General features: G+C 62.9%; 43 protein-coding genes and 1 pseudogene (1 of these 44 running past the window's edge). 40 read left to right on the top strand and 4 right to left on the bottom strand.

The features are described 5' to 3' along the window. From IVB22_RS18345 to IVB22_RS41950, 5 genes and pseudogenes are all read left to right on the top strand, one after another. Positions 1–484: pseudogene (locus tag IVB22_RS18345) on the top strand (hypothetical protein); the annotation flags it as partial. 12 nt (positions 485–496) lie between these two features. Further along, positions 497–2,317 carry a type I secretion system permease/ATPase gene (locus IVB22_RS18340; RefSeq protein ID WP_247518708.1) on the top strand — a complete coding sequence of 607 codons (1,821 nt, stop codon included), beginning with the start codon at positions 497–499 and terminating at the stop codon, positions 2,315–2,317. A 21-nt stretch (positions 2,318–2,338) separates the two neighbouring features. Next, complete coding sequence (locus IVB22_RS18335; protein ID WP_247518707.1) at positions 2,339–3,706, top strand: HlyD family type I secretion periplasmic adaptor subunit; 1,368 nt, start codon at positions 2,339–2,341, stop codon at positions 3,704–3,706. Between the two features lie 565 nt (positions 3,707–4,271). Further along, positions 4,272–4,601 (top strand): hypothetical protein, encoded by a 330-nt coding sequence (locus IVB22_RS18330; RefSeq protein WP_308200422.1) that lies wholly within the window; start codon positions 4,272–4,274, stop codon positions 4,599–4,601. A gap of 634 nt (positions 4,602–5,235) precedes the next feature. Next, on the top strand, positions 5,236–5,316 hold the full coding sequence (locus IVB22_RS41950; RefSeq protein ID WP_374207555.1) for a hypothetical protein: 81 nt from the start codon (positions 5,236–5,238) through the stop codon (positions 5,314–5,316). Between the two features lie 352 nt (positions 5,317–5,668). On the opposite strand, the gene IVB22_RS18320 is transcribed toward IVB22_RS41950, so the two are convergent. Continuing rightward, positions 5,669–6,574, bottom strand: coding sequence for a LysR family transcriptional regulator (locus tag IVB22_RS18320; RefSeq protein ID WP_247518705.1), 906 nt, complete (start codon positions 6,572–6,574; stop codon positions 5,669–5,671). Positions 6,575–6,723: 149 nt separating this feature from the next. Between IVB22_RS18320 and IVB22_RS18315 the strand changes: the two genes are divergently transcribed. From IVB22_RS18315 to IVB22_RS18240, 16 genes are all read left to right on the top strand, one after another. Continuing rightward, positions 6,724–7,713, top strand: coding sequence for an N-carbamoyl-D-amino-acid hydrolase (locus tag IVB22_RS18315; protein WP_256467429.1), 990 nt, complete (start codon positions 6,724–6,726; stop codon positions 7,711–7,713). Positions 7,714–7,723: 10 nt separating this feature from the next. Next, entirely contained in the window at positions 7,724–8,548 is an 825-nt protein-coding gene (locus tag IVB22_RS18310) for an ABC transporter substrate-binding protein (RefSeq protein WP_247518704.1), read from the top strand. Beyond that, positions 8,545–9,402: an amino acid ABC transporter permease gene (locus IVB22_RS18305; protein ID WP_247518703.1), complete on the top strand. Its 858-nt coding sequence runs from the start codon at positions 8,545–8,547 to the stop codon at positions 9,400–9,402. The genes IVB22_RS18310 and IVB22_RS18305 overlap by 4 nt, the downstream gene beginning before the upstream one ends. Further along, positions 9,399–10,163, top strand: coding sequence for an amino acid ABC transporter ATP-binding protein (locus IVB22_RS18300; protein WP_247518702.1), 765 nt, complete (start codon positions 9,399–9,401; stop codon positions 10,161–10,163). Before IVB22_RS18305 ends, IVB22_RS18300 begins: the two co-directional genes overlap by 4 nt. Positions 10,164–10,179: 16 nt before the next feature. Further along, complete coding sequence (locus tag IVB22_RS18295; protein ID WP_247518701.1) at positions 10,180–10,992, top strand: ABC transporter substrate-binding protein; 813 nt, start codon at positions 10,180–10,182, stop codon at positions 10,990–10,992. Further along, positions 10,979–11,863 (top strand): polysaccharide deacetylase, encoded by an 885-nt coding sequence (locus tag IVB22_RS18290; protein ID WP_247518700.1) that lies wholly within the window; start codon positions 10,979–10,981, stop codon positions 11,861–11,863. The genes IVB22_RS18295 and IVB22_RS18290 overlap by 14 nt, the downstream gene beginning before the upstream one ends. Before the next feature lie 37 nt (positions 11,864–11,900). Then, positions 11,901–13,484, top strand: a complete 1,584-nt coding sequence (locus IVB22_RS18285; protein WP_247518699.1) for an ABC transporter substrate-binding protein — start codon at positions 11,901–11,903, stop codon at positions 13,482–13,484. Then, positions 13,481–14,854, top strand: coding sequence for an amidohydrolase family protein (locus IVB22_RS18280; protein WP_247518698.1), 1,374 nt, complete (start codon positions 13,481–13,483; stop codon positions 14,852–14,854). The genes IVB22_RS18285 and IVB22_RS18280 overlap by 4 nt, the downstream gene beginning before the upstream one ends. Before the next feature lie 75 nt (positions 14,855–14,929). Beyond that, positions 14,930–16,099, top strand: coding sequence for an amidohydrolase/deacetylase family metallohydrolase (locus IVB22_RS18275; protein ID WP_247518697.1), 1,170 nt, complete (start codon positions 14,930–14,932; stop codon positions 16,097–16,099). Positions 16,100–16,304: 205 nt separating this feature from the next. Beyond that, positions 16,305–17,909, top strand: coding sequence for an ABC transporter substrate-binding protein (locus IVB22_RS18270; RefSeq protein ID WP_247518696.1), 1,605 nt, complete (start codon positions 16,305–16,307; stop codon positions 17,907–17,909). Positions 17,910–17,926: 17 nt separating this feature from the next. Then, positions 17,927–18,868 carry an ABC transporter permease gene (locus IVB22_RS18265; protein WP_247518695.1) on the top strand — a complete coding sequence of 314 codons (942 nt, stop codon included), beginning with the start codon at positions 17,927–17,929 and terminating at the stop codon, positions 18,866–18,868. After that, positions 18,865–19,788 carry an ABC transporter permease gene (locus IVB22_RS18260; protein ID WP_247518694.1) on the top strand — a complete coding sequence of 308 codons (924 nt, stop codon included), beginning with the start codon at positions 18,865–18,867 and terminating at the stop codon, positions 19,786–19,788. The genes IVB22_RS18265 and IVB22_RS18260 overlap by 4 nt, the downstream gene beginning before the upstream one ends. A 4-nt stretch (positions 19,789–19,792) precedes the next feature. Continuing rightward, complete coding sequence (locus tag IVB22_RS18255; protein ID WP_247518693.1) at positions 19,793–20,782, top strand: ABC transporter ATP-binding protein; 990 nt, start codon at positions 19,793–19,795, stop codon at positions 20,780–20,782. Next, positions 20,779–21,765 carry an ABC transporter ATP-binding protein gene (locus tag IVB22_RS18250; protein ID WP_247518692.1) on the top strand — a complete coding sequence of 329 codons (987 nt, stop codon included), beginning with the start codon at positions 20,779–20,781 and terminating at the stop codon, positions 21,763–21,765. The genes IVB22_RS18255 and IVB22_RS18250 overlap by 4 nt, the downstream gene beginning before the upstream one ends. 149 nt (positions 21,766–21,914) lie before the next feature. Beyond that, positions 21,915–22,847 carry an N-carbamoyl-D-amino-acid hydrolase gene (locus IVB22_RS18245; RefSeq protein ID WP_247518691.1) on the top strand — a complete coding sequence of 311 codons (933 nt, stop codon included), beginning with the start codon at positions 21,915–21,917 and terminating at the stop codon, positions 22,845–22,847. Next, positions 22,848–23,507, top strand: coding sequence for a flavin reductase family protein (locus IVB22_RS18240; RefSeq protein ID WP_247518690.1), 660 nt, complete (start codon positions 22,848–22,850; stop codon positions 23,505–23,507). On the opposite strand, the gene IVB22_RS18235 is transcribed toward IVB22_RS18240, so the two are convergent. After that, positions 23,501–24,163, bottom strand: coding sequence for an aspartate/glutamate racemase family protein (locus IVB22_RS18235; protein ID WP_247518689.1), 663 nt, complete (start codon positions 24,161–24,163; stop codon positions 23,501–23,503). The genes IVB22_RS18240 and IVB22_RS18235 overlap by 7 nt on opposite strands. Positions 24,164–24,366: 203 nt before the next feature. Here IVB22_RS18235 and hydA point away from each other — a divergent pair, with 203 nt between their 5' ends. The 8 genes from hydA to nikE all read left to right on the top strand — a co-directional run bounded on the left by hydA (position 24,367) and on the right by nikE (position 34,346). Next, entirely contained in the window at positions 24,367–25,836 is a 1,470-nt protein-coding gene (gene hydA, locus IVB22_RS18230) for a dihydropyrimidinase (RefSeq protein WP_247518688.1), read from the top strand. Between the two features lie 28 nt (positions 25,837–25,864). Continuing rightward, a complete protein-coding gene (locus IVB22_RS18225) occupies positions 25,865–26,848 on the top strand; it encodes an NAD(P)-dependent oxidoreductase (RefSeq protein ID WP_247518687.1) in 984 nt (327 codons plus the stop codon). After that, positions 26,845–27,606: an SDR family oxidoreductase gene (locus IVB22_RS18220; RefSeq protein ID WP_247518686.1), complete on the top strand. Its 762-nt coding sequence runs from the start codon at positions 26,845–26,847 to the stop codon at positions 27,604–27,606. The genes IVB22_RS18225 and IVB22_RS18220 overlap by 4 nt, the downstream gene beginning before the upstream one ends. Next, complete coding sequence (locus IVB22_RS18215; RefSeq protein WP_247518685.1) at positions 27,603–29,039, top strand: NAD(P)-binding domain-containing protein; 1,437 nt, start codon at positions 27,603–27,605, stop codon at positions 29,037–29,039. Before IVB22_RS18220 ends, IVB22_RS18215 begins: the two co-directional genes overlap by 4 nt. Before the next feature lie 167 nt (positions 29,040–29,206). Continuing rightward, a complete protein-coding gene (locus IVB22_RS18210; RefSeq protein WP_247518716.1) occupies positions 29,207–30,793 on the top strand; it encodes an ABC transporter substrate-binding protein in 1,587 nt (528 codons plus the stop codon). A 12-nt stretch (positions 30,794–30,805) separates the two neighbouring features. Next, positions 30,806–31,837, top strand: coding sequence for an ABC transporter permease (locus IVB22_RS18205; RefSeq protein WP_247518684.1), 1,032 nt, complete (start codon positions 30,806–30,808; stop codon positions 31,835–31,837). After that, entirely contained in the window at positions 31,834–32,682 is an 849-nt protein-coding gene (locus IVB22_RS18200; protein WP_247518683.1) for an ABC transporter permease, read from the top strand. Before IVB22_RS18205 ends, IVB22_RS18200 begins: the two co-directional genes overlap by 4 nt. Then, entirely contained in the window at positions 32,679–34,346 is a 1,668-nt protein-coding gene (nikE, locus tag IVB22_RS18195; RefSeq protein WP_247518682.1) for an ABC transporter ATP-binding protein, read from the top strand. The genes IVB22_RS18200 and nikE overlap by 4 nt, the downstream gene beginning before the upstream one ends. Positions 34,347–34,491: 145 nt before the next feature. On the opposite strand, the gene IVB22_RS18190 is transcribed toward nikE, so the two are convergent. Beyond that, positions 34,492–34,851: a MarR family transcriptional regulator gene (locus IVB22_RS18190; RefSeq protein WP_247518681.1), complete on the bottom strand. Its 360-nt coding sequence runs from the start codon at positions 34,849–34,851 to the stop codon at positions 34,492–34,494. Positions 34,852–35,150: 299 nt separating this feature from the next. Between IVB22_RS18190 and IVB22_RS18185 the strand changes: the two genes are divergently transcribed. The 10 genes from IVB22_RS18185 to IVB22_RS18140 all read left to right on the top strand — a co-directional run bounded on the left by IVB22_RS18185 (position 35,151) and on the right by IVB22_RS18140 (position 45,943). Then, on the top strand, positions 35,151–36,428 hold the full coding sequence (locus IVB22_RS18185) for an amidohydrolase/deacetylase family metallohydrolase (protein WP_247518680.1): 1,278 nt from the start codon (positions 35,151–35,153) through the stop codon (positions 36,426–36,428). A 130-nt stretch (positions 36,429–36,558) separates the two neighbouring features. Then, entirely contained in the window at positions 36,559–38,850 is a 2,292-nt protein-coding gene (locus tag IVB22_RS18180) for a xanthine dehydrogenase family protein molybdopterin-binding subunit (RefSeq protein ID WP_247518715.1), read from the top strand. Continuing rightward, positions 38,847–39,683 carry a xanthine dehydrogenase family protein subunit M gene (locus tag IVB22_RS18175; protein WP_247518679.1) on the top strand — a complete coding sequence of 279 codons (837 nt, stop codon included), beginning with the start codon at positions 38,847–38,849 and terminating at the stop codon, positions 39,681–39,683. Before IVB22_RS18180 ends, IVB22_RS18175 begins: the two co-directional genes overlap by 4 nt. Beyond that, positions 39,680–40,885, top strand: a complete 1,206-nt coding sequence (locus IVB22_RS18170) for a 2Fe-2S iron-sulfur cluster-binding protein (RefSeq protein WP_247518678.1) — start codon at positions 39,680–39,682, stop codon at positions 40,883–40,885. The genes IVB22_RS18175 and IVB22_RS18170 overlap by 4 nt, the downstream gene beginning before the upstream one ends. Before the next feature lie 80 nt (positions 40,886–40,965). Beyond that, entirely contained in the window at positions 40,966–42,120 is a 1,155-nt protein-coding gene (locus IVB22_RS18165; protein WP_247518677.1) for an ABC transporter substrate-binding protein, read from the top strand. A 73-nt stretch (positions 42,121–42,193) separates the two neighbouring features. After that, positions 42,194–43,066: a branched-chain amino acid ABC transporter permease gene (locus IVB22_RS18160; protein ID WP_247518676.1), complete on the top strand. Its 873-nt coding sequence runs from the start codon at positions 42,194–42,196 to the stop codon at positions 43,064–43,066. Continuing rightward, a complete protein-coding gene (locus IVB22_RS18155) occupies positions 43,063–44,109 on the top strand; it encodes a branched-chain amino acid ABC transporter permease (protein WP_247518675.1) in 1,047 nt (348 codons plus the stop codon). The genes IVB22_RS18160 and IVB22_RS18155 overlap by 4 nt, the downstream gene beginning before the upstream one ends. After that, complete coding sequence (locus IVB22_RS18150; protein WP_247518674.1) at positions 44,109–44,885, top strand: ABC transporter ATP-binding protein; 777 nt, start codon at positions 44,109–44,111, stop codon at positions 44,883–44,885. The genes IVB22_RS18155 and IVB22_RS18150 overlap by 1 nt, the downstream gene beginning before the upstream one ends. After that, the gene (locus IVB22_RS18145; protein ID WP_247518673.1) at positions 44,878–45,582 is read left to right on the top strand and encodes an ABC transporter ATP-binding protein; all 705 of its coding nucleotides are present in this window, start codon (positions 44,878–44,880) and stop codon (positions 45,580–45,582) included. Before IVB22_RS18150 ends, IVB22_RS18145 begins: the two co-directional genes overlap by 8 nt. A gap of 10 nt (positions 45,583–45,592) precedes the next feature. Then, on the top strand, positions 45,593–45,943 hold the full coding sequence (locus IVB22_RS18140; RefSeq protein ID WP_247518672.1) for a Rieske 2Fe-2S domain-containing protein: 351 nt from the start codon (positions 45,593–45,595) through the stop codon (positions 45,941–45,943). Here the strand turns inward: IVB22_RS18140 and IVB22_RS18135 are convergent. After that, positions 45,940–46,782 (bottom strand): alpha/beta hydrolase, encoded by an 843-nt coding sequence (locus IVB22_RS18135; protein ID WP_247518714.1) that lies wholly within the window; start codon positions 46,780–46,782, stop codon positions 45,940–45,942. The genes IVB22_RS18140 and IVB22_RS18135 overlap by 4 nt on opposite strands. A gap of 419 nt (positions 46,783–47,201) precedes the next feature. Here IVB22_RS18135 and IVB22_RS18130 point away from each other — a divergent pair, with 419 nt between their 5' ends. Further along, positions 47,202–48,168, top strand: the start of a protein-coding gene (locus tag IVB22_RS18130) for a hydantoinase/oxoprolinase family protein (RefSeq protein ID WP_247518671.1). Its footprint extends 1,118 nt past the window's final position; the window shows 967 of its 2,085 coding nt (coding positions 1–967); the start codon lies at positions 47,202–47,204; its stop codon lies beyond the right edge, outside the window.

The raw sequence follows: 48,168 nt of genomic DNA, 5'->3' as shown, positions 1-48,168 counted from the left end.
GCCGGTTGAGACGACCGAGCCGGTGCTCACGACAACCGCTGCCGCCGTGAGCGATCCGGCCAGCGACGTGTCAGATCCGGCCGGCACCGGGACCGTGGCCAGCGACGCTGCGGATGCGGCGCCGGTTGAGACGACCGAGCCGGCGCCGACGACAACCGCTGCCGGCGTGAGCGATCCGGCCAGCGATGTGTCAGATCCGGCCGACACCGGGACCGTGGCCAGCGACGCTGCGAATGCAGCGCCGGTCGATGAGCCCTCAGGCGACGTGATCGCCCTGAACGATGAGCCACCGCCACCAGAAAATGCTCTGCATACCGGAACCGAGTACACCGATTACGGTGTTAACCTTAGCAGCGACAGCGCAGTTCCCCCGCAGGATACGGGGTCTTCGGCCGACGCCGCGTCGGCGTCTGACACTGCGCCGCCGCCTCCCGAGATCGTAGATACGAATCAGCCAACAGACCCTGAACTTGCTATCCTATAGCGGGGGGCGAACATGGCGGCCGTCGAGATACTGGACAATCCGCCGCGCAGCTATTCTGCAGATCACCTTCGCGTCGCACCCGGCGGCGAGGCCCGCGACTATGTTGGACCTGTCAACCCGCTGGCCACCTGGCGTTCGGTCGCGCGCACGAACCTGATTGCGGTCGCTGCATTTTCGGTCGTCGTGAATCTGCTGATGCTCACGCTGCCGATCTACCTGTTCCAGATTTCCGATCGCGTTCTGACGAGCCGCAGCCTCGAAACACTGCTGATGCTCTCGGCTCTCGCGCTGGCGTTCATCGGCATCCTCTCGATCATCGACATTCTGCGTCGGCAGGTGCTTGGGCGTTTTGCGACCAAGATGGAGGCGGTGCTCGGTGGTGCAGTGCTGGCGAGCAGTATCAACAACGCCAGGGCCGGCGAGGGCGGGACCATCCAGGCGATTCGTAGCCTTCACCAGGTGCGGGGATTCATCTCGAGCCCCGTCATGCTTATGCTGATGGACGCGCCGCTCTCGCCCCTCTACTTCGGAGTCATATTTCTCATTCACCGAGATCTCGGATGGATCGCTGTCGTGTCGGGCCTGGCACTGGTGCTGATTGCGGTGCTCAACCAGAAAGCGACCTCGGAACGTCTGAGCGAGGCAGGCCTGCATGCTGCTGAGGCCGATGCGGCGGCCGAGTCGCTGGCGCGAAATTCGCAGGTTATCAATGCGATGGGAATGCTGAGCGAGAGCATTCTTCATTGGGGTCGCCGGCAGGCGCCGGCCCTGACGGTGCAGAGCCAGGCCCTTGACCGGAATTTCTGGATCAGCGGTGCGTCGAAGTTCGTCCGGCTCGTGACCCAGATCACGATCCTCGGTGTGGGCGCCTATCTGGCCCTCAACGCCGAGATCACCGGCGGCATGATGATCGCGGCCGCAATCATCGTCGGCCGCGCCCTGCAGCCGCTCGAGGGCCTGATCGAGGGATGGCGCAGCTGTGTTCAGGCGCGATCGGCCTATGCGCGTGTCAAGCAGGCGGTCGAGTCATTCCAGCGCGAGACGCCGAAGCTGCGCCTGCCCAAGCCGCAAGGGCGGCTGACCGTGGATCGGGTCTTGTATTTGCCGCCCGGCTCGAAGGAGCCGGTGCTCAATAGTGTGTCGCTCGAGCTGGCGCCCGGAGAGTCTCTGGCCATTGTCGGACCGTCTGGGTCGGGCAAGTCGACCCTCGCGCGCATTCTGGTGGGCTGTCTAGTGCCGACCGCCGGTAAGGTCAGGCTGGACGGAACGGAGCTGCGCAATTGGGATCGCCGCCAATTTGGCGAATATACTGGCTACCTGCCCCAGGAGGTCGAGCTATTTCCCGGGACGATCAAGCAGAACATCTGTCGCATGCGGGACGACCTGCCCGACGCGAGCATCTATGAGGCAGCGATATTCTCGGGCATCCACGACATGGTCTGTCAGCTGCCGCAAGGATACGAGACCGTGCTCGACCGCGGCGGCGGGCCGCTCTCCGGGGGACAGAAGCAGCGCATCGCGCTCGCCCGGGCTTTCTTCGGTGATCCGTGCCTTGTCGTCCTCGACGAGCCAAACTCGAATCTAGACGCGGCAGGGGAGCTGGCTCTGACCGAGACCCTGCAGCGCGCGAAAAAGCGGGGGGTCACCGCAGTGGTGGTAACCCTGCGCCCGGCGCTGCTGAACAGCGTGGACAAAGTGCTCATCCTGCGGGCCGGACGGGCCGAAGCGTTCGGATCTCCAAGCGACGTGCTGCATCGCCTGGTTCGGTCGCCCGGCGGGGCCGCCGCAGGTAAGCCGGAGCAGCCGCAACGCATCGAATCCTCAGGCCCGTGAGGTGACCACGCGGGAGGACAGATGAAAGCAAAAAAGGACAGTGCCGGTGAGTGGTACCGCGGCGTTCCGCTGAGCGCCAAATGGCCCATCTTTACAGGCCTAGCCATGCTGGTCGTTTGGCTCGGGTGTTTCGGTGTTTGGGCCGGAGTCGCTCCACTGAACAGTGCTGTCGTCACCTCGGGCACGTTCGTGGCTACCGGACAGAACAAGCTGGTCCAGCACCTCGAGGGCGGCATCATCCGCGAGATTGCGGTAAAGGACGGTGATGCCGTTGAGGCGAACCAGGTGCTCGTTCGCATGGACGACACCGCTGCCAACTCCAAGCTGAGGCGGTTGGTCTTAAAGAAGTATCGGCTGCTCGCCATGAAGGCGCGTCTCGAAGCTGAAATGAGCTCGTCAGAGACAATAGAAACTCCCGCGGCATTCAGCGAGAGCGCACGTGATCCGGAAATCAAAGCGGTTCTTGAGCGGCAACGTGCCGAACTGAGGGCACGCCGGACTAGTCTTGTAACCCAGGAAAGCGTACTCATGAAGCAAATCGCCGGGCTGGAGGAAAGCATCCGTGGATATCAGGCTCAAGTGCAGTCCACCCAACAGCGTATTGCCCTTTTCGCCGAAGAGCTGAAGGACAAGAATTCGCTTCTTCGCCAGCAGTTGGTCCGCAAGTCGGATGTGCTGGCGCTGCAACGCTCCGAGGCAGGTCTCGAGGGAGAGCTCGGCGAGTATCTTGGCCGCATCGCCGATTCGAAGGAGAGGATCGCTCAGGCGAACGAAAGAATAGCCCAGCTCCACTCGACGGCGCTCCGGGATGCGATCAAGGAGCTGCGCGAGACCGAAGCGGACCTGGATGACGTGGAGGAGCAGATTCGCGCCGCCCAGGATATCGTCGAGCGCATCGACGTTCGCTCGCCGGTTCGAGGCATCGTGTTGAAGAGGAACTTCCATACACCGGGCGGCGTCGTCTCTCCTGGCGCCGTGCTGCTTGAACTCCTGCCGATAGGCGAAGAGCGCGTCATCGAGGCACATGTGAGTCCTAAGGATATTTCGCACGTGAGCGTAGGTCAGGAGGCGCTGGTGCGGCTGTCGGCGCTCAACCAACGCATCACGCCCATGGTCGGCGCGAGCGTCATCTACGTGTCAGCAGACGTGTTGGCGGAGCAAGTACAGATCAAGGCGGAAACACGCCGCCCTCCAAGTGACACCCGTCGGGAATTCTATGTGGTTCGGGTGCGCCTAGATAAAGACGATATTCTCAAGCACATGCCTGAATTCGTTCCGACACCCGGCATGCCGGCCGACATTTACATCAAGACAGGAGAGCGTACCTTTTTCGAGTACATCATGAAGCCGGCCTTCGATAGCTTCTCCCGCGCTTTCCGCGAAACCTGAACGAAACGAGCAATCTGCTCGTCAATCCCGAGCACCGCGAGTATCCGTGATTAACGGAGTTCGAGCGTTTGGTGCGATGCGCAACTTGAGTATCCACTGCTTTTGCTTGCGGATCGACAGAAAATGAATCCGCCTCCGTCGACTAGGGGCGCAACGCAGATCTCCGGTCAGGCCGCGGACGGGCGCTGCACGACTTGTACGAGTCGCGCTGACAAAGGTCCAACTCTGAGACGAGACGGAAGTAGCGACCGCACTAATGTCAGCTCGCGGGCCCCAACCCGACCAACTTCGTCGCTTGCGGCTGGTCTGGTATTGAAGGCAATCCGGACTTCGCATGCGCGATCCTTGACCCGCCGCTTGTGGACCAATGTCTGACATAAAGATCGCGCGAAAGGAAGCCTGATGGCGACGGCGTGCGGCTCGACAATCATGCCGGGGCTGCTTGGCGATGAAAGGCAGCCATCAAATGCTGTACGAAAATTTGCGCAACAGTGCATCCAAATTGTCGGCTTCCGACTAGAAGGAGCATCGCAGACGTTTCAGTAATGCATCGAAGGAGAGCAACATGGCGATGCCTAAGCCAAATTGGTTGCCGACGTTAGTGCCTTACGGCGCTGATCAGACCGTCTACCTTGTGTTCGATCGTTTCGGAGCGTCACGCAGTGATTGCCCTGAAAAACAGATCGAGCGGGACGACCTCGAAACTACCATCTCCGATCTCCTAACCGGCCAATTCAACGCCCCGGTTCGAGTCATGGCCTTCAACACACTTGAGCACTGGATCGAGGATGTTTCCAACCAAGTCGCCGAAGATATTCAAGCCCGCTGCGATATCGATGGCGTACCAGTACCCGAACACGTCAGGGACTTTGTTGCAAGCCACACCGGCTTCTGACAAGCGGGGTCCTGATGTGAGGCCGGACTCAGATTGCGAGACATAGCGACGACGTTCAGTTTCCCGTTCCGCCCTAGTAAAGGCGCGTGCCATGAATACCTCCGGATGAGGACACCGCGCTCTCAATCGCATTAAACGGCGCCAGACCATGCGGCTTGTGGAGTGGAGCCCCGCTGATCGAGGAACGCTGCGCCGCGCCGCCCCAAAAGGCGGTCTGCGCTGACGGCGAATGTTAGTACTTTGTTCCGTGCAAATCTTTCCTGTTTGATCTTGCGCGTCTTGATCCAGCGCTTGCTCTTGTGGTCGTCGCATCTTTATTGATCCAACGCCTCGCGAAGGAAAACCACCAGTTGCTCGCGAGAGGGCAGTGGCGCGCAGCCCAGCGCAGAAATCGGTCCCATCCGTATGCGCTACCCGGTCTCCCTAGATGTGGTCTTTCAGGAGGTTGTCCATCTGGTCTGAACCGAGGAGGCTGAGGTTGCGAAGCTTCAGTGTTCCAGGGAGAGACCAGATGAACGTCCACAAGAATGCGCCTTTGACGCCTAAAGGTCGAGAGGCGATGTGGAAGGTGGGCTGAGCCAGGCCGACGCGGCCTACCAGTTCAACACGGACGCCGAAGACCGTCGCCAAATGGGTGAAGCGGTTCCGCGCAGAAGGTGTGGAGGGAATGCACGATCGACCTATATTGGCAGTCGCCATGTGGCCGATCGGGTGAAGGACGTCCATGTTCAAGGGATTCGAGTGGGATATCGGCTGGCTCTGGATCATCCCGGTACGGTGCAGGCATTTGTGTCGGTGACGTTCATTCCGACGGACTTCAAGATGAACGCCGCTGCCCCGGCATCAAAATAGGCATGGCACGATGGGCGGCCCACCGTGCCGTGGATAAGATTCGCGATCGCTTCGGATGGGATGCTATTGGATACGGCTCGGTGGTGCTGGGCATCTCTCGTTCCGTTCCCGACGGGTTTCGCGAACTCGCCGAAAAGGACCTGTGACCGTCACACATCGTGCGTCGGACATTCGGCCTGCTTACCGTAGGTCGAGCGCGCCCTGTTGCACATTGTTCAACGCTCAAGAGACATCTCGGTCCAGGGAGCGGCCGCCCGGCGGACTTCATTCAGGAACGCCTTGGCCAAGCGCGATAGAGGCTCCGCCTCAGACCACAGCATATAGGCAATAGCCACCGTCTTGGGCGTGAAAGGCCTAACGATCAGATCCTGGCTGCCGTTCTGGCGCGGCGAAAATGGATCGACGACTGCCGCGCCCACGCCGGCGGCTGCGAGCACGCAGGCCGTGTTGCAGTATCGCACTTCGACGGTTGGCTGAAACGGCGAGCCGGCCTGCGCAAAGCTCTCGCGCACGGCTTCGCCCAACCGCGTGCCGCGCTCCAGCCCGATGAAGGGTAAGCCGACAAGGTCGGAAGCGGAGATGACCGGCCGTTCGGCCAGCGGATGGTTCGGCGGCAAGACGCAGACCATTTCGCCGGTGTGAACCACCTCATGCGCAATGCCAGGATGGTGCGACAGCCCGAGCGCGAACCCGAGCTCTGCAACCCTGCTCGACACGCCGTCGATGATTCCCTCGTAGCGCCTCACATCGAAGAAGACGCGTGTCTGCTGACGGCGGCGCAGGAAGTCCGATAAAGCGCACGGAATAATGCTGTAGGCCAGCGGCGGCGTTGCCACGATCGATAGAAGCCCTGTGCGGCACTCCCTCAAGTCGCGCACGCGATTTTCGAGTTTGGCGTGGAGCGCAAAGATCGCTTCACTTTCCTTGTAAAGCGCCATCGCCTCTGATGTCGGGAACAGCCGGTTGTTGACACGCTCGAACAATGCGAAGCCGGCCTGCGACTCCATCGCCTTCAGCGCGTTGCTGATCGCAGGTTGCGACAGCGCCAGTTCGTCCGCCGCCGCGACGGTGGTGCGATGGCGGATAACCGCACGCAGGATCTCCAATTGGCGCAGGTTCATATAACTACCGGTTATTGTCTCACCGAAAATATCATAGCACGAGTGATTGCGTTTAGGGCTGCGCTTCCGCGTAATCACCTCTGCATCGGAGCGCTATCGGAGCGGGATCATCCGCCTCTTGAGTGAGCACTCCGCTCAGATTGGAGGCAATGTTGGTTCGAGTTCTCCGCGCCGCCGCCGCTCAGATGGGGCCGACGCAAAAAGCTGATGCGCGAGAGCATACACTTGGCCGGATGTTGGCGTTGCTGGAGGAGGCGGCTGCGTGCGGCGCAACACTGGTCGTTTTTCCTGAACTTGCATTCACCACCTTCTTCCCGCGCTGGCTCATCGAGGGCGACGCACTCGATCATTACTTCGAGCGCGGGATGCCGAATCCGGCCGTGCAGCCCTTCTTTGATCGCGCCCGGACGCTCGGTGTCGGCTTCTACGTCGGTTACGCCGAACTGACGTCGGACGGTCAGCGCTTCAACTGTTCGATCCTGGTCGACTGCGACGGTGAAATCCTCGGGCGCTATCGCAAGGTGCATTTGCCGGGCTCGGTCGAGCCGCGTGCCGGCGCAGCCTATCAGCAACTCGAAAAGCGCTATTTCGAATATGGCGATCTGGGATTTCCTGCCTTCAGGGCGGGGCCGGACTGGCACCACGCGATCATGGGCATGATGATCTGCAATGATCGCCGCTGGCCGGAAGGCTGGCGCGTGCTGGGCCTGCAGGGCGTCGAACTGGTTTGCGTCGGCTACAATTCCGCGGCCTACGATCCAAACGGCGGTGTCTCCGAAGACGCGGCGCTGCGTACCTTCCATTCCAAGCTGGTAACCCAGGCCAATGCCTACATGAACGCCACTTGGGCGATCGCGGTCGCCAAGGCGGGAAACGAGGACGGCTCCGGACTGATCGGTGGCTCCTGCATCGTGGATCCCAATGGCCGGATTGTCGCTGAAGCGGAAACGCTCGCGGACGAAATCATCGTTGCCGACCTCGACCTCGATCTCTGCCGCCAGGGCAAGGACAAGATGTTCAATTTCGCCGCGCACCGGCGGCCGGAGCAGTACTCAGCGATCACGGCGCGTGCCGGCGTCATCGAGCCGGCCGCTCTCGATGCGGCTAGACATCAAGCGGCCAGTCGCGGTGTGGGCTGAAGGAGCTAATATGACACGTATCTCGTTCTTCCTTGGGTTTGCCGCGCTCCTAGCCGTTACAACGGCAGAGGCCGCCGAACTACCCGATGCGATCAAGCAGGCGGGTACATTGCGGCTGACGGTCAACTCGACCTACGCCCCGATGGAGTATCGCGATCCGACGACCAACCAGCTCGTCGGGCTCGATATCGATCTCGCCAACGAAATCGCGAAACGGCTGGGCGTGAAGATCATCTGGAGCGAAACGCCGTTCGCCGAGCTCATCCCCTCATTGCAGACCAAGCGCGCCGATTTCATCATCAGCGGCATTTCGGACCGCAGCTCGCGGCGTGAGACCGCGGATTTCATTGACTATCTGGCGACAGGCCCGCAGTTCTTCGTCCTGACGGAAAATGCGGCGAAGTCTCCCATCGATCTCTGCGGCAAGAAGGTTGGAACCACACGCAGCACCAGCTTCCCGGTCGAGATCGAGAAATGGAGCAAGCAGAACTGCGAGGCGAACGGCAAGCCTGCCCTGCAATATGTCCCTGGCGAAAACAGCATCGACGTCCGCAACCAGCTCAAGCAGGGTCGCATCGACGCTGCGGTGCAGGGCACCGAGACGCTGCCCTACGCCCAGCAGCAGGAGGCGGGGAAATACCGCGTCATCGGAGAGCCGTTCGCCACCGGCTATCAGGGCATCATGTTCCGGAAAGACGACGAGGCGCTGCGCGAAGTGGTGACGGAACATCTCGCAGCCATGATCGCAGACGGCTCCTACAAGGCCATTCTCGACAAATACGGATTGGGCGCGAACGCGGTGGCCCAGCCGATGATGAATGCGTCCCCGCAATGAGAGTGGCGCCCACACTTGCGGAGGGTTTTCCCGATCTTTCGGGGATGACGGTCGCACGTCAGGTTCATTGGCAGCGATGGCTCGCCGCGGTGGCGATTCTCGTCGTACTGGCTGCGATCGGTCGCGCTTTCGTCAACGGTCAGATCGAATGGACCTATGTCAGCCGCTTCCTGACCGCGAAGGTGATCCTCGAGGGTATCACCAACACCATGGTGATGGCGGTGCTCGCGATGGCTCTCGGCATCGTGTTGGGCGTCGTCGTCGCAATCATGAGGCTCGCGTCCAATCCAGTTCTGGCGTCCGTCGCCGCCGGCTATACTTGGTTGTTCCGCGGTACGCCGCTGATCCTTCAACTCTTGCTGTGGTTCAACCTCGCGCTGGTGTTTCCGACGATCGGCATTCCAGGCCTGTGGTCGGCCCGGGCGGTCGATGTCATGACGCCGTTTCTATCCGCGCTGCTCGGCCTCGGCATCAATCAGGGAGCCTACACCTCCGAGGTGATGCGGGCGGGCATGCTGTCGGTCGACGTCGGACAATATGAGGCCGCGCAGGCGATCGGCATGGGGCGGTTGCGCGCGCTGCGCCGGATCATCCTGCCGCAGGCGATGCGGGTGGTGATCCCTCCGCTCGGCAACGAATTTATCGGCATGGTGAAGGCCACGTCGCTTGCAAGCGTCATTCAGTATCCGGAGTTGCTGCACAACGCCGAGAATATTTATTACGCGAACTCACGCGTGATCGAACTCCTGATCGTCGCCGGCTCCTGGTATCTGCTTGTCGTGTCGATCCTGACTCCCTTGCAGATGCTTCTCGAACGCCGCTTCGCGCGTGGAGCATTGCAGATTACCCGATGACCCAGCCCCTCGTCGCCATCCGTTCGGTCAGCAAGAACTTTGGGGAGTTTCAAGCCCTCAATCGCGTCTCGCTCGACGTCTGGCCAGGCGAGGTACTCTGCCTGATCGGTGCGTCGGGATCGGGCAAGACGACGCTCCTGCGTTGCATCAATCAGCTTACGCCGCTTGATAGCGGCGGTATCTGGCTGGATGGCGAGTTGCTGGGTGTACGCGAAGAGGGCGGGCGATTGCATCGTCTCACCGAGCGGCAGATCGCGCGCCAGCGCCTGAAGACCGGCATGGTGTTTCAGCGCTTCAATTTGTTTCCACACAGGACCGCGCTTGAGAATATCACCGAAGGTCCGGTGCAGGTGCAGGGTCGCAAGCAGGACGACGCGCGGGCGGAGGCGATGGAGCTTCTCGGGCGCGTTGGGCTTGTGGCGAAAGCCGATGCCTATCCCTCTCAGCTTTCCGGCGGGCAGCAGCAGCGGGTAGCGATTGCCCGCGCGCTCGCCATGAAGCCGATGCTGATGCTGTTCGACGAGCCGACGAGTGCCCTCGATCCCGAACTGGTCGGCGAGGTGCTCACCGTCATGAAGGAGCTGGCCCGCAGCGGCATGACGATGATGGTGGTGACGCACGAACTCGGCTTCGCGCGCGAGGTGGCGGATACCGTTGTTTATATGGACCATGGCGCAATCGTGGAATCCGGCCCAGCGGCCGAGGTTCTCGGTAAGCCCCGTGAAGTGCGCACCCAGTCGTTTCTTTCCGCGGTGATCTGATGGAGCGAATTTCGTGATGAAACGTTTTCTTGCAGCCGCATTCCTCAGTGCGGCCAATGCTTCGGCCATGGCGATCGAACTGCCTCCGGAAATCGCCAGGCAGGGCAGTATCAAGGTCGCCATCGTACCAAACTATCCGCCGCTGGAATTCCGCGATCCCGCGACCAACACGCTAACCGGTTTCGACGTCGAGCTTGGCGAGGCGCTCGGCAAGAAGCTCGGCATCAAGATCGACTGGCAGCAAACCAGTTTCGACCAGATGATGCCCGCGATCGCTACGGGGAGGGTGGATGCGATCCTGTCCGGCATGACGGATATGGCGAGCCGGCAGGATACCGCGACCTTTGTCGACTACCTTCGCAATGGGCCCCGATTTTTCGTGCAGCATTCGCGCGCCGCCGAGTTCAAGGACACGACGGCATTTTGCGGGAAGAAAGTCGGCGCCAGCCGGCGCACGTCGTTTCCGAAGCTGATTGCCACCTGGAGCGAGGCTAATTGCGGCGGTAACCCGATTCAATTCGTCGGCACGGAAGGATCGGCCGATGCCCGGACCCAGCTCAGGCAGGGACGGATCGACGCGGCTGTCCAGGGCGGCGAGACGCTTCCCTACATGATGGACCTCGAGCCGGGCACCTATGTCCCGGTCGGCGACGTGTTCGCCACCCAGTTCACCGGGCTTGCGTTGGGCGTGAAGGAGAAGGTGCTGCAGCAGGCGGTCGTGGAGGCCCTGGACTCCCTGATCGCGGACGGCACCTACCGTGCTTTGCTGGCGAAATGGAAATTGACCGACTACGGCGTAGAGAAGGCGACCATCAATGCTGGACAGTAAAGCGCTCGCGAGCATTCCGCTCACTCCCGCGAACACCGCGCCGCCGGCCCCGGACTATCCGTGGCCCAAGCCCTATACATCAGCGATGTTCCTCTCCTTTGACGTGGATGCGGAGAGCGCTTGGACCAGCAAGGACGCAGCTCACGCCCAGCGCCTCATCACGATGAGCTATGGCGGCTACGAGGCGCGCGTCGGCACGCCGAAACTCCTGGAGCTGCTCGACCAGCTTGACCTGAAGGCGACGTTCTTCGTCACCGGCTGGTCGGTGGATGCGCATCCGGCGATGGCGGAGGCCATTCTCAAGGCGGGCCATGAGATCGGCCACCACGGCTATCACCATCTGCTGCCGGATCCGGACGATCCCTGGATCGAGGAGGAATTGGAGCGGGGTTTTGAGGCGCTGAAGCGCCGGCTTGGCGTCAAGCCGACCGGCTATCGGGCGCCTTACGGCGAATTCACGGAAGAACTGCGTGTGGCGCTGGTGCGCCACGGTATCGTCTACACCTCGTCCTTTCGCGACGACGTGCGGCCTTACCGCCATCGCCTTGCGGATGGCAGGCCGGGCACGATCGAGCTCCCGGTGACCGCTAGCTACGACGACTGGATGCATGGACTGTCCGCCCGATTTAGCCCGCGGCCGATCTTTCCCAAGGAGCATGTGCTCTCGATCTGGAAGGATGAGCTCGATGAGGTCAGGGATTGGGGCGCGATGGTCACGACCGTGCTGCATCCGCAATGCAGCGGCCGTCCGATGCGGCTTCGGCTGCTGCGGGAATTTCTCACCTATGCCAAATCCTGCCCCGATCTGTGGATCACAACGGGAGAGGCGATCGCGGCGAATTTCAGAAGGCACGAAGCAGCGACCACCTGAGAGTCGTGCGGGCCACATGTCGTTCCAGGAGTCATCGATGCTCGTTTCCCGTCGTTCACTGTTAAAGGCCGCCGCGGCGGCGCCGGCGTTGTCGCTGCCGGGAATCCTGCGGGCGCAGTCGCAGACCACGCTGCGCTTTATTCCGGTGATCGACCTGACCTTTCTCGATCCGATCTATTCGACGGCGCAGGTTTCCCGAAACCACGGGTTCATGGTCTACGACACGCTCTACGGCATGAATTCGGCGCTTGAGGTCTCGCCTCAGATGGTGTCCGGGCATGTTGTGTCCAACGACGAACGCCAGTGGGATTTGACGTTGCGGGATGGCCTGCTATGGCATGACGGCGAGCGCGTGTTGGCGCGCGATTGCGTCGCAAGCATTCGCCGATGGGCTGCCCGCGACGGGTTCGGCGCCGAGCTGATGGCCGCAACGGACGAGCTGTCGGCACCTGATGACCGTACCATTCGCTTTCGGCTGAGCAGGCCTTTCCCGCTGCTGCCTGCGGCGCTCGGCAAGGCCGCGATCCAGGCACCGTTCATGATGCCGGAGCGGCTGGCGACCCAGGATCCGTTCAAGCCGCTGGCCGAGGTCGTGGGCAGCGGTCCCTTCCGCTTCGTGGCGGATGAGCGCGTACAGGGCGCGCGCAACGTGTACGCCCGTTTCGATCGCTATCAACCCCGTCAGGACGGCAAGCCCGACTGGACCGCCGGTCCCAAGATCGTTCATTACGACCGCGTGGTCTGGACCACGATGCCGGATGCGGCAACAGGGGTCGCTGCGCTGCAAACGCGCGAGCAGGATTGGCAGGAAACAACGCCGCACGACCTGCTGCCGGTGCTGAAACGTACCGGCGGCGTCGCCACGCGGATTCTCGATCCGCGCGGTTACACCTGCATGATGCGCGTCAACCATCTCCAGCCGCCGTTCGACAATCCCGCGATCCGCCGCGCGCTGTTGGGCGCGATCGACCAATCCGCCTTCATGACGGCGGTTGCGGGCGATGATCCCGCCCATCAATCCTCGCCGATCGGCTTCTTTGCGCCGGGTACGCCGATGGCGAGCGATGTCGGCCTCAATGTGTTCCGCGGGCCGCGCGACATGGCGAAGGTCAAGGCCGATCTGAAAGCCGCCGGTTACAATGGCGAGAAGGTGGTGCTGCTCGTTCCCACCAACTCGGTTGCACAAAAACCGCTCGGCGACATCGCGGCCGACATGCTGCAGCAGGCCGGCATGAACGTCGAATATGCCGGACTGGATTTCGGCGTGGTGTTGCAGCGGCAGTTGAAAAAGGACCCCGTCGCCCAGGGCGGCTGGAGCGCCGGCGTCGGCAACTGGCAAGGCATCGATTGGCTGAACCCGGCCGGCAATTCGAATCTGCGCGGCGACAGCAAAGTGGCCGGCTGGTACAAGAGCGAGAAGATGGGGGCACTACGAAGTCAGTGGCTCGCCGCCGCCAACCTCGCCGAGCAACAGCGCATCTGCCGCGATATCCAGGCGTTGTCGTTCGAGGAAATTCCTTACTTCCCGATCGGTCAGTACAAGCAACCGACCGCGTACCGCTCGAACATCACGGGCATCCTCGACGGCACAGCCGTGTTCTGGAATGTGAAACCAGCATGAGCACGATTGCGATCTTTGGCAGCTATGTGTTGTCGCGCAAGGATGGTGCGCAGGAGGTGCTGCACGATCACTGGGTATTGCTGGAAGGCAAACGGATCGCCGCCGTCACGCCCGACCGGCCGTCGGCCACCGAGGTCTTCGACAGGCCGGGCCGCTTCGTGCTGCCGGGACTTCTGAACCTGCACAACCACTGCTTCAGCGAAGCCGTCGCCCGGACGCATACGGAGGACGGCAATGGTCGCCGGAACAACCAGAGCATCGTCTATACGGTGCTGCTGCCGCTGACCAAGCGCGGCGCCGACCTTCTGTCGCCGTCGGAGCGGCTCGCCATCGCCCGGCTCGGCATTCTGCAATTGCTGAAAGGCGGCGCCACCACTGTGATGGAGCCGTTCCGCAACACCATTCCGGAGATGTTCGACGCCGCCGAGGAGATGGGCATCCGCTTCTATGGCGCGCCGTATTTGTTTTCGACCTCGGATGCCAAGGCGGGGCCGGACGGCGTGGTGCATTACGCGGGCGATGACGGCCAGGCCGACATGGACACCTGGAACGCGCTATACCATCGCTGGAATGGACGCGGCCACGGCCGGATTGGCCTTGCGATGAGCCCGCACGCGACCGACACCTGCGGTCCGGACCTACTGCGGGCCTGCGCCGCCCGCGCGCGCGAACTCGACGTTCCCATCACCACCCATCTAGCGCAAAGCCAGGCCGAAGTCACGACGATCGGGAGCCGCCACGGCGGTCGCACGCCGGCCGAATATCTCGACTGGCTGGGCCTCCTGGCGCCTGATCTTATGGCCGCGCACTGCATCGCGAGCACCGATAATGATTTGAAGCTGATGGCGGCGAGGGGCGCCACGGTGCTGAACTGCCCGCGCGTGTTTGCGCGTGCAGGCATTACCGCGGCGTTCGGCCGGTTCGCGGGGCACGGCGTCCGGACGGTAGTCGGAACCGACGGCTACAATATGGACCTGCTTGGCGAACTCAACGCCGCGTCGATGATCTCGAAGATTGCATCCGCTCGCGCTGATGTCGCCAATGCACCTGAGCTGATCGAGTCGGTCACTGCCACCGCGGCAGCGGTCATCAAGCGGCCGGACCTCGGGACGATCGCGCCGGGTGCCACCGCCGACCTCACCGTCGTCGACCTGACCCATCCTCATCTGCAGCCTTTGTTCGACCCACGGCGCGGACTGGTCGCGCTTGGAAACCGCGCCAACATCGATCAGGTCATCGTTGATGGGCGTGTGCTGATCGATGCCGGTCGATACAGTCACGGCGACGAGACCGCGATGATGTCGGCCGCGAACGCGGCGATCGGCAAAATCTGGGATTTGCCGGAGGCTCAGGCGGCCTTCAATGGTTGACGGCTTATCCGTGCACGCGTTTTCGTGGATGGGCGAGGCGCTCTCGCTCTGTTTCCTTCATTTCAGGAGATAACGATGCCTTTCGATCTGATCCTGCGCGGCGGCCGGGTGATCGATCCTTCCCAAAAACTCGACGCCGTGACGGATGTCGCCTTTGCAGGCGGCAAGGTGGCGATGGTCGGAAGCGAGCTCAAGGCCGATCCCGGAACCGATGTGCGCGACGTGTCAGGCTACATTGTCACTCCTGGCCTGATCGATCTGCACACCCATGTCTATTGGGGCGGCACCTCGCTCGGCATCGACGCCGAGGAGTTCTGCCGCACCTCCGGCGTCACCACGGCGGTTGACACCGGCAGCGCCGGCCCGGGCAATTTCGCCGGCTTCCGCAAACACGTCATCGAGCCGAGCCAGGTCCGCATTCTGGCCTATCTGCACGTCTCGCACGCCGGCATCTACGGCTTCTCGCATCGGGTCATGGTCGGCGAGAGCGAGGAGATGCGGCTGATGAACCCGATCGACGCCGTCGCGGTGGCGGAGGCCAACCGCGACGTCATCGTCGGCATCAAGGTGCGGGTAGGGCTCCACGCCTCGGGCACCTCGGGGATCGTGCCGCTCGACATCGCACTTGAGGTCGCCGAGCAGGTCGGCATGCCGCTGATGGCGCATATCGACCATCCGCCGCCGAGCTACGAGGAGGTGCTCGCCCGCCTGCGGCCGGGCGACGTCCTCACGCACGCGTTCCGGCCGTTTCCCAATACGCCCGCCACCGCCCAGGGCACGGTGAAGCGGGTGGTGCTGGAAGCGCGCGAACGCGGTGTGTTGTTTGACATCGGCCACGGCAAGGGCTCGTTTGCCTTCAAGACCGCCCGCGCAATGCTTGCCAACGGCTTCTATCCAGACACGATTTCCTCTGATGTCCATGCCCTGTGCATCGACGGGCCGGCCTTTGATCAGGTGACGACCATGTCCAAGTTTCTGTGCATGGGCATGCCGCTTTCCGATGTGGTCGCGGCATCGACGGTCAATGCGGCGATGGCGCTGCGGCGTCCCGAACTCGGCAGCCTCAAGCCAGGCAGCGTTGGGGACGCTACCCTGATTTCGATCGCGCAGGGCCAATTCGACTACGTTGACGTTGTCGGTGAGCATCTGATCGGCGACCGCAAGATTGTGTCTGCGGGCGTCGTCATTGGCGGCGCTTGGTGGCACCCGAAACAATCGCCGAAATTCAAGCAGCTTGCAGGCTAACTTGATGTCACCACCCGAAAACGCATCCTCGTTCGTGGCCGACGATCTCAGCGGCGGCGCGAATAGGGCGCTGGCATACCGCTTGCAAGCATACGGAGGCTAATCGCCATCCGTCTGACAGGCCGTTTCGCCTCATTTGGTGCCGAACCCTCGGCCGAAGAAATGGGCAGAATTGCCGCAACAAATTCGAGATTGGGAGAGCTCTATGGATCGCAGGACTCTTTTGAAGGGAATAGCCGGGGTAGGGAGCCTGGCGGCGACGGGCGGTCTTTCTATGCCGGCGCTTTCCCAAGGCGCTGCCGCGCGCACCTTACGCTTTGTGCCGCAGGCCAACCTCGCGAATTTCGATCCGATCTGGGGGACCCAGTATGTCGTGCGCAACGCGGCCGCGCTGGTGTGGGATACCCTTTATGGTCTTGACGCCACGCTGCAGCCGCAGCGCCAGATGGTCGAGTCCGAGCAAGTGTCCGATGACGGTCTGGTTTGGACCTTTCGGCTCCGGCCGGGGCTGAAGTTTCACGACGGCGAGCCGGTGCTGAGCAAGGATGTGGTGGCGAGCCTGACGCGCTGGTCGGCGCGCGATCCGATGGGCCTGATGCTCAAGGCGGTCCAGAACGAACTGACCGCTGTCGATGACCGGACCTTCAAATGGGCGCTGAAGTCACCCTATCCGAAGATGCTGCTGGCGTTGGGCAAGAACAGCACGCCCTGCGCGTTCATCATGCCGGAGCGCGTCGCCCAGACCGACCCCTTCAAGCAGATCCCCGAATATATCGGTTCAGGGCCGATGAAGTTCGCAAAGAGCGAATGGGTGCCTGGCGCCAAGGCGGTGTTCGAGAAGTTTGCCGATTATGCGCCGCGGCAGGAGAAGGCATCGTGGCTCGCCGGCGGCAAGCAGATGCTGGTTGACCGGATCGAATGGGTGGTGATCCCGGATCCTGCTACGGCTGCGGCCGCGCTGCAGAACGGCGAGGTCGACTGGTGGGAGAGTCCCATCACCGATCTCGTGCCGTCGCTGAAGAAGAACCGCAACATCGACGTCGACATCGCCGATCCCCTCGGCAACATCGGTTCATTCCGGATGAACCACCTGCATCCGCCCTTCAACGATGTGAAGGTGCGACGTGCCGTGCTCGCGGCGATGAGCCAGGAAGACTACATGCGCGCGCTGGTCGGCGATGATACCGCGCTCTGGAAGCCGCTGCCGGGGTTCTTCACGCCGGATACGCCGCTCTACACGGAGGAGGGCGGCGAGATACTGAAAGGCAAGCGCGATCTCGCAATGGCAAAGAAGTTGCTGGCCGAGAGCGGCTATTCGGGCCAGCCGGTCACCTGCGTGGTGGCGCAGGATCAGCCGATCACCAAGGCGCAGGGCGATGTCACCGCCGATCTGTTGAAGCAAATCGGCATGAACGTCGACTTCGTTGCGACCGATTGGGGCACGGTCGGTTCCCGCCGCGCCCAGAAAACACCGCCGGGCCAGGGAGGCTGGGGGATGTTTCACACCTGGCACGCCGGCGCGGACTGCATCAATCCCGCTGCCTACAACGCCATTCGCGGCACTGGCGACAAGGCGTGGTTTGGCTGGCCCACGAGCGAGGCTGTGGAAAGGGAAGTCCTGGCATGGTTCGACGCCAAGAATCTCGACGAGGAGAAGGCTGCCGTGAAGCGCCTCAACAAGGCGGCGATCGAGGACGTCGTCTATGCGCCGACCGGATTCTTCCTGAGCTACACGGCGTGGCGCAAGAACGTCTCCGGTATCGCGAAGGGGCCACTGCCCTTCTTCTGGGGCGTGTCGAAGACCGCATGACGGCGCAGTAAACCCACATGGTCTCGTATATCCTTCGGCGCATTCTCTCGACCTTGCCCGTGATGGGGATCGTCGCGCTGTTCGTCTTCAGTCTGCTCTACATCGCGCCGGGTGATCCGGCGGCGGTGATCGCCGGAGACCAGGCGAGCCCCGCCGACGTTGAGCGCATACGCCAGAGCCTCGGCCTCGACCGGCCGTTTCTGGTCCAGTTCGGAACCTGGCTCTGGCATATCCTGCATGGCGATCTCGGCACCTCGATCTTCACCAACCTGCCCGTCTCCGCGATGATCGCGCAGCGCATCGAGCCGACCTTCTCGCTGATGGCGATTACGCTCGTCCTGACCATCCTTGTCGCGGTGCCGCTTGGCGTGGCGGCGGCGTGGAAGGCGGGAAGCTGGGTCGACCGCACCATCATGGCGTTCGCCGTGTTCGCCTTCTCGCTTCCCGTCTTTGTTGTCGGATACGTCCTGGCTTACGTGTTCGCGCTGCAGTTCGAATGGCTGCCCGTGCAGGGCTACACACCGCTGACCGCTGGCGTCTGGCCATGGCTGAAGAACCTGATTCTGCCGGCACTTGCCCTCGGCTCCGTCTACATCGCGCTGATTGCGCGCATTACCCGCGCCTCCATGCTCGAGGTCCTGCAGCAGGATTACGTCCGCACCGCCCGCGCCAAAGGCCTCGGGCAGCGCAACATCCTGTTCGTTCACGCGCTGAAAAACGCAGCCGTTCCGATCGTGACCGTGATCGGTATCGGCATCGCGCTACTGATCGGCGGCGCGGTGGTGACCGAAAGCGTGTTCGCCATTCCGGGCCTCGGCCGGTTGACGATCGACGCGATCCTGCGCCGCGATTACCCGGTCATCCAGGGCATCGTGCTGCTGTTCAGCTTCCTCTATGTGCTCGTCAACCTGATGGTCGACGTCACCTACACCCTGGTCGATCCGAGGATCCGCTATTGAGCATCTCCACCACAAGCACGGCCCCGTTTCCGCCCGGCCTCGTCATTGCGCCGCAACTGCCCGATCTGCTGGTGCCGGTGGCAATCCGGCGCGGTGTGTTCGGCTTCCTGCGTAGTCATCCGACGGTTGCGATCGGCGGCGCCTTGCTGCTCTGCCTAGTGCTGATCGGGATCTTTGCGCCCTGGCTCGGGACCGTCGATCCTACCGCGCTCGCGCCCGCCAAACGTACACGCTTGCCTTCCGCGGATTATTGGTTCGGCACCGATTTGCTGGGCCGCGACATCTATTCACGCGTGCTCTACGGGGCACGGGTCTCGCTCACCGTGGGCTTGTCGGTGGCCGTGCTGTCTTCGCTCGCTGGTCTCGCCATCGGCCTGGTCTCGGGTTTCGTGCGTTGGGCGGACAGCATCCTGATGCGGTTCATGGACGGGCTGATGTCGATCCCGCCGATCCTGCTTGCCGTCGCACTGATGGCGCTGACGCGCGCGAGCGTCGGCAACGTCATCCTGGCCATCACGATCGCCGAAGTCCCGCGCGTCTCGCGGCTGGTGCGCAGTGTCGTGTTGTCGCTACGCGAGCAGCCCTATGTGGACGCTGCCACAGCCTCCGGCACGCGAACGCCGATGGTCATCCTGCGCCACATCCTGCCCAACACGCTGGCGCCGATGCTGGTCCAGGCAACCTATATCTGCGCCAGCGCCATGATCGTGGAGTCGATCCTCTCCTTTATCGGCGCCGGCACGCCACCCACCATTCCGTCCTGGGGCAACATCATGGCCGAGGGCAGGGCGCTGTGGCAGGTCAAGCCCTACATCGTCTTCTTTCCCGCCGCGTTTCTGTCCGTCACCGTGCTCGCTGTCAATCTGCTTGGCGACGGCCTGCGTGATGCGCTCGATCCGCGAATGGCCAAGAGTCTCTGATCCGATGGCATTGCTCGAAGTCGATAATCTGCAGACCCATTTTCGAACGCCCGAGGGTATCAATCGGGCGGTCGACGGTGTCTCCTTCCATGTCAATGAAGGCGAGACGCTTGCCATTGTCGGCGAATCCGGCTGCGGCAAGTCGGTCACCTCGATGTCGCTGATGCGGCTCATCGCGGAGCCCCCAGGCAAGATCGCGGGTTCTATCCGGTTCCAGGGCAAGGATCTGCTGCAGCTCTCCGAACGCGAGATGCGCTCGATCCGCGGCAACGAGATATCGATGATCTTCCAGGAGCCAATGACGAGCCTCAATCCGGTGCTGACCGTCGGCCGTCAGATCGGCGAGACGCTGCGGATGCATCAGGGGCTCGACAAGCAGGCTGCCGAGGCGCGCGCGATCGAAATGCTGACATTGGTCGGCATCCCGGAGCCTGCACGGCGCGTGCGCGAGTATCCGCATCAGCTTTCCGGCGGCATGCGCCAGCGCGTGATGATCGCCATGGCGCTCGCCTGCAATCCAAAACTCCTGATCGCCGACGAGCCGACCACGGCGCTTGATGTCACGATCCAGGCGCAGATCCTGCAATTGATGCTGGATCTCAAGCGCCGCGTCGGCGCGGCGATCGTTCTGATCACCCATGATCTCGGCGTGGTCGCTGAAATCGCCGAGCGCGTCATGGTCATGTATGCCGGCCGCAAGGTTGAAGAAGCCCCGGTGGCCGATTTGTTCCGCTCGCCTCGTCATCCCTATACGCAGGGCCTGCTCGGCGCGGTGCCGAAGCTTGGCTCCTCGCTATCAGGCGCAGCGCGGCGGCTCGCCGAGATTCCCGGCCAGGTGCCCAGCCTCAAGGGACGGATCGAGGGCTGTGTCTTTGCCGGGCGCTGTGCGCTGGCGACTGATCTCTGCCGGCAGGTTGCCCCGGGTCTCGAAGAGAAGGGACCTCGCCACATCGCCGCCTGCCACTACGCGCGCAAGGAGGCGGTCGCGGCATGAGCGTCCCACTGCTCCAGGTCAACGATCTCAAGAAACATTTTCCGGTCCGCGGCGGCTTGTTCAGCCGCAAGTCGAACTGGGTCTATGCGGTGGACGGCGTGTCCTTTGAGGTCGAGCGTGGCGAGACGCTGGCCCTTGTCGGCGAGTCCGGCTGCGGCAAGTCGACGGTTGGCCGGGCCATCTTGCGGCTGTTCGACATCACCGCCGGCCAGGTGGTGTTGGATGGCCAGCGCATTGACGGTCTTTCACCCGGCGGGCTGCGCAGCATGCGCCGCCGCGTGCAGGTGGTGTTCCAGGATCCGTTCTCCAGCCTCAATCCGCGCATGCGCGTACGCGACATCCTGGCCGAGCCGATCCGCAATTTCGGCCTCGCCAAATCTTCCGCCGAACTCGATGCGAAGGTTGCGGCGCTGATGGACACCGTGCGCCTGCCGCGCGACGCGCTGGGCCGCCGACCGCACGAATTCTCGGGTGGCCAGCGCCAGCGTATCGGCATCGCCCGGGCGCTTGCCGCGGAACCCGAACTGATCGTCTGCGACGAGGCGGTCTCGGCACTCGACGTCTCCGTCAAGGCGCAGATCGTCAACCTGCTGCAGGATCTGCAGCGGGAGTTCGGCCTCGCGCTGCTCTTCATCAGCCACGATCTGGCGATCGTCGAGCACATGACGCACCGTGTTGCCGTCATGTATCTCGGCAAGATCGTCGAGATGGCGCCCAGACAACAAATCTTCACCGCGCCGAGACATCCTTACACCAAGGCGCTGCTGTCGGCCGTGCCGGTGCCGGAGCCCGGGGCCGTTCGAAACCCGATCATTTTGAAGGGCGACGTGCCGAGCCCGATCAATCCACCCAGCGGTTGCCGCTTCCACACCAGATGTCCATACGTATTCGATCGCTGCCGGACGGAAGAGCCGGAGCTTCGGTTGGCGGAAGGCGGTCAATGGGTGGCGTGTCATCTCGACGCGCTGCCGGCGCAGAACTGATGTGCGTGTCGCGGACTGTCTCTGGAATTGACTTCAAGTGAACCCAAACTTTAACTGCTGGCTTCGATTGAGCCGGATAGAGATCCGATCTCCGCAGACTACGTCACCTTCAAGCGCCGCCTTAAATCGAAGCATCCAGAAAGTTAGCCATGCGCGTCATCAATGTTGCCGCCGCCCAGCTGGGCCCGATCCAGAAAGCCGACAGCCGCCAAGCCGTCGTCAAGCGCATGATCGCGCTGATGGATGAAGCCAAGGCGAAGGGCGCTGATCTGATCATCTATCCGGAGCTCGCACTCACCACGTTCTTTCCGCGCTGGTACATGGAGGATCAGACCGAGGTCGATGCCTGGTTCGAGCGGGAGATGCCGAACGCGGCGACAAGGCCTTTGTTTGAGCGGGCCGCCCACCACCAGATCGCAATGAATTTTGGCTATGCCGAACTGACGCCGGATGGACATCATTTCAATACCTGTATCCTCACCGACACGTCCGGAAAAATTGTCGGTAAGTACCGCAAGGTTCACCTGCCAGGTCATTCGGAGTTCGACACGAAACGCGCGTTCCAGCATCTGGAGAAGCGCTACTTCGAGCCGGGTGATCTCGGCTTCAACGTCTGGCGTGCGCTTGGCGGCATCTTCGGCATGGCGGTCTGCAACGACCGGCGCTGGCCGGAGACCTATCGCGTGATGGGCCTCCAAGGTGTCGAGATGGTGCTGATCGGCTACAACACACCCTCGGTCAATGCCGAGAAGAGCGAGGAGGGGCCCGAGAAGCGGCTGTTCCATAATCGGCTCTCCGCGCAGGCGGGCGCCTACCAGAATTCGACCTGGGTCGTATGCGTTGCGAAGGCTGGCGTCGAGGATGGCCACCCCTTGATCGGTGGCAGCCTGATCGTCGATCCGGACGGCGAGATCGTCGTCGAAGCCAAGACCGAGGAGGATGAGCTGCTGGTTTACCCCTGCGATCTCGACGCCACCATCTTCGGCAAGAACACGATCTTCAATTTCGCGCGCCATCGCCGCATCGAGCATTACGGCCTGATCACCAGCCGCACCGGCGCGGTGCCGCCTCCGGAAAACTAGATGTCAGGCATCTCCTTCCGCGAACTTGATCCGCACGACCGGTACAAGCTGCTGTGCGGCGTCGTCGTGCCGCGGCCGATCGCGCTGGTCACGACGCTCGATGAGAATGGTAGCGTCAACGCGGCGCCGTTCAGCTTCTTCAACGTCTTCTCCGAAGATCCGGCCCTTCTGGTGCTCGGCCTGCAGCACAAGGCCGATCTCAGTCCCAAGGACACCACGCGCAACATCCATCGCAGCGGGCAGTTCGTCGTGCATCTGGTGGACGAGGCGCTGGCGGCCGCCATGAACGACTGCGCGATCGACTTTCCCTCCGGTGACAGCGAAGTGGAGGCGACGGGGCTGAAGACCTTGCCGTCGATCGACATCGCGGTGCCGCGATTGGCCGCGGCGCCTTTCGCACTCGAATGCCGACAGCATGTCGCGCTCGCCTTCGGGCCCGGCCGCGAACTCCTTGTTGGGGAGGTGCTGCACCTGCACGCGCGCGAGGGCCTGATCGACCGGGAAAAGATGTATGTCGATTTCGACGTTTACCGGCCGATCGGGCGCTTGTTCGGCAATCTCTACGCTGCCCAGCGCGACACCTTCGCACTGGCGCGCGAAAGCCACGCGCAGTGGCTCGCGCGCAACGGAGCGGCCGAAACGTCCGACCAAAGTCAGTGATGCGAGAACTGTACCGTGCCCAGCGCCATGGTTACGGCCGCCTGGGTCGGATCGATCACGGGAATCCCGAGCGCCTGCTCCAGCGGCCGGCGATGCCGCGCCATGCCGGCACAACCCATCACGATGGCGCCGGATCCGTCTTCGTCCTTGAGCGCGCGCCCGACCTCGATCATCTTCGCGAGCGTTCCTTCGCCCGACGCGGTCTCCGCCACGCTCATGTTGAGCGGCCGCTCCCTGGTCAGACGATCCATCAGGCCCATCTGCCTGAGGTAGCGGACATGGCGGCGAATCGAGCGCTGCGCGATCGCAATGACGCCGAAGGTTTCGGCGCGCGCGAGCGCCGTCAGCACGCCGCATTCGGCGATGCCGAACACGGGCCGGTCGGTTGCTTCGCGGCAGACATGCAGACCCGGATCGCTGTAGCAGGCAATGACGAAGGCGGCCGAATGGTTGTCGCCTTCGACGAGGCGGCGCAGCGGCATCGCCACGCCATCGACGTCGGCCTGGCTCTCGATCCCGTAAGGACCCTCGGCCAGCGTTTCGCAGACGATCGCCGGTCCGCCTTCAAAGTCGAGCGGCTTCAATGCTTGCTCCAGCCCTTGTGTCACGAGCTGGTTGGAATTGGGATTGATGACGAGAATGCGTGACCGGGACATGGTGTTTTCCTGCGGGATGCGTCGGTTGATCCTGCGAGATCGACGCGCAACAAGACGACAATGGAAGCAATGACCATGCCATCCAGTGATGCATGGTCCACTGTCTGCTGTGAAAGCGCAAGGGAGGGTAACGGCACGATCTGTGCTTTTATTCGGGAAATGCAAGACCTAGGATTCAGGACACAATATTCGGGGAGTTTGTCATGACCGAGCCCGCCTACGACCTTCTCATTCGCGGCGGACGCGTCGCGACCGTAAGCGACGTGTTCGAGGCCGACGTCGCCATTTCCGGTGAGACGATCGCAGCCGTCGGCCGCGGGCTGCTGGGGGCGCGGCGGGAGATCGACGCGCGGGGCAAGCTGGTTTTGCCTGGCGGTGTCGACAGCCACGCCCATATCGAGCAACTCTCGGCTGCAGGCATCGTGAACGCCGACACGTTCGAGAGCGCAACCGTCTCGGCAGCCTTCGGCGGTACCACCACCGTGATTCCGTTCGCGGCCCAGCACGTCGGCATGAAGCTGCCGCAGGTACTCGAGGAGTATCACGCGCTCGCGAGAAAGGGCGCCGTGATCGATTATGCCTTTCACATGATCATCGCCGATCCGACCAGGGAAACGCTGGAAGCGGATCTGCCCGCGCTGATCAAGCAGGGCCATGGTTCGATCAAGATCTTCATGACCTATGATCGCCTGAAAATCGACGACGAACCGCTGCTCGACATTCTGCTGGCGGCGCGCGACGGTGGCGCGATGCTCTGTGCCCATGCCGAGAACCACGGCATCATCTCCTGGATGGTGAAGCGGCTGCTGGCGCGCGGCTATACCGATCCGAAATATCACGCCATCAGCCATGCCCGCGTCTCGGAAGCGGAGGCCTTCAACCGGCTGATCGGCATGGCCGCGCTGATCGACCAGCCGATCATGATCTTTCACGTGTCGACTGCCGAAGGCGCCAAGGTGATCCGCGACGCGCGCGGGCAGGGGCTGAAGGTGTTCGCCGAGACCTGCCCGCAATATCTCTTTCTCACCGCCGACGATCTCGACAAGCCCGGCGTGGAAGGCGCCAAATGGATGTGCAGCCCGCCGCCGCGTCGCGCCGCCGACCAGGAAGCGCTGTGGCAGGCGCTTGCCCTCGGCGATCTCCAGACCGTTTCGTCCGATCACGCGCCGTATCGGTTCGATGAGACCGGAAAACTGCGCGCCGGCCCCAATCCCAATTTCAAGCAGGTGGCAAACGGTCTGCCCGGCCTCGAAGTCCGCTTGGCTCTGCTGTTCGATGCCATGGTTTCAAAGGGCCGATTGGGCCTCGAAAAATTCGTCGAGCTGACCGCGACCGCACCGGCAAAGATCTACAATTTGCATCCGCGCAAGGGCTCAATCGCGGTCGGCGCCGATGCTGACATCGCTATCTGGGATCCGGCGCGAGAGGTCACACTGAGCGATGCGATGATGCATGATCTGGCGGGCTACACGCCCTTCGCCGGCCGCAAGCTGCGCGGCTGGCCAGTGACCGTGCTGTCGCGCGGGCGCGTCATCGTTGCGGACGGCAAACGTTCGGTCGAAGCAGGCTCCGGGCGCTTCCTTCCGCGTACGGGCGGCGAGGCAGCGAAACCGACCGGGCGCCTGATGCCGGACATGGATCCCGAACAGAATTTTGGCGCGACCCTGCTGTGATCCATCCGCCGCAATGTCGGATTGAGCGATGAGAATCCTTGTCTTCGGCGGCGCCGGTTTCGTCGGGCTCAATATCGCCACGGCCCTGCTGGCGCGCGGTCATGCGGTGACATTGTTCGACCGCGCGGGTGTGCCGCCTGAGGGGCGGAGGGATTTTGCCTCTCATGGCGATCGGCTGACCGTTATCCAGGGCGATGTGACGGATAGTGAAGCGGTGGAGACGGTAACCGCTGCGGGTTATGACGCGATCGTTCTGGGCGCCGCGATCACCGCCGGACCGGCGCGCGAGGCGAGCGATCCCGAGAGCATTCTGCGGGTAAACTTGCTGGCCCAGACACCGATTCTGGTCGCGGCACGAAGCAGCGGCGTTAGACGCATCATCAATCTGTCGTCCGCGGCGGCCTACGGCGCGAGCGCATTCCGGAACGTGATGCTCGATGAAGAAGCTCCCTGCGATCCGGCCTCGCTCTATGCCATCACCAAATTCGCTTCCGAGAAGGTCGCTGCGCGCTTGGCCTGTCTCTGGCAATGCGAGATCATCAGCGTGCGGCTGAGCGCCGTGTTCGGGCCCTGGGAGCGGAGAAACGACGTGCGCGACACGCCAAGCCCGCAGGCACAGATTCTTGCCGCGATGCAAGACGGGCGCGAGGCGGTTCTGTCGCGTCCGGGCGTCAGGGACTGGATCTATGCCGTGGATGTCGCGGAAGCCGTGACATTGCTGATCGAGGCCGCGAAGCCGAAGCATCAGCTCTATAACATCTCAACCGGCGTGGAATGGTCGGCGTTGCAATGGGGCCAGGAGCTTGCTGCGTTGCACCCAGGCTTTGTTTGTCGGCTGACGGATGCCGGTGAAGTGGCAACGGTCGACCTGCATAGTCCGGCCGACCGGGCGCCGCTTTCGGTCGCGCGCATGGCAGACGAGTTCGGCTGGCGGGCGCGGTTTGGCTGCGCGGAATCGGCTGCCGATCTGAGCCGTTGGTGGACCGAGCATCGAGGGGGAAACCTGACATGAGACTGGCAGGGCGAACTGCGATCGTGACGGGAGCTGGCTCCGGCATCGGCCGGGCCAGCGCGGTGCTTTTCGCGAAAGAAGGTGCCTTTGTTGCGCTGGTCGATCGCGACGGCGCGGGCTTGCAGGAGACGCTGGCGGCGATCGAGGGCGCCAAAGGCCAAGCATCGGTCCATGTCGGCGACGTCAGCGAGGCCGATTTCGCGAAAGACACCGTGGGCGATGTCATGGCGCGGCGCGGGCGGCTCGATGTGCTGATGGTTGCTGCAGGCTTTTCCTGCGGAGGGACGGTGCTGACCACCGATCCTGCCGATTGGGACGCGGTGTTCCGCACCAATGTCGGCGGCACCTGGCTTTGGTCGCGCGCGGCGGTGCCGGAGATGCAGCGGCAGGGCGGCGGCTCGATCATCACGTTGGCATCGCAGCTCGCGATCGCCGGCGGCAAGGGCAACAGCGCCTATATCGCCGCGAAGGGGGCGATCATCAGCCTGACCCGGACGATGGCGCTCGATTTCGCCACGGATGGAATTCGCGTCAATGCGATCGCGCCGGGTGCCATCGACACACCGATGCTGCGGCGCAGTTTTGCCCGTCACGCGGACCCCGAGCCGGTGCGCGAAGCGTCGCGCAACCGTCATGCCATGAAGCGGTTTGGCAAGGCGGAGGAGGTGGCCGAGGCCGCGCTCCATCTTGCAAGCGATGCGTCTTCCTTTACGACCGGCACCGTAATGGTGGTCGACGGCGGTTGGCTCGCGGCATGAACAGCCCTCTGATCGCTCTGGAAGCCCAGGTTCGCGCCGATCTTGCGAAGACTGCGCATCCGAATGCCGCGTGGCTTACGCCCAGGCTGGGGCCGGACGACAGACCGGCACTGGATGTGCTCGTGGTAGGCGCCGGCCAATCGGGTCTTGCGACGGCGTTTGGGCTGATGCGTTCGCAAGTGAGCAACATCCTTGTGCTCGACAAATCCGAGGAGGGACAGGAAGGACCGTGGCTCACTTACGCTCGCATGCATACGCTGCGCAGTCCGAAGCATTTCACCGGGCCCGATCTCGATATTCCCAGCCTGACCTACCAGTCCTGGCACGAGGCGCGCTTCGGCGAGGAGGACTGGCAAAATGTCGACCTGATTTCGCGCGAGCTTTGGGCGGACTATCTGCTTTGGTTCAGACACGTCTTGGACTTGCCGGTGCGCAATGGTTGCGAGGTCATCGAGATCTCGCCTGCGTCCGGTGGACTGCTCGCGGCCAAGGTGCAGACCGCTGATGGCATCGATACTGTCTTTGCGCGCAAGATCGTACTCGCGACGGGGCAGGAGGGCATGGGCGATTGGACCGTTCCCGAGCCGCTGCGCCATCTGCCGTCGTCGCTTTGCGTGCATGCGGCGCAACCGACCGACTTCGCGCGTTTGCGCGGCAGGCGGGTTGCAGTGATCGGCGCCGGTGCCTCGGCCTTCGACAATGCCGCGGTCGCACTGGAGGCGGGTGCGGCCGAGGTGGATCTGTTTTGCCGTAGGGCGGAGATCCAGGTGATCCAGCCCTACCGTTGGCTCACCTTCCGCGGCTTCCTTCGGCATTTTTGCGATCTGGATGATGCCTGGCGCTGGCGCTTCATGCGCGCCGTTCTGGAGATGCGGGAAGGTTTTCCGCAGGCGACCTACGACCGCTGCGCCCGCCACGCCAATTTTCGCCTGCAGGAGGGGGCACCGATCGAAGCCGCCAGGGAAACGGCTCGCGGCGTCGAATTGCAGACGCCAAGGGGCGTGTTCGCAACCGACTTCGTGATTTGCGGCACGGGGATCGACATGAATTTTGCAGGCCGGCCCGAGCTGCGAAACTGCGCCGCCAACATCGCAACCTGGGCCGACCGCTACCAGCCGCCGCCGGACGAGCGCAGCCCGCGGCTTGGGCGTTTTCCCTATCTCGCTGACGACTATGCGCTGATGGAGCGCGCCGCCGGTGAAACCCCCTGGATTGCGGACATCCATGTCTTCGCGATTGCGTCCACCATGAGCTTCGGTGCTTCGGGCTCGTCGATCAATGCGATGACCACGGCGGTGCCGAAACTCGTGCATGGGTTGACACGCGGTCTGTTTCGCGCGGACATCGAACGGCACTGGGCTTCGTTCAAGGCGTATGACGTGCCGCAGGCAGTCGTCGCGCTGCAAATGCCGGCCGCGAGCGAGAAACGGTGAACAATTTTCGATGGATGCTGGGGAGCTTGGCTCATACCTACTATGCTTGTGCTTCCCGCGGGGTCTGGTTGGCATATCCCTTGCTTTTAAGTTGATGTTCTCATTCAGAAAACTTGGCAAAACAGGGAATAAATCCAATGAGCGTTACAGGATCCAGGCGTCTGCTTATGGTGGTTGCCTCCATCGCGTTCTCACTGGCGGCTGGATCGGTGCAGGCGCAAACGCGCGCCGAGACGTTGCGCTACGTGACCGGCGCATCGGTCAATACGCTCGATCCGAACATTCCGGGTTCGACCCGCGAAGCCTTCGCGGTGAGTCTGAGCACCTACGACCGGCTGGTTTCCTTCGGCCGCAAACAACTCAACGGCAAATGGGTGTTTGATCTCGGCAAGATCACGGGGGAGCTGGCGGAATCCTATGAAGTCAGCCCAGACGGGTTGAAGATGACATTTCGCCTGCGCAAGGACGCCAAATTCCAGGACGGCACGCCGGTCACGGCGGAAGACGTCAAATGGTCGCTTGACCGGGTCGTCACGGCGCCTGTCCTCGGCAAGGCACAGCTGCTCACGGGATCGATGACCTCGGCCGACCAGTTCAAGGTGATCGATCCCCTGACCATCGAGGTGACGCTGCCGAAGCCGGACAAGCTGGCCTTGCCCAATCTCGCTACCGTCTATCCGATCATCTTCAACTCCAAGGTTGCGAAGGCGCATGCGACGGCAGACGATCCCTGGGCACTGGCATGGTTGAAGGAGAACACGGCCGGCAGCGGCGCCTACAAGATCGAGACATTCAAGCCGGGCGAGCAGGTGATCATGGCGCGTAACGCGGAATGGAATCGCGGCACCGCCGACAAGTCGGCGTTCTTCAAGCGCGTCATCGTGCAGTCGGTTCCGGAGCCGGCGACGCGCGCCAATCTGGTCGAACGCGGTGACGCCGATCTCGTCATCGATCTGCAGGCGAGTGACGTCCAGTCGCTCGAGGCAAAGGCCAAGCTGAAGGTGATCTCGACGCCCCAGTACAATGCCGTCACTTTCGTCTCGATGAACAACCAGATCCCACCGTTCGACAACGTCAATGTGCGCCGCGCCATCGCTTTTGCGTTGCCCTATGACGACATGTTCAAGGCGGCGCTGTTCGGCCGCGGGTCGCCGCTGTTCGGTGCGACATGGGCAGATGGCAAACCTACGAGCGGCGCTTATCCGATCCCGCAGCCGGTGAAGCTCGACCTCGACAAGGCCAAGGAATATCTGAAGGCGGCAGGGATGCCTGACGGCTTCTCGACCACGTTCAGCTTCAATGTCGGCCAGGCGTCGACCGCAGAACCGATGGCGGCGCTGGTGAAGGAATCGCTGGCCAAGATCGGCATCAAGGTTGATATCCAGAAGCTGCCGGACGCCCAGATGTCGACGCAGATCAATGAGAAGAAGCTTCCATTCTTCACCGAGGGCATCGTCGCCTGGCTGCCGTCGACCGACTACTTCTATCGCAACTTCTACACCGGCAATCAGCGCTGGAACTACTCATCGATCAACAATCCGGAACTGGTGGAGATCGCGCAGAAAGCACGTTTCGAACCCGATGCGTCGAAGTATGAGGAGGACGGCATCAAGCTCAACGCCATCCATTTCAGCGAGATACCGCAGATACCGCTCTGGCAGCCCAGCCAGGACGCCGTGATGGCGTCCTCGGTCGAGGGCTACACCTACCAATTCCACCGCCAGGTGGACTATCGCGATCTCAATCGCAAGTAACAGGTCAGTCAGATGCAGGCCCTTGGAGCAACGGTGGTACGGGCGGGCAGGCGCTTCCTGTCCTCGCTGCCGGCGCTCTTTGGCGTGCTCGTCTTCACCTTCCTCTTGATGCGGGTGCTGCCGGGGGATCCCGCGGTGTTCTTCGCTTCGGGGCCGAATGCTGGCAAAGAGGAGATCGAGGTCATCCGCAAGCAGATGGGCCTCAACAAGCCGGTGCCGGAACAACTGATGCTGTATCTCTATGATGTCGGCAGCGGCAATCTCGGCAGATCGATGATGACCGGGCAGCTGGTCACGAAGGATCTCCGCGAGCGGCTGCCGGCTTCGCTGGAGCTCACCTTCACGGCGCTGTTGATCGCACTGGTGACGGCGGTGCCGCTCGGGGTGCTGGCGGCCCTGAGACCGGGCTCCATCATCGACCACGGCGTGCGGTTTTTCTGCGCGCTCGGCGTCTGCGTGCCGACGTTCGTTTCGGGCCTGTTGCTGATCTATGTCTTCTATTACCTGCTCGGGCTTGCGCCCGATCCGACCGGCCGCGTCGATATCTTTGCGTCGCTGCCGCCAAGGCGGACCGGCTTCCTGTTGATCGACTTCCTGCTTGCAGGCGATTTCGATGGATGGTGGGCCGCCTTCAGGCAATTGATCTTGCCGGCGCTGAGCATGGCGCTGTTCGTGGTGGCGCCGCTGGCACGTATCACGCGGGCGTCGATGCTGGTCTCGCTTGGCAGCGATTTCGTGCGCACCGCGCGTTCCGTAGGTCTTCCCTGGTGGCGGGTCGTCGTCACTTATGCGCTAAGGAATGCCATTCTGCCGGTCATCACCATCGCAGGCATCGTGTTCTCGACCATGCTCGGCGCCAATGTCCTGGTGGAGAAGGTGTTCTCCTGGCCGGGCGTCGCCTCCTATGCGCTCGATGCGCTGCTGTCTTCCGATTATGCGCCGGTGCAGGGTTTTGTGCTGCTGATGGCCACCGTGTTTGTGATCGTCAACCTGCTGGTGGATATCCTCTATGGCATCGCCGATCCACGGGTGACAATCGGATGACCTCAGCGACGCTTCGCCATGCCGGCTGGATTCTGCGCGGCAACCCGCTCACCGCCGTTGCCGCTGCCGGTGTCTTCCTGCTTGCGCTCATCGCGATTTTCGGGCCGTGGATCGTGCCGTATGATCCGATCGTCTCGAACGTGTCGCAAGCCCTGATGCCGCCGAGCGCGGCGCACATCGCTGGCACCGATCAGCTTGGCCGCGACGTGTTCAGCCGCCTTATCGTCGCGGCACGGCTCGATCTCGCCATCGCCGTTTCGGCGGTCGGAATCTCCTTTGCCATCGGAGCCGTCATCGGCGCGATCTGCGGCTATGTCGGCGGCCGGCTCGATCGCGGCGTCGGCCGCTTCGTCGACGTGGTGATGGCCTTTCCGCTTTTCGTTTTGGCAATGGCGATGGTCGCAGCGCTTGGCAATCGGGTCGAGAACATCATCATAGCGACCGCCATCATCAATCTGCCGTTCTACATCCGCTTTGCGCGGGCGGAGGTGAATGTCCGTCGCAATGTCGGCTGGGTCGAAGCCGCGCGCGCCTGCGGCGACAGCCATCTCTCGGTCGTGCTGCGCTTCCTACTGCCGAACGTGCTGCCGGCCATGGCGGTGCAGATATCGCTCAACCTCGGCTGGGCGATCCTCAATGCCGCCGGACTTTCCTTCATCGGTCTTGGTGTCAAGCCGCCGACGCCGGAATGGGGCATCATGGTTGCGGAGGGAGCGCGCTTTATTTCCACCGGCAAATGGTGGCTGGTCGCCTTTCCGGGCCTGGCGCTGATGCTGACGGTGCTGTGCTTCAACCTGCTCGGCGACGGGGTGCGCGATATTCTCGACCCCCGCATGCGAACATGACCTCATCGCTGCTGGCATTGAGCGACCTGCACGTGACTTTCTCGACGCGGCGTGGCCTTGTCGAGGCGGTGCGTGGTGTCACGCTGTCGCTCGGCGAGGGCGAGATGCTCGGCCTCGTCGGCGAGAGCGGCTCGGGCAAATCAGTCACCGGCTTTGCGATCACGCGGCTGCTCGATGCGGCCGGGCGGATCACGGCAGGCCATATCCGGTTTCGCGGGCAGGACATCACGCGGATATCGGCGGGTGATTTCCGTCATCTGCACGGCGCGGCGATGGCGATGATCTTCCAGAACCCGCGTGCAGCGCTCAATCCGATCCGTGCGGTCGGGGACCAGATCGCCGATGCGATTACGGCCCATAAGCGAATGCCGCGAGATGAAGCGCGCGCGCAAGCGCTGGAGCTGCTGCGCGCCGTGCAAATTCGCGACCCCGAAAAGCGGATGGCCGCTTACCCGCACGAGCTCTCCGGCGGCATGTGCCAGCGCGTGATGATCGCCATGGCGATTTCCTGCAATCCGGCGCTGCTGATAGCCGACGAGCCGACCACCGGCCTCGACGTCACGACGCAAAAGGTCGTCATGGACCTTCTGACCGGTATTGCAGCCGAGCGCGGCATGGCGACGATCCTGATCACCCATGACCTCGGTCTCGCCGCCCGCTACTGTCGCCGCGTCGTTGTGATGGAGCAGGGCCGGCTGGTCGAGGAGGCCGAGCCGACAACTCTCTTCCACGCGCCACGGCACCCTTACACCAAACGTCTGGTGGCGGCTTCGCCCACGGCGAGCTCGCGGATCGCGGACCTGGTGCCGGAAGAGGAGAGGGGGCGGCAAATTGCGGTGCCCGTCGCGGCCCGGCCGCAGCCGGCGCCGGGTACGCCGCCGCTGCTGGAAGTGCAGAAACTCGCCAAGCGATTCGATGAGGGGGCCGCGGCGGTGGCAGACTTTTCAATGACGATCAGCGCCGGAGAGAGTGTCGGTCTGGTCGGCGAATCCGGTTCCGGCAAGAGCACGACGTCGCGCATCATCTGCCGGCTGATCGATCCGAGCGAGGGCGAAATCGCGTTCGAGGGGCAGTCGATCGGCCACATCCCGGCGCGCGATTTTCACCGGTCACCGTTTCGCAAGGATATCCAGATCGTCTTTCAGGATCCGAATGACAGCCTCAACCCGCGCTTCACCGCCTTTGACTGCATCGCCCATCCGATGCTGCGGCTTGGCGGCTTGCGCGCAGGCGACGCCTTGCGGCAGCGGGTGGAGGAGTGCGCGCGGCGCGTTGGACTGGGCATCGAATTGCTGACGCGGTTTCCGCATCAGCTTTCGGGCGGCCAGAAGGCTCGTGTCGGCATCGCCCGCGCCATCGCCTGCCGGCCGCGCCTGCTGGTGCTGGACGAGCCGACGGCGGCGCTCGACGTCTCGGTGCAGGCGGTGGTGCTGCAACTGCTCGACCGGTTGCGGCGTGAGGATGACCTGGCCTTCCTCTTTGTCAGCCACGACCTCAACGTCGTTCGAATGATGTGCGATCGGACCATCGTGCTGCAAAACGGCCGCATCGTCGAACAGGGCGAGAGCCGGGCCATGTTCGACAATCCGAAAACCGCTTACACACGCGAACTGGTCGAAGCGGTGCCGCATATCGAGCCAGAATTGGCTGCAACCGCGACCTGATATCATTGACAGGATCGACACAGAGCCGCTTCGCTCGATCGGTTGTAGTAGCGCCCCGCTGCTTCCAATGGAATACAGCGCAGGTGTCGAGTGATTACAAATTATGCAGTTCGAACTAAAAAGGCGGCAGATGGCACCGTCGTGCTCAATCGAATAGGGCAGTAGCGCTGTCGCGATTGGAGTGTGCCGCGACGATGCGCTGCATCATGTCGACGAATACGGCTTGCTCCCGTTCACTTAAGTTATCGAGCGTGGCGCGGTGCGCGGCCCGCGCTGATGCCTCGATTTTTGCCAGAAGCGCCGCTCCGGCCGGCGTCAATTTACAGAGCCGCGCGCGGCGGTCCTCATCATTTACGGCTCTCTCGACATAATTGTGGGCGGCCAGCCGCTTGAGCGCCCCGGTCGTCGTCGTCCTGTCCAGCGCGATATCGGCCGCCAACGTGGTCTGATCGGCGGTTTTCCGCACCGCAAGCGCCGAAAGCAGGCTGTATTGCAGCGGCGTCACCTCGAAATCTCCGCACGCTTCCTGGAACAGCGCGACGTGAATCTGATGCAGCCGCCGGATCAGAAAGCCCGGTCGTTCTGACAGCGGCCACGGGCGATGTCTGGTCTCGCCATGACGCTTTTTTGCTTTCCGCAACGCACTCTCCCAGCCTCGGATCATTGATGCGAGTAGCTCGATTCGATGGGCTTCGCCACGGGAAGATCATGGCATGAAGTTTGCTCTTGTAAAATACGAAGTATGCTTCGTATTCTGGCGAGAGCGGTGACTAGCTCCGCCGGCGAGGACAGAGGAGATCTTTCATGGCTATTAGCGCCACCTTCGACCAGCTTCTGCGCGGCGGCCGCGTGATCTGCCCGGCCTCCGGCATCGACGGGATCAAGGACGTCGCCATCCGCAATGGCAAGATCGCCGCCGTGCAACAAGACATCCTGCCGACCAGCGCCAGGGAGGTGGTCGACGTGACCGGCAAGTTGGTGTTGCCAGGCCTCATCGATACGCACGCGCATGTCTATCAGTATGTTACCGGCCGCTTCGGCATGAATGCCGACATGGTGGGCGTGCAATCCGGCGTGACGACGCTGGTCGATCAGGGCGGTCCGTCATGCATGACGTTGCCGGGTTTCCGGCATTTCGTCGCCGAGCCTGCGAAGTCGCGCGTCTATGCATTCCTGTCGGCTTACCTGGTGGGCGGGCTCGAAGGCCATTACTATCCCAAGCTCTACAGCCCCGATGGCGTCGACATCGATGCCGCGGTGAAGTCGGCGACGGCCAATCTCGATATTGTTCGCGGCATCAAGGCCCATGCCGAGATCGGCGGTTTTGCGCGCTGGGGCATTCGCGTTATCGAAATGGCGGCGGAGATTGGACGTCGCGCAGATCTGCCGGTCTATGTGCACTTCGGCCAGCTCTGGGGCCTGCCTGAAAGCGGCACCAATGGCGAAGACGTCGATACGATTTTGGCGCGCGTGATTCCCTTGCTGCGAGAAGGCGATGTGCTGGCGCATCCGTTCACGCGGCATCCCGGAGGCTTCGTCAACCGTGAGGGGGAAGTGCACCCGGTGATCCAGGCGGCGCTCGATCGGGGCTTGAAGGTCGACGTCGGTCACGGCAGCCATTTTTCCTATCGTCTCGCCAAGAAGGCGCTCGCCGCCGGCATCGTTCCCACCACGCTCGGCGCCGACATTCACGGCTATAACACCCATGTGCCTGCGCCCGCCGGCACCCCTGATCAGCACGAGGATGACGAAAATCATCCCTTCGCCGGCCAGGCCAAATTCAGCCTCGTCCAGGCGATGAGCTCGATGATGGCGCTCGGCCTCGCGCTTGAGCAGGTCGTGCCGATGGTCACATCTAACCCGGCCAAAATGCTCGGCCGTGCTGACGAAATCGGCGCCCTCAAGGTTGGCAGGGAAGCCGACGTCTCGGTGATCACGGAGCGAAGCGGACGATTTGTCCTTCGCGACAACGAGAACAATGAAGTCATCGCCGAGCGTCTGCTGCAGCCTGAGTTCTGCCTTCGCGCCGGTGCGCGATACGACGCAGTAGCGCCAATTCTGCCGCAAGCCGTTGCCGCGTAGGGAGGTCAGCGTCAGTTCGATCGGGGAGAACGTCACCGTGCGCAATGAGCGCGAGTTTCCTTCCGCAGGCGGAGCGGGCGCCGGACAAGGCGTCGGCGCCCGGCTGCCGCGAAAGGAAGACGATCGCCTGATGCGGGGCCGTGGCCAGTTCGTGGCTGACATCCGCCTTGCCGGGCTGCAGGACGTTGCCTTTGTGCGCAGCCCTTTGGCGCATGCGCTGATCCGCGGCATCCACGTGCCGGAGCACTATCGTGGCAGCGTCTTCACTGCGGCGGATCTCGCCGGCGTCAATCCGATCCGCGCGGTTTCAGGGCTGCCGGGATTCAAGATTTCCGAGCAGCCGGTGCTCGCCACCGGCAAGGTGCGCCAGGTCGGCGAACTTGTCGCCATGTGCGTGGCGCCGACGCGTGCCGAAGCCGAGGACATTGCGGCGACGGTGACGCTTGATCTCGAAGAGCTTCCCGCCGTCTATGACATGCGGAGGGCGCGGGAGCCGGGTTCGGCCTTGGTGCACGAGCATTGGGGCGATAACGTCTTTCTCGAAACCAACTTCGAGGTCGACATCTCCAGGGCGTTCGATGCGCCGATCAAAGTGTCGCGCGAGATATCGACCGCGCGGCAGTGCATGTCGCCGCTCGAGGGGCGCGGCGTGGTCGCGACCTTCGATCACCGCTTCGACCAGCTCACGCTTTATTCCTCAGCCCAGATGCCGCACATCACGCGCAGTGGCCTCGCCGAGTGCCTCGACATGGAGCAGGGCCGAATCCGTATCGTTTCGCCTGATGTCGGCGGCGGCTTCGGACACAAGGGAATCTTGCTGCCGGAAGAAGTCTGCCTTTCCTGGCTGACGATGCATCGCGGCCATCCGGTGCGCTGGACCGAGGATCGCCGCGAACACCTCACCGCCAGCTCCAACTGCCGCGAGCACCACTACAAGATCACCGTCTATGCCGATCGCGACGGACGGCTGCGGGGCATCGACTGCGAAGCGACCGTCGATTCCGGCGCATACTCGTCCTATCCGTTCTCGGCGTGCCTTGAGGCGGCGCAGGTCGCCAGCATCCTGCCTGGACCTTATTTGATGCCGGCCTATCGCTGCCGGACGTTTTCGGTCGCGACCAACAAGTGTCCGATCCTGCCTTATCGCGGCGTGGCCCGAACCGGCGTCTGCTTTGCGCTGGAACTGATGCTCGATCTGGTTGCGACGGAAGCCGGGCTGGAACCGGGCGAAGTGCGCCTGCGCAATCTGGTGCAGCCCGAGCAGATGCCGTTCGACAACATCACCAACAAGCACTTCGACAGCGGCGATTATCCCGAGGCGATGCGACGGGCGCTTGCGTCAATCGATATCGAAGGCGTGCGCGCACGCCAGCGCAAGGGCGAAGCCGATGGACGAAAGATCGGCGTCGGCGTTTCCATCTATTGCGAGCAGGCCGCGCACGGGACCTCAGTCTATTCCGGCTGGGGTATTCCAATGGTGCCCGGCCACGAACAGGCGTCCGCGCGCCTGACACCGGACGGCGGGCTCGAACTCCGCGTCGGCGTGCATTCCCACGGTCAGGGCATGGAGACGACGCTCGCCCAGGTCGCGCATGAGGTGCTGGGCGTCGACGTCGCCAAGGTGCGCTTGATCCACGGCGACACGGCGATGACGCCGTACTCCACGGGCACCTGGGGCTCGCGCTCGATGGTGATGGCAGGTGGTGCGATCGCAACCGCCTGCCGCGAGTTGGGCGAGCGCGCCAGACGCATCGGCGCCAAGCTGCTGCAACACGATCCGGCTGCGGTGGTCCTGCAGAACGGCGAAGTTCGCGGCGTCAACGGCAGCGTTACCTTAAAGGAAATCGCGCACACCTGGTATCGCCGGCCGCAGGATCTGCCGCCCGATGTCGATCCCGGCGGACTGGAAGTGACGTCGGGCTACAAGCCACAGCGCGATTCCGGGACCTTCAGCTATGCCGCGCATGCCGCGGTCGTCGCCGTCGATCCGGATCTCGGAGAGGTCGAAATCCTCGATTACGTCATCGTCGAGGACGGCGGCGTTCTCGTCAATCCGATGGTGGTGGATGGCCAGATCTATGGCGGTCTGGCCCAGGGCATCGGCACCGCGCTGTACGAGGAGATGCCGTTCGATGCGGCCGGTCAGCCGCTGGCGACGACACTTGCCGACTATCTGCTGCCCGGGCCGACCGAAGTGCCGGCGCCGCGTCTCGATCACATGGAGACGCCGTCGCCCTATACGCAGTTCGGCGTAAAGGGAATCGGCGAGGGCGGCGCCATCGCCCCTCCGGCCGCGATCGCCAACGCCGTCAACGATGCGTTGCGCCCGCTTGGCGTCGAACTGATGCAGTCGCCGATTACGCCATATCGCGTCGTAGAGGCGGTTTTGGCTGCGCGCGACGCAGAAAGGCCGGCAGCATGAAACCGGCGCCTTTCGGCTACGAACGTCCACGCGACTTGCAGGCGGCACTCGCCGTGCTCGGCGAGGCCAAGACCTCCGCCAAGATCATTGCCGGCGGCCAGTCTCTTGGTCCCATGCTCAATCTGCGGTTGGTGGAGCCGCAGTTGATCGTCGACATCAGCGGTCTTGCGGAGCTCAAGCAGGTCGAGCGTCGTGGCGACGAACTCGTGCTTGGGGCCTGCGTTACCCATGCCGACATCGAGGACGGACGCATTCCGGACGTCACGCGCGGCGCCATGCAGGGCGTTGCCGGCAACATCGCCTACCGCGCTGTGCGCAATCGCGGCACGGTCGGCGGATCCCTCAGCCATGCCGATCCAGCGGCAGACTGGGTGTCCGCGCTGTCAGCGCTGGGTGCGCGATTGACGCTGCGAAGCCTTTCAGGCGCGCGGATGGTCGCGATGGAGGATTTCATCGTCGGCGCGCTCGAATCTGCGCTGCGCGATGGCGAGATCGTCGAGACCATTCACGTCCCGGCGATGCCGGCATCGGCGCACTGGGGCTACGCAAAGAGTTGTCGCAAGACAGGCGAGTTCGCGCATGCGATCGGTGCAATCCTGATCGATCCGAGCGCTGCAACCGCCCGCGTCGTGATCGGCGCGATCGATTCGGCGCCGGTCGTCATCACGAATGCGGCGGAATTGTTCGGCGGACGCATAGCCGGCGACTACAAGGATCGCTTCGATGCGCGTGTAGCCGATGTCCTGCTGGCAAAGGCGGGCGTCTCGAATGCGGCGCATCGTCATATTCATGTGAATGTGCTCAAGCGCGCGGTCAGCGAGGCCGCCGCATGAACATGATCGCACTCACCGTGAACCAGCGCGCCGTGCAGGTATCAGCGGAACCGCGCACCAATCTCGCGGACTTCGTTCGCGATAAGCTGGATCTGACCGGAACGCATCTCGGTTGCGAACACGGCGTCTGCGGCGCATGCACGGTGCTGCTCGACGGCGTGCCGGCGCGTTCGTGTATCACCTATGCGGTGGCCTGCGAGGGGGCTGAGGTCACCACGATCGAAGGACTCGACGAGGACGACGTTACGACAGAACTTCGAGCGGCCTTCACCCGCGAGCATGCGTTGCAATGCGGCTATTGCACCCCGGGAATGCTGGTCTCCGCGCGCGATCTGGTGCTGCGCCTGCCGCAAGCCGATGAGCGCCTGATCCGCGTCGGATTGACCGGAAATCTTTGCCGGTGCACCGGCTATGTCGGCATCGTGCGGGCAGTGCAATCGGTGATCGAAGCGCGTCGCGCCCGCAATATCGCACCCGAACCGGACGGAGGACGGAAGATCCTGGGTCCGGTCGGCTCGGGTCGAAGCGTACATCACGGCGCGGACCGCGCCGAACGCATGCCACCGCTGGGAAGCGAGCAGACCTCGCCTGAAGCGGCCAGTTCGGTCGCGTCGATTCCGGACTTCATCCCGGCAACTGTTCTGACGCAGCATTTCAGCGTCGCGCATCCGCCCGAACAGGTCTTTGCGATGTTCGATGACATCGCAGCCGTCGCGGCCTGCCTTCCCGGCGCATCGTTGACGGCGCCGCCGAAGCCGGAACGCGTCGAGGGCGCCATCCGCGTCAGGATCGGCCCGATTGCCGCGACGTTTCAGGGGGCCGCACGCGTCGAGCAAAGCCCCGCCGACATGTCCGGCCGCATCGTCGGTATCGGTAATGACCGGCGCAGCCGGTCTTCGACGCAGGGCGAAATTCGTTATCGGCTGGTGCCGATCGAGCAGGGGACGCGCGTCGATCTTTCCATCGGATACACGCTCACGGGCATGCTGGCGCAGGTCGGGAGGCCGGGGCTGGTGCGCGATCTCGCTGCGCGACTGATCGCGGAGTTTGCCGGCAACCTCGACCGTCGCCTGTCGGGTTCGTCACCGGGCGACGACACGGCGGCCGAGCTGAACGGAATGGCGCTGGTTTTCAGTCTTTTGCGCGCGCGGGTGGCGCGTTGGGTAGGTCGTTTCTCGTCCAAGAATGATGAAGCGACGTGATGGATCGAAGTCTCCGCGCGATGCGGAAACGACGAGGTTTGAACTGCGGACAGATGAACAGCGTGAGATTGGAGAACCACATGACACGGACTTTCAGAATTGTTCCAGCGATTGCGCTGGCGGTCGCCTTGCTGGGTGGTGCCGCCAACGCTCAAACCATCAAGATCGGCGTGAATGAACCCCTGACCGGCGCGTTCGCCGCGTCCGGTACTTACGTCGTCAACGGCGCCAAGATCGCAGCCGATGAGATCAACGCAAAGGGCGGCATTCTCGGCAAGAAGCTCGAACTCGTCATCGAAGACAACAAGAGCAATCCGACCGAAGCGGCCGCCGTCGCCGAAAAGCTGATCACGAGCGACAAGGTGCCGATCCTGATGGGGGCATGGGGTTCGAGCCTGACGCTTGCCGTGATGCCCAAGCTGATGGAATACGAAACGCCGATGGTCGTCGAGACCTCCTCGTCGGGCAAGATCACCACGACCGGAAATCCCTACATCTTCCGTATCTCGCCGCCGTCGGCGATTGAGGCCGCGGCGTTCAAGGGGATCGTCGACAAGCTCGAACTAAAGAAGGTCGATTTCCTCATCATCAACAACGACTGGGGTCGCGGTACCGCTGAAGATTTCAGCAAGATGATGAAGGAAAAGGGGATCGCGGTCGGGACCGTCGAGACCATGGATCAGGGCGCCCAGGATATGAGCGCGCAGCTTTCCAAGCTGAAGGGGACCGACTCCGAAACCATCATCGTGACGACAGCGGTCGACCAGCTCACGCTGATCTTCAAGCAGGCCGCAGCCCTCGGTCTCAAGAAGCGCATCATTACCACCGGCGGCTCGCAGAATCCGGATCAGATCATCGCGCAGGCGGGTGCCGCCGCCAACGGCACCATGCACCTGACGACCTTCCTGCCCTGGTTTCCCGAGAAGACGCCGAACCCGGAGGCGACCAGCTACTTCATCGCCGAATGGAAGAAGCGCGGCTACGACTTCGCCGGCTGCACCGAGAGTTTTCGTGGCTATGACGGCATCCGCACCGCGGCGGCGGCGATCGAGAAGGCGGGCAAGGCGGAGCCCGCGGCGATCAAGGCGGCACTGTGGGATATCAACATCAAGGGCCTGAATGGCGACATCGTGTTCCGCAAGTCCGGTCCCGAAGGCAAGGAAAGCGGCCAGAGCCAGCCCAACGTCTATCTGATCGAAATCACCGACGGCAAGATCGGCATGAAGACGCTCTGACGTCATGTGACTGAACGTCGAGGGCCGCGGCAGACGGCGGCCCTCGACGGCATCAAGATATCCGGGAGCCATTTTGAGCGAATTTCTGCAACATCTGATCAACATGCTGGTGCTTGGCGGCACCTATGCGCTGTTGGGCATCGGTCTCACCTTGATCTTCGGCATCATGAACGTCGTGAATTTCACGCATGGGATACTGTACACATTCGGCGCCTACATCATGTTCATCGTGGTGCACCAGCTCGGGGTTAACTTCTTCCTCGCATTGCCGCTCGCCGTTGTCGCCGGCTGGCTTCTTGGGGCGGCGATCGAATTGAGCTTGCTGCGGCCGCTGCGCGGCTCCGACATTGACACGACCATGCTTGTCATGATCGGTGCCTGGATCGCGATGCAGTCAGGCGCCTTGTGGATATGGGGTGGCGTGGCGAAATCAGTGACCACGCCGTTCCCCGAGGCGCCGCTGGTGCTGGGCCCGGTCTCGGTGTCCTGGCTGCGGCTGTTCGTGCTGGCCGCCGCGGCCATGCTGATCGTCGTCACCTATCTCCTGATCAACAGGACAAAACTCGGCTGTGCGATGCGGGCGACGTTTCAGGATCAGGACACCGCCTCGCTGATGGGCGTCAATGTCGACCTGATCTACACCTCGACCTTCGCGATTGGTTCGAGCCTTGCCGCCGCGGCGGGTGCGCTGCTGGGTCCAGTCTACGTGATCTTCCCGCAAATGGGCGATCTCGCCGCCGTCAAGGCGTTCGCGATCGTGATCCTTGGCGGGCTCGGCAACATCACCGGCGCGGTCATTGGTGGTTTCATTCTGGCATTGGCAGAGGAACTGGGCGCCGGCTATGTTTCGTCGGGATACCGCGACGCCATGGGCTTCTTGATCATTATCGCGGTTCTGATCTTCAAGCCCACCGGACTTTTCGCGCGCTCGGAGCGCGTCGGATGAAGTCAGGCATCGCCATTCTCACGGTCGTCGCGTTCGCATCGGTGCCGCTCTGGCTGCGCGATCCGTATCTCATGAACGCGCTGATCACGACCGGCATCTTCATCATCGGCGCGATGAGCCTTAATTTGCTGCTTGGGTTTACCGGCCAGCTCAGTCTCGGTCACATCGCGTTCTTCGGCATTGGCGCCTATGTCAGCGCATTGACATCGCTTGGCTTTGACGTCGGCTTGCCCTTCGGCTTTCGCATTGTTCACCATCCCTGGCCGCCGATCGCGGGCTTCGTGTTGGCCATCGCCATTGCGGGGTTGTGCGGATATCTCGTGGGGCTGCTCTCGTTCCGCGTGCGCGGCGCCTATTTCGTAATCGTGACGATCTCCTTCGCCGAAGTGGTGCGATTGGTAGCGCTGAACTGGGTCGAGCTGACGCAGGGCCCCCTGGCGCTGACCAATATTCCCTCGATTACGGTCGGATTGCCGGGTCTCGGAGATCTGACCCTCCGCACCAAGCTGCAGAACTATTACTTCGTGCTTGCCGTCGCGGTTGTCACCTATCTCTTGATCTCGCGCCTGGTCCATTCGCATTTCGGCCGCGCCATGCGCGGGCTGATGGAAAACGAAACGCTGGCGGTATCCGTCGGCATCGACGTGACAAAGACGCTCACGCTGGCGGCAGTGATCTCGGCCGGGATTGCAGGCGCTGCCGGCAGTCTCTACGCACACTACATCCGGATCATCGATCCCGAGGTGTTTGCCTTCATCAATACGGTGACGATGGTGATCATGGTCATCACCGGCGGCAAGGGATCGCTGGCCGGGCCTGTCGTCGGCGGCATGATCTTCGGACTGTTGCCTGTGTTCCTGCGCCCGATCATGGCGCCGAAGGCGCAATGGATCGCGTATGGCGGCGTGCTGATCATCATCCTGTTCGTATTGCCGCGCGGCATCGTGCCGTCGCTGGCGTTACGATTTGCGAAACGGCGGAGCCGGCCCGAGACGGTTGCCCCGGTTACCTTCTCCGAACGCGACGCCAAGGAGCACGCGTGATGACGGCGATAGCGTTGAAGGTCGAGAAGGTCGCCGCGCATTTCGGGGGGCTCGTTGCACTCTCGGATATGAACTTCACGGTCGGCGAGGGCGAGATCGTCAGCCTGATCGGACCCAACGGCGCCGGCAAGACGACGGCGTTCAACGTCGTCACGGGCTTTCTGGATCCAACCCACGGTGCCGTGAGCTATCGCGGGACGGCACTCAACGGATTGAAGCCGCATCAGATCGCCGAGCTAGGACTGATCCGCACCTTCCAGCGCACCAGCGTGTTTCCGAACGACACCGTTTACGACAATCTGCTGGTCGGGCTGCATCGCCAGGGCAGGGTGAGCCTGCTCGAGGCCATTCTCGGCCTGCCGCGCGCGCGGTCGTCGCAGCGACGTTTGCGGGAACGCGCCAGCGAACTGGTCGAATGGGTTGGCCTCGAACGCCGCGCCCACGATCTCGCGGGCTCGTTATCCTATGGCGAGCAGCGGCTTGTCGGCGTGGCGCTGGCGCTTGCGGCTGAGCCGTCGATGCTGCTGCTCGACGAGCCGGTCTCCGGCATGAACGCCTCGGAAACCCATACCTTCGTGCAGTTGGTCCGTAACATCAGGGATCGCGGCGTCACCATCCTGCTCGTCGAACACGACATGCCGATGGTGATGAGCGTCTCTGATAGAATCGTGGTGCTGAACTACGGCCGCATCATTGCCGAGGGACCGCCGGACATGATTCGCAACGACCCCGCCGTCATCGAGGCCTATCTTGGGCAGGGAGCGACACGTGCTTGAGATCCGCGACATGGTGTGTGGCTATGGCGGCGTCACGGCGTTGCGCGGCATTTCGCTGGAGGTCAAGGCCGGGCAGCTCGTCGCCCTGATCGGCGCCAACGGCGCCGGCAAGAGCACCACGCTGCGCGCGATCTCCGGGCTGGTTGCGCCGCGTTCGGGGTCGATGCTGTTCGACGGCAAGGATATCGCAGGCGCCAAGCCGCCGCGCGTGGTGGCCTCAGGGATCGCGCATTGTCCGGAAGGACGGCGGGTGTTTCCGCACATGACGGTCGAGGAAAATCTCGACATGGGCGCCTATCTGCGCACCAAATCCGCGGAGATATCGGAGGACCGCGCTCGGATCTATGCCGAGTTTCCGCGCCTTGCCGAACGGAGAAAGCAGGCTGCCGGCACCTTGTCCGGTGGTGAGCAGCAGATGCTGGCGATCGGCCGGGCGCTGATGTCACGGCCGCGGCTGATCATGTTCGACGAGCCTTCCCTCGGGCTTGCGCCCAACATCGTCGAGCGAACTTTTGCGATCATCCGTGGCATCCGCGACGCCGGGACGACGGTCCTGCTGGTGGAGCAGAACGCATTTGCGGCGCTCGAGATGTGCGACCACGCCTATCTGCTGGAAGGCGGCCGCATCGTTCTGTCCGGGCCTGGCGCGGAGATGATCGAGAACGAGCACGTGAGAAAGGCCTATCTTGGAGGATGAGCCGCCCCAAATGGCCACGTTGTCGGGCGACGGAAAATGGATGCCGGTCTGCGGGCTCAGCCGGCTGATTTCGCAGACGATCGTCTGCGCCCGCGTGACCGGCGTCGATTTGATCCTGATCTGGAACGAAGGTCGCGCGGTGGCCTGCGAACGGATGTGCCCGCACGAACAGGCTGACCTCAGTGTCGGACACCTGTCGGGAGGACGCTTGTGCTGTCCCCGTCACGCGGCCTCGTTCGATCTCCGCAATGGCCAGATTTCCTACGGCTGGCCGAGCCGTCCGTTGCGGCTATATCCGGTCCGAACCAGAGACGATCAGGTCTGGATCGACGCCGGGGCGATCAAGTCGCCGGCGGCCTAGCCGACCAGCTTTCGGGCGATATCGACAAGCGCGCCGTCAGGACGCCGCAGCTCGCTGAGGATGCTGAAATGGTCTGCGCGTTCGATCGGGAAAAGCCTGCCTGGCGCGTGCGCGGCCATGCGCAATTCATGAAGCTGGATTGAATCGAAAACCAGCGCTGGCAGTTCGGCCGTGCCATAGGCGATGTCGAGCCGCTTGTGGACAGCGGGCAGGCGAAGCGGCGAAAGTCTTGCGACTTCCTGGTCGGTCAGCTTCAGCGCGTTGTTAAGCCCTGTATCGCGGATGGGTGCAAGATCATACACGCCGGAAATCGCCAGTCCGGCGGTGACGCGCGGGTGCTCGAGTGCCATTGCGACGAGGTGCGCGCCGGCCGACCAGCCCGAGAGCACGACGGGCCCGGAGATGCCGTATGACTCGCCGTTTTGGGTCAACCAATCGAGCGACCGGGATATCTCCGCCACGATCTCCGTCAACGAAGCGTTGGGCGCCAGCGAATATCCGGGAATGGCAACCGACCAGCCATGCGTAGCGACGCCTTCGACCAGCATGGCAAACACATCGCGCGAATTGCGCTGCCAGTAGCCGCCATGCAGGAAGACCAGGCAGGGTGCCGTCTTCTCGGCGGCCGGATAGAGGTCGATCTTTGTCCTTTCGCGTTCGCCATAGGGAACATCAAGAAACGAGCTGCGGCTGGCGCGCAGCGTTTCGGACATCTGGTTTCTTTCGGCGATCAGCGCTGCGCTGTTCCTTACCGCTGCATTGTTGTCATAGGCCGCGTCACGCTCCGCCTGGGAAAGCGCTGCCCAGCTCGACCGGGGATCGAGAATTTTGTCTTTCATCGCCGATATGTCAGTCACGCGTCACTCCCGCTGAAGCCTAAGCGTTCGTTGTTCAAGTCCCCTAGGGGACGATCACGAGTTTAGTACGACCAAGCCCCCCGCGCGGTCGCGGCGATGCTGCCGGTTTTGGCGACCGGTGTCAGCGAGCGCAGCATGCGGATGTCCGGATTGGTCAGGTTCATGCGGGGTGGCACCATGCAATTCTCGTGCTTGGAAGGGTAAGTACAGGGCCGGTGCCAATGAGATGCTTGCGAGCGCCGCAGTCGCTTGGCCAGGGAAGGGCGAGTTCGTCGAAGTTGCGCTGTGCTGCATAGGTGCCCAGCAAAATAGCTGGATACGTCTCCGCCGGCGCAGTCAATGGCATGGAAATTGCTGAACATTTGGCTACAGTTCGTCGGTCAGCACGCGGAGATTTTGGAATGCTTGAGGGAGCCGAAGTGCGGCTTGCCGTCGATATCGGAGGCACGTTCACGGATTTCGTCTTGGACGTGGGCCAGGAGCGCCGGACGCGCAAGGTGCTGACGACGCCCACGCGACCGGAGCAAGCGGTGCTGGACGGGATGCGTCTCATTCTGGCCGACGCGCGCGCCCACATATGCGATATCGACGTCTTCATTCACGGCACGACGCTTGCGACCAACGCCATTATCGAACGCCGCGGCGCGAAGACGGCGCTTGTCGCGACGCAAGGTTTCCGCGATGTGCTCGATATCGGTACCGAGAGCCGCTACGATCAATACGACCTTGCGATCGACAAGCCGAAACCGCTGGCGCCGCGCGCCCTGCGTTTCACGGTCCCCGAGCGCATCGACGCGCAGGGCGCCGTGCGGTTGCCGCTCGACGAAGCCGCCGTGCGTGCACTCGTGCCCGAGCTGCGCGCGCAGAATGTAGAAAGTGTCGCCTTCGCCTTCCTCCACTCCTATGCCAATCCCGAGCATGAACGGCGCGCCGCCGCGATCCTGAAGCAGGAAATGCAGGGCGTCTGGGTAACGCTGTCGTCGGCGGTGTGCCCTGAAATCCGCGAATACGAGCGGACCTCGACTGCGGTGGCCAATGCCTATGTGCAGCCGTTGATCGACGGCTATCTCGCGCGCATGGCCGAGGGGCTGCAGGCCGAGCAGTTTCGCGGCGCCATCTACCTCGTGACCTCGGGCGGCGGCGTCACCTCGATCGAGACGGCGCGGCGCTTTCCGGTGCGCCTGGTTGAATCGGGGCCGGCAGGCGGCGCGATTTTTGCGGCGCAAATCGCGGCGCGTCTCGGCGAGAGCAGGGTTCTGTCCTTCGACATGGGTGGCACCACCGCGAAGATCTGCCTGATCGAAAAGTATCAGCCCGAAACCTCGCGCGTGTTTGAGGTCGATCGCGCCGCCCGCTTTCTGAAAGGGT

The organism is Bradyrhizobium sp. 190, from assembly GCF_023073415.1.
Lineage (GTDB): Bacteria > Pseudomonadota > Alphaproteobacteria > Rhizobiales > Xanthobacteraceae > Bradyrhizobium.
This window is presented reverse-complemented; position numbering and strand designations above follow the sequence as displayed.

What these genes read in the sequence shown, in the direction of transcription:
- IVB22_RS18340 (WP_247518708.1), top strand. Translation starts at nt 497, where the DNA reads ATGGCGGCCGTCGAGATACTGGACAATCCGCCGCGCAGCTATTCTGCA.
- IVB22_RS18335 (WP_247518707.1), top strand. Translation starts at nt 2,339, where the DNA reads ATGAAAGCAAAAAAGGACAGTGCCGGTGAGTGGTACCGCGGCGTTCCG.
- IVB22_RS18330 (WP_308200422.1), top strand. Translation starts at nt 4,272, where the DNA reads ATGGCGATGCCTAAGCCAAATTGGTTGCCGACGTTAGTGCCTTACGGC.
- IVB22_RS18320 (WP_247518705.1), bottom strand. Translation starts at nt 6,574, where the DNA reads ATGAACCTGCGCCAATTGGAGATCCTGCGTGCGGTTATCCGCCATCGC.
- IVB22_RS18315 (WP_256467429.1), top strand. Translation starts at nt 6,724, where the DNA reads ATGTTGGTTCGAGTTCTCCGCGCCGCCGCCGCTCAGATGGGGCCGACG.
- IVB22_RS18310 (WP_247518704.1), top strand. Translation starts at nt 7,724, where the DNA reads ATGACACGTATCTCGTTCTTCCTTGGGTTTGCCGCGCTCCTAGCCGTT.
- IVB22_RS18305 (WP_247518703.1), top strand. Translation starts at nt 8,545, where the DNA reads ATGAGAGTGGCGCCCACACTTGCGGAGGGTTTTCCCGATCTTTCGGGG.
- IVB22_RS18300 (WP_247518702.1), top strand. Translation starts at nt 9,399, where the DNA reads ATGACCCAGCCCCTCGTCGCCATCCGTTCGGTCAGCAAGAACTTTGGG.
- IVB22_RS18295 (WP_247518701.1), top strand. Translation starts at nt 10,180, where the DNA reads ATGAAACGTTTTCTTGCAGCCGCATTCCTCAGTGCGGCCAATGCTTCG.
- IVB22_RS18290 (WP_247518700.1), top strand. Translation starts at nt 10,979, where the DNA reads ATGCTGGACAGTAAAGCGCTCGCGAGCATTCCGCTCACTCCCGCGAAC.
- IVB22_RS18285 (WP_247518699.1), top strand. Translation starts at nt 11,901, where the DNA reads ATGCTCGTTTCCCGTCGTTCACTGTTAAAGGCCGCCGCGGCGGCGCCG.
- IVB22_RS18280 (WP_247518698.1), top strand. Translation starts at nt 13,481, where the DNA reads ATGAGCACGATTGCGATCTTTGGCAGCTATGTGTTGTCGCGCAAGGAT.
- IVB22_RS18275 (WP_247518697.1), top strand. Translation starts at nt 14,930, where the DNA reads ATGCCTTTCGATCTGATCCTGCGCGGCGGCCGGGTGATCGATCCTTCC.
- IVB22_RS18270 (WP_247518696.1), top strand. Translation starts at nt 16,305, where the DNA reads ATGGATCGCAGGACTCTTTTGAAGGGAATAGCCGGGGTAGGGAGCCTG.
- IVB22_RS18265 (WP_247518695.1), top strand. Translation starts at nt 17,927, where the DNA reads ATGGTCTCGTATATCCTTCGGCGCATTCTCTCGACCTTGCCCGTGATG.
- IVB22_RS18255 (WP_247518693.1), top strand. Translation starts at nt 19,793, where the DNA reads ATGGCATTGCTCGAAGTCGATAATCTGCAGACCCATTTTCGAACGCCC.
- IVB22_RS18250 (WP_247518692.1), top strand. Translation starts at nt 20,779, where the DNA reads ATGAGCGTCCCACTGCTCCAGGTCAACGATCTCAAGAAACATTTTCCG.
- IVB22_RS18245 (WP_247518691.1), top strand. Translation starts at nt 21,915, where the DNA reads ATGCGCGTCATCAATGTTGCCGCCGCCCAGCTGGGCCCGATCCAGAAA.
- IVB22_RS18240 (WP_247518690.1), top strand. Translation starts at nt 22,848, where the DNA reads ATGTCAGGCATCTCCTTCCGCGAACTTGATCCGCACGACCGGTACAAG.
- IVB22_RS18235 (WP_247518689.1), bottom strand. Translation starts at nt 24,163, where the DNA reads ATGTCCCGGTCACGCATTCTCGTCATCAATCCCAATTCCAACCAGCTC.
- hydA (WP_247518688.1), top strand. Translation starts at nt 24,367, where the DNA reads ATGACCGAGCCCGCCTACGACCTTCTCATTCGCGGCGGACGCGTCGCG.
- IVB22_RS18225 (WP_247518687.1), top strand. Translation starts at nt 25,865, where the DNA reads ATGAGAATCCTTGTCTTCGGCGGCGCCGGTTTCGTCGGGCTCAATATC.
- IVB22_RS18220 (WP_247518686.1), top strand. Translation starts at nt 26,845, where the DNA reads ATGAGACTGGCAGGGCGAACTGCGATCGTGACGGGAGCTGGCTCCGGC.
- IVB22_RS18215 (WP_247518685.1), top strand. Translation starts at nt 27,603, where the DNA reads ATGAACAGCCCTCTGATCGCTCTGGAAGCCCAGGTTCGCGCCGATCTT.
- IVB22_RS18210 (WP_247518716.1), top strand. Translation starts at nt 29,207, where the DNA reads ATGGTGGTTGCCTCCATCGCGTTCTCACTGGCGGCTGGATCGGTGCAG.
- IVB22_RS18205 (WP_247518684.1), top strand. Translation starts at nt 30,806, where the DNA reads ATGCAGGCCCTTGGAGCAACGGTGGTACGGGCGGGCAGGCGCTTCCTG.
- IVB22_RS18200 (WP_247518683.1), top strand. Translation starts at nt 31,834, where the DNA reads ATGACCTCAGCGACGCTTCGCCATGCCGGCTGGATTCTGCGCGGCAAC.
- nikE (WP_247518682.1), top strand. Translation starts at nt 32,679, where the DNA reads ATGACCTCATCGCTGCTGGCATTGAGCGACCTGCACGTGACTTTCTCG.
- IVB22_RS18185 (WP_247518680.1), top strand. Translation starts at nt 35,151, where the DNA reads ATGGCTATTAGCGCCACCTTCGACCAGCTTCTGCGCGGCGGCCGCGTG.
- IVB22_RS18180 (WP_247518715.1), top strand. Translation starts at nt 36,559, where the DNA reads ATGCGGGGCCGTGGCCAGTTCGTGGCTGACATCCGCCTTGCCGGGCTG.
- IVB22_RS18175 (WP_247518679.1), top strand. Translation starts at nt 38,847, where the DNA reads ATGAAACCGGCGCCTTTCGGCTACGAACGTCCACGCGACTTGCAGGCG.
- IVB22_RS18170 (WP_247518678.1), top strand. Translation starts at nt 39,680, where the DNA reads ATGAACATGATCGCACTCACCGTGAACCAGCGCGCCGTGCAGGTATCA.
- IVB22_RS18165 (WP_247518677.1), top strand. Translation starts at nt 40,966, where the DNA reads ATGACACGGACTTTCAGAATTGTTCCAGCGATTGCGCTGGCGGTCGCC.
- IVB22_RS18155 (WP_247518675.1), top strand. Translation starts at nt 43,063, where the DNA reads ATGAAGTCAGGCATCGCCATTCTCACGGTCGTCGCGTTCGCATCGGTG.
- IVB22_RS18150 (WP_247518674.1), top strand. Translation starts at nt 44,109, where the DNA reads ATGACGGCGATAGCGTTGAAGGTCGAGAAGGTCGCCGCGCATTTCGGG.
- IVB22_RS18140 (WP_247518672.1), top strand. Translation starts at nt 45,593, where the DNA reads ATGGCCACGTTGTCGGGCGACGGAAAATGGATGCCGGTCTGCGGGCTC.
- IVB22_RS18135 (WP_247518714.1), bottom strand. Translation starts at nt 46,782, where the DNA reads ATGAAAGACAAAATTCTCGATCCCCGGTCGAGCTGGGCAGCGCTTTCC.